This is a genomic window from Amycolatopsis stemonae (assembly GCF_054781455.1).
On the sequence record NZ_BAAGUJ010000009.1, the window covers coordinates 1 to 56,560 of the forward strand.

The 56,560-nt window shown below is 70.9% G+C and carries 51 protein-coding genes, 1 tRNA gene and 3 pseudogenes (1 of these 55 cut by a window edge); 23 read left to right on the forward strand and 32 right to left on the reverse strand.

The window, feature by feature from the left end; translation table 11 throughout:
* Both ACYVLJ_RS29660 and ACYVLJ_RS29665 read left to right on the forward strand, forming a co-directional pair.
* Positions 1–122: pseudogene (locus ACYVLJ_RS29660) on the forward strand (hypothetical protein); the annotation flags it as partial.
* Between the two features lie 41 nt (positions 123–163).
* Positions 164–1,180, forward strand: coding sequence for a family 2 encapsulin nanocompartment cargo protein polyprenyl transferase (locus ACYVLJ_RS29665; protein ID WP_460441134.1), 1,017 nt, complete (start codon positions 164–166; stop codon positions 1,178–1,180).
* A 127-nt stretch (positions 1,181–1,307) separates the two neighbouring features.
* On the opposite strand, the gene ACYVLJ_RS29670 is transcribed toward ACYVLJ_RS29665, so the two are convergent.
* Positions 1,308–2,429, reverse strand: coding sequence for a CapA family protein (locus ACYVLJ_RS29670; protein WP_460441135.1), 1,122 nt, complete (start codon positions 2,427–2,429; stop codon positions 1,308–1,310).
* Positions 2,430–2,799: 370 nt separating this feature from the next.
* Between ACYVLJ_RS29670 and ACYVLJ_RS29675 the strand changes: the two genes are divergently transcribed.
* From ACYVLJ_RS29675 to ACYVLJ_RS29695, 5 genes are all read left to right on the forward strand, one after another.
* On the forward strand, positions 2,800–3,774 hold the full coding sequence (locus ACYVLJ_RS29675) for a substrate-binding domain-containing protein (protein WP_451981559.1): 975 nt from the start codon (positions 2,800–2,802) through the stop codon (positions 3,772–3,774).
* Positions 3,775–3,842: 68 nt separating this feature from the next.
* Positions 3,843–5,381 carry a sugar ABC transporter ATP-binding protein gene (locus ACYVLJ_RS29680; RefSeq protein ID WP_460441136.1) on the forward strand — a complete coding sequence of 513 codons (1,539 nt, stop codon included), beginning with the start codon at positions 3,843–3,845 and terminating at the stop codon, positions 5,379–5,381.
* A gap of 64 nt (positions 5,382–5,445) precedes the next feature.
* The gene (locus tag ACYVLJ_RS29685; protein WP_460441137.1) at positions 5,446–6,471 is read left to right on the forward strand and encodes an ABC transporter permease; all 1,026 of its coding nucleotides are present in this window, start codon (positions 5,446–5,448) and stop codon (positions 6,469–6,471) included.
* Positions 6,472–6,473: 2 nt separating this feature from the next.
* The gene (locus ACYVLJ_RS29690) at positions 6,474–7,115 is read left to right on the forward strand and encodes a FadR/GntR family transcriptional regulator (protein WP_451981568.1); all 642 of its coding nucleotides are present in this window, start codon (positions 6,474–6,476) and stop codon (positions 7,113–7,115) included.
* A 147-nt stretch (positions 7,116–7,262) separates the two neighbouring features.
* On the forward strand, positions 7,263–8,342 hold the full coding sequence (locus ACYVLJ_RS29695) for a glycoside hydrolase family 88 protein (protein ID WP_460441138.1): 1,080 nt from the start codon (positions 7,263–7,265) through the stop codon (positions 8,340–8,342).
* Between the two features lie 7 nt (positions 8,343–8,349).
* On the opposite strand, the gene ACYVLJ_RS29700 is transcribed toward ACYVLJ_RS29695, so the two are convergent.
* The 11 genes from ACYVLJ_RS29700 to ACYVLJ_RS29750 form a co-directional block, all read right to left on the reverse strand.
* Positions 8,350–9,660: a DNA polymerase IV gene (locus ACYVLJ_RS29700; protein WP_460441139.1), complete on the reverse strand. Its 1,311-nt coding sequence runs from the start codon at positions 9,658–9,660 to the stop codon at positions 8,350–8,352.
* 1 nt (position 9,661) lies between these two features.
* The gene (locus ACYVLJ_RS29705; RefSeq protein WP_086671694.1) at positions 9,662–9,973 is read right to left on the reverse strand and encodes a transcriptional regulator; all 312 of its coding nucleotides are present in this window, start codon (positions 9,971–9,973) and stop codon (positions 9,662–9,664) included.
* Positions 9,970–10,584, reverse strand: a complete 615-nt coding sequence (locus ACYVLJ_RS29710) for a hypothetical protein (protein WP_451981577.1) — start codon at positions 10,582–10,584, stop codon at positions 9,970–9,972. The genes ACYVLJ_RS29705 and ACYVLJ_RS29710 overlap by 4 nt, the downstream gene beginning before the upstream one ends.
* Before the next feature lie 57 nt (positions 10,585–10,641).
* A complete protein-coding gene (locus ACYVLJ_RS29715; protein ID WP_460441140.1) occupies positions 10,642–11,373 on the reverse strand; it encodes an ABC transporter permease in 732 nt (243 codons plus the stop codon).
* Positions 11,370–12,269 (reverse strand): ABC transporter ATP-binding protein, encoded by a 900-nt coding sequence (locus ACYVLJ_RS29720; RefSeq protein WP_460441141.1) that lies wholly within the window; start codon positions 12,267–12,269, stop codon positions 11,370–11,372. Before ACYVLJ_RS29720 ends, ACYVLJ_RS29715 begins: the two co-directional genes overlap by 4 nt.
* Positions 12,270–12,422: 153 nt before the next feature.
* Positions 12,423–13,997, reverse strand: coding sequence for an alpha/beta hydrolase (locus tag ACYVLJ_RS29725; protein WP_460441142.1), 1,575 nt, complete (start codon positions 13,995–13,997; stop codon positions 12,423–12,425).
* Positions 13,998–14,194: 197 nt separating this feature from the next.
* Positions 14,195–14,566, reverse strand: a complete 372-nt coding sequence (locus ACYVLJ_RS29730) for an effector-associated constant component EACC1 (RefSeq protein ID WP_460441143.1) — start codon at positions 14,564–14,566, stop codon at positions 14,195–14,197.
* 53 nt (positions 14,567–14,619) lie between these two features.
* Complete coding sequence (locus tag ACYVLJ_RS29735) at positions 14,620–16,338, reverse strand: aminotransferase class V-fold PLP-dependent enzyme (protein WP_460441144.1); 1,719 nt, start codon at positions 16,336–16,338, stop codon at positions 14,620–14,622.
* Entirely contained in the window at positions 16,335–17,102 is a 768-nt protein-coding gene (locus ACYVLJ_RS29740) for an amino acid ABC transporter ATP-binding protein (RefSeq protein WP_451981594.1), read from the reverse strand. Before ACYVLJ_RS29740 ends, ACYVLJ_RS29735 begins: the two co-directional genes overlap by 4 nt.
* Positions 17,095–17,973 carry an amino acid ABC transporter permease gene (locus ACYVLJ_RS29745; RefSeq protein ID WP_460441145.1) on the reverse strand — a complete coding sequence of 293 codons (879 nt, stop codon included), beginning with the start codon at positions 17,971–17,973 and terminating at the stop codon, positions 17,095–17,097. The genes ACYVLJ_RS29740 and ACYVLJ_RS29745 overlap by 8 nt, the downstream gene beginning before the upstream one ends.
* Positions 17,960–18,907 (reverse strand): ABC transporter substrate-binding protein, encoded by a 948-nt coding sequence (locus ACYVLJ_RS29750; protein ID WP_451981600.1) that lies wholly within the window; start codon positions 18,905–18,907, stop codon positions 17,960–17,962. The genes ACYVLJ_RS29745 and ACYVLJ_RS29750 overlap by 14 nt, the downstream gene beginning before the upstream one ends.
* A 96-nt stretch (positions 18,908–19,003) precedes the next feature.
* On the opposite strand from ACYVLJ_RS29750, the gene ACYVLJ_RS29755 reads away from it, so the two are divergent.
* Positions 19,004–19,990, forward strand: coding sequence for a Gfo/Idh/MocA family protein (locus ACYVLJ_RS29755; RefSeq protein WP_460441146.1), 987 nt, complete (start codon positions 19,004–19,006; stop codon positions 19,988–19,990).
* Here the strand turns inward: ACYVLJ_RS29755 and ACYVLJ_RS29760 are convergent.
* Positions 19,987–21,192 (reverse strand): glycosyl hydrolase family 8, encoded by a 1,206-nt coding sequence (locus ACYVLJ_RS29760; RefSeq protein ID WP_460441147.1) that lies wholly within the window; start codon positions 21,190–21,192, stop codon positions 19,987–19,989. The genes ACYVLJ_RS29755 and ACYVLJ_RS29760 overlap by 4 nt on opposite strands.
* A 160-nt stretch (positions 21,193–21,352) precedes the next feature.
* Between ACYVLJ_RS29760 and ACYVLJ_RS29765 the strand changes: the two genes are divergently transcribed.
* A complete protein-coding gene (locus ACYVLJ_RS29765) occupies positions 21,353–21,745 on the forward strand; it encodes a TIGR03618 family F420-dependent PPOX class oxidoreductase (protein ID WP_451981609.1) in 393 nt (130 codons plus the stop codon).
* A gap of 4 nt (positions 21,746–21,749) precedes the next feature.
* Here the strand turns inward: ACYVLJ_RS29765 and ACYVLJ_RS29770 are convergent, their stop codons facing one another.
* From ACYVLJ_RS29770 to ACYVLJ_RS29790, 5 genes are all read right to left on the reverse strand, one after another.
* The gene (locus ACYVLJ_RS29770; RefSeq protein WP_451981612.1) at positions 21,750–22,292 is read right to left on the reverse strand and encodes a TetR/AcrR family transcriptional regulator; all 543 of its coding nucleotides are present in this window, start codon (positions 22,290–22,292) and stop codon (positions 21,750–21,752) included.
* Positions 22,292–23,824, reverse strand: coding sequence for an acyl-CoA synthetase (locus ACYVLJ_RS29775; protein ID WP_460441148.1), 1,533 nt, complete (start codon positions 23,822–23,824; stop codon positions 22,292–22,294). Before ACYVLJ_RS29775 ends, ACYVLJ_RS29770 begins: the two co-directional genes overlap by 1 nt.
* 80 nt (positions 23,825–23,904) lie before the next feature.
* Entirely contained in the window at positions 23,905–25,107 is a 1,203-nt protein-coding gene (locus ACYVLJ_RS29780) for a GTPase (RefSeq protein WP_451981618.1), read from the reverse strand.
* A complete protein-coding gene (locus tag ACYVLJ_RS29785) occupies positions 25,104–26,888 on the reverse strand; it encodes a P-loop NTPase family protein (RefSeq protein WP_451981621.1) in 1,785 nt (594 codons plus the stop codon). The genes ACYVLJ_RS29780 and ACYVLJ_RS29785 overlap by 4 nt, the downstream gene beginning before the upstream one ends.
* 101 nt (positions 26,889–26,989) lie before the next feature.
* Positions 26,990–28,024: an IniB N-terminal domain-containing protein gene (locus ACYVLJ_RS29790; protein ID WP_451981623.1), complete on the reverse strand. Its 1,035-nt coding sequence runs from the start codon at positions 28,022–28,024 to the stop codon at positions 26,990–26,992.
* A gap of 301 nt (positions 28,025–28,325) precedes the next feature.
* On the opposite strand from ACYVLJ_RS29790, the gene ACYVLJ_RS29795 reads away from it, so the two are divergent.
* Both ACYVLJ_RS29795 and ACYVLJ_RS29800 read left to right on the forward strand, forming a co-directional pair.
* Complete coding sequence (locus ACYVLJ_RS29795) at positions 28,326–29,456, forward strand: Hsp70 family protein (protein WP_460441149.1); 1,131 nt, start codon at positions 28,326–28,328, stop codon at positions 29,454–29,456.
* Positions 29,453–31,864: a helix-turn-helix transcriptional regulator gene (locus ACYVLJ_RS29800; protein ID WP_460441150.1), complete on the forward strand. Its 2,412-nt coding sequence runs from the start codon at positions 29,453–29,455 to the stop codon at positions 31,862–31,864. Before ACYVLJ_RS29795 ends, ACYVLJ_RS29800 begins: the two co-directional genes overlap by 4 nt.
* A 6-nt stretch (positions 31,865–31,870) precedes the next feature.
* Here the strand turns inward: ACYVLJ_RS29800 and ACYVLJ_RS29805 are convergent, their stop codons facing one another.
* The 4 genes from ACYVLJ_RS29805 to ACYVLJ_RS29820 all read right to left on the reverse strand — a co-directional run bounded on the left by ACYVLJ_RS29805 (position 31,871) and on the right by ACYVLJ_RS29820 (position 36,527).
* On the reverse strand, positions 31,871–34,486 hold the full coding sequence (locus tag ACYVLJ_RS29805; RefSeq protein WP_460441151.1) for a fibronectin type III domain-containing protein: 2,616 nt from the start codon (positions 34,484–34,486) through the stop codon (positions 31,871–31,873).
* A 90-nt stretch (positions 34,487–34,576) separates the two neighbouring features.
* On the reverse strand, positions 34,577–35,320 hold the full coding sequence (locus tag ACYVLJ_RS29810) for a ferredoxin reductase (RefSeq protein WP_460441152.1): 744 nt from the start codon (positions 35,318–35,320) through the stop codon (positions 34,577–34,579).
* Positions 35,290–35,889, reverse strand: coding sequence for a sulfite oxidase-like oxidoreductase (locus tag ACYVLJ_RS29815; RefSeq protein WP_460441153.1), 600 nt, complete (start codon positions 35,887–35,889; stop codon positions 35,290–35,292). The genes ACYVLJ_RS29810 and ACYVLJ_RS29815 overlap by 31 nt, the downstream gene beginning before the upstream one ends.
* Positions 35,890–35,915: 26 nt before the next feature.
* Entirely contained in the window at positions 35,916–36,527 is a 612-nt protein-coding gene (locus ACYVLJ_RS29820; RefSeq protein WP_460441154.1) for a pentapeptide repeat-containing protein, read from the reverse strand.
* A gap of 44 nt (positions 36,528–36,571) precedes the next feature.
* Between ACYVLJ_RS29820 and ACYVLJ_RS29825 the strand changes: the two genes are divergently transcribed.
* The 3 genes from ACYVLJ_RS29825 (at position 36,572) to ACYVLJ_RS29835 (ending at position 39,093) form a co-directional block, all read left to right on the forward strand.
* Positions 36,572–37,486 carry an ornithine cyclodeaminase family protein gene (locus ACYVLJ_RS29825; RefSeq protein WP_460441155.1) on the forward strand — a complete coding sequence of 305 codons (915 nt, stop codon included), beginning with the start codon at positions 36,572–36,574 and terminating at the stop codon, positions 37,484–37,486.
* A 326-nt stretch (positions 37,487–37,812) separates the two neighbouring features.
* A complete protein-coding gene (locus tag ACYVLJ_RS29830; protein WP_451981647.1) occupies positions 37,813–38,067 on the forward strand; it encodes a hypothetical protein in 255 nt (84 codons plus the stop codon).
* Between the two features lie 207 nt (positions 38,068–38,274).
* Positions 38,275–39,093: an LmeA family phospholipid-binding protein gene (locus ACYVLJ_RS29835; RefSeq protein WP_460441156.1), complete on the forward strand. Its 819-nt coding sequence runs from the start codon at positions 38,275–38,277 to the stop codon at positions 39,091–39,093.
* A 264-nt stretch (positions 39,094–39,357) separates the two neighbouring features.
* Here the strand turns inward: ACYVLJ_RS29835 and ACYVLJ_RS29840 are convergent, their stop codons facing one another.
* From ACYVLJ_RS29840 to ACYVLJ_RS29865, 6 genes are all read right to left on the reverse strand, one after another.
* Positions 39,358–40,851 (reverse strand): carboxylesterase/lipase family protein, encoded by a 1,494-nt coding sequence (locus tag ACYVLJ_RS29840; protein WP_460441157.1) that lies wholly within the window; start codon positions 40,849–40,851, stop codon positions 39,358–39,360.
* The gene (locus ACYVLJ_RS29845; protein ID WP_451981656.1) at positions 40,851–42,272 is read right to left on the reverse strand and encodes an ATP-binding protein; all 1,422 of its coding nucleotides are present in this window, start codon (positions 42,270–42,272) and stop codon (positions 40,851–40,853) included. Before ACYVLJ_RS29845 ends, ACYVLJ_RS29840 begins: the two co-directional genes overlap by 1 nt.
* Positions 42,269–43,921, reverse strand: a complete 1,653-nt coding sequence (locus ACYVLJ_RS29850; RefSeq protein WP_460441158.1) for an FAD-dependent oxidoreductase — start codon at positions 43,919–43,921, stop codon at positions 42,269–42,271. The genes ACYVLJ_RS29845 and ACYVLJ_RS29850 overlap by 4 nt, the downstream gene beginning before the upstream one ends.
* Positions 43,922–43,940: 19 nt before the next feature.
* Positions 43,941–44,858 (reverse strand): ribonuclease Z, encoded by a 918-nt coding sequence (locus ACYVLJ_RS29855; protein ID WP_460441159.1) that lies wholly within the window; start codon positions 44,856–44,858, stop codon positions 43,941–43,943.
* Between the two features lie 13 nt (positions 44,859–44,871).
* Positions 44,872–45,441, reverse strand: coding sequence for an HdeD family acid-resistance protein (locus ACYVLJ_RS29860; protein ID WP_460441160.1), 570 nt, complete (start codon positions 45,439–45,441; stop codon positions 44,872–44,874).
* Positions 45,442–45,595: 154 nt separating this feature from the next.
* Positions 45,596–47,782 carry an RICIN domain-containing protein gene (locus tag ACYVLJ_RS29865; protein WP_460441161.1) on the reverse strand — a complete coding sequence of 729 codons (2,187 nt, stop codon included), beginning with the start codon at positions 47,780–47,782 and terminating at the stop codon, positions 45,596–45,598.
* A 290-nt stretch (positions 47,783–48,072) separates the two neighbouring features.
* On the opposite strand from ACYVLJ_RS29865, the gene ACYVLJ_RS29870 reads away from it, so the two are divergent.
* A tRNA-Ala gene (locus tag ACYVLJ_RS29870) sits at positions 48,073–48,145 on the forward strand.
* Between the two features lie 229 nt (positions 48,146–48,374).
* On the opposite strand, the gene ACYVLJ_RS29875 is transcribed toward ACYVLJ_RS29870, so the two are convergent.
* Genes ACYVLJ_RS29875 through ACYVLJ_RS29885 form a run of 3 tightly spaced genes read right to left on the reverse strand, consistent with a single transcriptional unit; the run spans position 48,375 to position 49,726 of the window.
* Positions 48,375–48,686 carry a hypothetical protein gene (locus ACYVLJ_RS29875; protein ID WP_460441162.1) on the reverse strand — a complete coding sequence of 104 codons (312 nt, stop codon included), beginning with the start codon at positions 48,684–48,686 and terminating at the stop codon, positions 48,375–48,377.
* Positions 48,640–49,413, reverse strand: a complete 774-nt coding sequence (locus ACYVLJ_RS29880) for a hypothetical protein (protein WP_460441163.1) — start codon at positions 49,411–49,413, stop codon at positions 48,640–48,642. Before ACYVLJ_RS29880 ends, ACYVLJ_RS29875 begins: the two co-directional genes overlap by 47 nt.
* Positions 49,379–49,726: a hypothetical protein gene (locus ACYVLJ_RS29885; protein ID WP_460441164.1), complete on the reverse strand. Its 348-nt coding sequence runs from the start codon at positions 49,724–49,726 to the stop codon at positions 49,379–49,381. Before ACYVLJ_RS29885 ends, ACYVLJ_RS29880 begins: the two co-directional genes overlap by 35 nt.
* A gap of 183 nt (positions 49,727–49,909) precedes the next feature.
* Between ACYVLJ_RS29885 and ACYVLJ_RS29890 the strand changes: the two genes are divergently transcribed.
* Positions 49,910–50,152 (forward strand): hypothetical protein, encoded by a 243-nt coding sequence (locus ACYVLJ_RS29890; RefSeq protein ID WP_460441165.1) that lies wholly within the window; start codon positions 49,910–49,912, stop codon positions 50,150–50,152.
* 37 nt (positions 50,153–50,189) lie between these two features.
* Here ACYVLJ_RS29890 and ACYVLJ_RS29895 read toward each other — a convergent pair whose 3' ends face one another.
* Complete coding sequence (locus tag ACYVLJ_RS29895) at positions 50,190–51,425, reverse strand: ROK family transcriptional regulator (protein ID WP_460441166.1); 1,236 nt, start codon at positions 51,423–51,425, stop codon at positions 50,190–50,192.
* 145 nt (positions 51,426–51,570) lie between these two features.
* Here ACYVLJ_RS29895 and ACYVLJ_RS29900 point away from each other — a divergent pair.
* From ACYVLJ_RS29900 to ACYVLJ_RS29930, 7 genes and pseudogenes are all read left to right on the forward strand, one after another.
* Positions 51,571–52,062 (forward strand): annotated as a pseudogene (locus ACYVLJ_RS29900) (ATP-binding cassette domain-containing protein); the annotation flags it as partial.
* 318 nt (positions 52,063–52,380) lie between these two features.
* Positions 52,381–53,046 (forward strand): annotated as a pseudogene (locus ACYVLJ_RS29905) (ATP-binding cassette domain-containing protein); the annotation flags it as partial.
* 2 nt (positions 53,047–53,048) lie between these two features.
* Positions 53,049–54,029: an ABC transporter permease gene (locus ACYVLJ_RS29910; protein ID WP_460441167.1), complete on the forward strand. Its 981-nt coding sequence runs from the start codon at positions 53,049–53,051 to the stop codon at positions 54,027–54,029.
* Positions 54,026–55,054 carry a substrate-binding domain-containing protein gene (locus ACYVLJ_RS29915; RefSeq protein WP_460441168.1) on the forward strand — a complete coding sequence of 343 codons (1,029 nt, stop codon included), beginning with the start codon at positions 54,026–54,028 and terminating at the stop codon, positions 55,052–55,054. The genes ACYVLJ_RS29910 and ACYVLJ_RS29915 overlap by 4 nt, the downstream gene beginning before the upstream one ends.
* Before the next feature lie 19 nt (positions 55,055–55,073).
* Entirely contained in the window at positions 55,074–55,928 is an 855-nt protein-coding gene (locus tag ACYVLJ_RS29920) for a sugar phosphate isomerase/epimerase family protein (RefSeq protein ID WP_460441169.1), read from the forward strand.
* 19 nt (positions 55,929–55,947) lie between these two features.
* A complete protein-coding gene (locus ACYVLJ_RS29925) occupies positions 55,948–56,451 on the forward strand; it encodes a gluconate 2-dehydrogenase subunit 3 family protein (protein WP_460441170.1) in 504 nt (167 codons plus the stop codon).
* Positions 56,448–56,560: the start of a GMC family oxidoreductase gene (locus tag ACYVLJ_RS29930; protein ID WP_460441171.1), read on the forward strand. The gene runs 1,555 nt beyond the window's last position; 113 of the gene's 1,668 nt are visible here — the first part of the coding sequence; it begins with the start codon at positions 56,448–56,450; its stop codon lies beyond the right edge, outside the window. Before ACYVLJ_RS29925 ends, ACYVLJ_RS29930 begins: the two co-directional genes overlap by 4 nt.

The window sequence follows — 56,560 nt, forward strand, 5'->3', positions numbered from 1 at the left end:
ACATGGGCATCTCCGACCAAGCCATCATCTCCTACCTCGTCTCCGCCTACTACTCCGCCGCCGTCCTCGTCCCCGACGCCCTCGCAATACTGGAAAACGCCGAACTCGGCCGGGAAAGCTGACCCCCCGTGACCATCACCGACCACCAGCACACCCCCAGCTCATGACGGCCATGAACACGCGAATCCCCGCCCGGCCCGTCGCGGACGTCCTGGCGTGGAGCAAGAGCCTCGTCGAGCCGGCGCTGCGCGAGGCCGCCGAGCGGCTGCCCGAAACGATGCGGCGCATCGCCGGCTACCACTTCGGCTGGTGGGACGCCCACGGCGAAGCCACGCGCAGCGACGGCGGCAAGGCCCTGCGGCCGGCGCTGGTGCTGCTGTGCGCGGAGGCGGCAGGCGGCGACGCGGCGGACGCCGTCCCCGCGGCCGTCGCGGTCGAGCTGGTGCACAACTTCTCACTGCTGCACGACGACGTCATGGACGGCGACACGACCCGACGTCACCGCGCCACGGCGTGGACGGTGTTCGGCACCGGCCCGGCCGTGCTCGCCGGGGACGCGTTGCTGAGCGTGGCCTTCGAGCTCCTGACGCCCGAAGGCGCGAAGCTGCTGTCCCAGGGCGTGCTCGAGTTGCTCGAGGGCCAGGCCGCCGACCTCGACTTCGAGCAGCGCGACGACGTCACGCCGGCGGAGTGCGCCCGGATGGCCGCCGGCAAGACGGCGGCCCTGATCGGCGCGTCGTGCGAACTCGGCGCGTTGCCCAGCGCCCGGCCCGGCGCAGTGCCGCGGTTCGGCGCGTTCGGCCGGGCGATCGGGCTGGCGTTCCAGCACATCGACGACCTGCTCGGCATCTGGGGCGACCCGGCCGTCACCGGCAAGCCGGTGTACTCGGACCTCCAGAACCGCAAGAAGTCCCTCCCGGTCGTGACGGCGTTGTCCTCCGGAACGGCGTCGGGCGCCGAGCTGGCGACGCTCTACAGCGGCACGGACCCGCTCGACGACACCGAGCTGGCCCACGCGGCGTCCCTGGTCGAAGCCGCGGGCTGCCGCCAGTGGAGCCAAGCCCAAGCCGAAGCCTTGCTGGCAAAGGGACTTCGCGAGCTGGCGGCGGTCAACCCGGCCCCGCGAGCCGGCGCGGAACTGGCAGCACTGGCCCGCTTGATCACCACCCGCACCCACTAACCCGGGCATCACGCGTGATCAGAGGGGCATCTCGCGTGATTGGACGGGCATCACCCGTGATTGGCGGGGCATCACCGTGATGCCCTCCCAATCACGCGTGATGCCTCCCTGATCACGCGTGAAGCCTCTACTTGCCGGGGCGGGTGAGGCCGGCTTTGTCCGCTTTGAGGCTCAGGATGTTCTTGTCGGTGTCGGCCAGGGCCTTGGTGACCTGTGGCGACGGCGGGGTTGTCGACAAGTCGAGGAGGCGGATCGGGGCGTCGAGCTTGATGTACGTCGGGATGTACTCGGCCTTGTCGACCTTCCAGCGGTCGCCGTCGCGGACGAAGCGGAAGCGGGCCGCCGCACCTTCCTCCGTGTCGCCGCGCGGCTCGGAGTGGCGGGCGACGCTGTTGCCGAGCCCGTAGGCCACCCACTTGCCGCCGATCTTCTCGAACGGCTGGACCACGTGCGCGTGGTGCCCGACGATCAGGTCGACGTCGTCGGACGCCAGGATCTTCTTGGCCTGGGACCGCTGCTCGGCCGTCGGGTCGTGCTGGTACTCGACGCCCCAGTGCAGGCTCGCGATCACGACCTGCGCACCCGCCTCGCGTGCGCGACGAGCCGCCGCCAGGACGTCGTCGACGTCGATCTGGTTGGCCAGCCACGGCTTCCCGGCCGGGACCTTGATGCCGTTGAACCCGAAGGCGTACGACACCTGCGCGACCTTGACGCCGTGGACGTCGAGGATCAGCGGCTTCCCCGCTTCCGCAGCCGACCGCGCCGAGCCCGTGTGCTTGATCCCGACGTCGTCGAGCTTGTCCAGCGTGCGCGAGACGCCGTCCGCGCCTTGGTCGATCGTGTGGTTGGACGCCGTCGAGCAGGTGTCGTAGCCGGTGTCCTTGAGCGCGTCCGCGATCTCCGGCGGCGCGCTGAACGACGGGTACCCGCTGTACGGGCCGCCTTCCGGCGCCAGCGGCGTCTCGAGGTGGCAGATCCCGAGGTCGGCGCCGGAGATCAGCGGCTTGACCCCGGCGAGCAGCGGCCGGTAGTCGATCTTCCCGCCGCCGTCGGCCTCGGCTTGTTCGGTCAGGGCGGGGTGGATCAGGACGTCGCCGGTCGCGACGACGCTGAACGAGCCCTCCGGAGCGGCCGAGGAGGAAGGCGTCTCGAGGAACGGCGTCGGCGCCGGACCGGACTGCGGCGGGCTGCTGCACGCGGCCGCCAGGACGGCGACCCCGGCGAGCGCGGCGACGCGGTACTTCGTCATCGGTCCCCCTCCGGACGTGGTCCGGCCATCCTGCCATCCGGACGAACCCGACAGGTACGGCGTCCCGATCAACACCAACTTCCACCACAGTCGACAACACCAATCAGAACATTCGCACAGGACAAAACCGGACAACGCGCAGGACAGGCCGGAAAAAATACGATAAATGACCGGCGAGCATGCCACGATGCAACTACGGAGAGTAGGTCTCGCTCCGCTAACTGCGCCTTGACGCTCCACGAACGGGTGTTTTGTAATACGAGTCACCCGGCGGTAACCCGCCAGCAACACTCGTCCCCGGCCCCCATGGGAGCACTCGATGTCCACATACCCGCACAGGTTGCACACCTGGAGCGTTGTTGGTTGTTGTTTGATTTCCGGTGTCCTGATGGCTTCGTGCTCCTCCGGCAAGGACACCGCCGCCCCGCAGCAGCAGGCGCCCGCCAACGGCAAGATCACCCTGTACTACCTGCAGAAACAGGGCGACCAGCAGTACTTCGTCGAGCAGGCGCAGGGGGCGCAGGAGAAGGCGAAGGAGCTCGGCGTCGAGCTCAAGGTCGTCAACCTCGGCCAGGACGCCAACAAGGCGATCACCGAACTCGACGCCGCGGTCGCGCAGGGCGCGAACGGCGTCGCCATCGTCGTCCCGGACCAGGCCATCGGCCCGCAGGTGATCGACAAGGCCAAGAGCGCCGGCATCCCACTCATCGCCTCGGACGACGTCATCAAGGACGGCACCGGCGCGAAGGCCCCCTTCGTCGGCTTCAACGGCAGCCAGATGGGCGACTCGGTCGGCACCGAGGCCGGGAAGCTCTTCAAGGCCGCCGGCTGGACCGCCGCGGACACGAAGATCATCAGCGCCTACAAGCAGGACCTGAGCGTCTGCACCGACCGAGTCAACGCCGCGAAGACGGCGTTCGCCAAGTCCGCGGGCGCGGACGTCCAGGTGATCGACGTCGGCACCGACAACTCCCCCGTCGACGCCCAGAACCGCTCCGGCGCGGTGATCGGCTCCAACCCGGGTGTCAAGCACTGGGTCGTGTGGGGCTGCAACGACGAGAACGAGACCGGCGTCGTGACCGCGCTGGCCAACTCCGGCGTGCAGGCGAACAACATCATCGGCGTCGGGCTCGGCGCCTACCTGGACTGCAAGGACTGGGCGGCCGGCAAGGACACCGGCAACAAGTCCGCGCTCTACATCTCCGGCGCCGAGGTCGGCCGCTCGGCGATCCAGGTGCTGGTGGACAAGGTGAAGAACGGCAAGGCGCTGCCCGCGGAGACGATCGCGAAGACCACGATCGTCAACAAGGACAACTACAAGCAGGCCGGCGTCAACTGCACCTGACCGAACTCCCGGGCCCGGCACTTTCCCGGGAAGGTGCCGGGTCCGGGCCCCACCGCCGAAGGATCACCATGTCCAGCTCCGCTCCCGCGCTCGCCGTCGAGGGCATCGGCAAGCGCTTCTCCGGCGTCACCGCCCTCGACGACGTCTCGCTGGAGATCCGCTCCGGCGAAGTGCTCGCGCTGATGGGGGAAAACGGCGCCGGGAAGTCGACGCTCCTGCGCGTCCTCTCCGGTGACCAGGGTCCCGACGACGGGCGCCTGCTCCTCGACGGCACCGAAGTCGCGTTCGACACCCCACGCGCGGCGATGGCCGCCGGGGTCCGCGTGATCTACCAGGAACCCGAGATCATCCCGCACGTTTCGGTGGCGGAGAACGTCTTCGTCGGCGAACTCCCCGCGAAGGCGCGCCTCTTCAACCGCCGCACGCTCACGAAGGCGACGCACGACGCGCTCGTCGAGTACGGCTTCGAAGGTGTCCTCAACCCTTCGACGCTCGGCACCGCGCTGTCGCCAGCGCAGCGCCAGCTCGTCGAGATCCTGCGCGTGCTCACCGCGGCCACGCCGCCGAAGGTGATCGCGTTCGACGAACCGACGTCGTCGCTGTCCGAGCACGAGGTCGAGGCGTTGTTCCGGTTGATCGGCCGGCTGCGCGACAGCGGCGTCGCGGTCGTCTACGTCTCGCACCGGATGAAGGAGATCTTCCAGCTCGCCGACCGCGTCGCGGTGCTGCGCGACGGCAAGCTCGTCGGCGTCCAGCAGGTCTCGGAGACCGACGAGCCCGGCCTGGTGCGGATGATGATCGGCCGTGACCTGTCGGCGCTCGAGCGCCGCGTCACGCAGGACACCGGCGACGTCGTCCTCAAGCTGACCGACGTCACGACCGACGACGTGCACGACATCTCGCTGCAGGTCCGCGCGGGCGAAGTCGTCTGCCTCGCCGGGCTGGTCGGCGCCGGACGCTCGGAGCTGGCCCGCGCGATCGTCGGCGACCTGCCGATCCGGTCCGGGACCGTCGAACTCGACGGGAAGCGGCTCCGCGCGCACAACCCGGGTGACGCCGTGAAGGCCGGGATCGGCTTCGCGCCCGAAGAGCGCAAGACTGACGCGTTGCTCATGCAGCGGTCTGTACGCGACAACGTCTCTATCGCCGTTCTCGACCGCCTTCGCCGCTTTCGCGTCGTGAAGCGCGCGAAGGAACGCGCGCTCGTCGAGGAGTACGTACGCGAGCTTCGCGTGCGTACGCCGTCGATGGAGCAGGAAGTCCGGAAGCTGTCGGGCGGCAACCAGCAGAAGGCCGTCCTCGCGCGCTGGCTCGCGCGGCGGCCGAAGCTGCTGATCCTCGACGAGCCCACCCGCGGTGTCGACGTCGGCGCGAAGGCCGAGATCTACCGGATCATCGACGGCCTCGCCGCGGAAGGCATCGCGCTGCTGGTCATCTCCTCCGACCTGCCCGAGGTGCTGACGCTCGCCGACCGCATCCTCGTGATGCGCGCCGGGCGGCTGGCCGGCGAGCTCGGCCGCGACGAAGCGACCGAGGAAGCCGTGCTGACCCTCGCCATCCCCGAAACCGAACCAGCCGTGGAAGAAGCCCAGGAGATCGGCGCATGAGTGAGCTTGCGAACGAATCACATGTCACAGGAGTAGCCGCGCCGAGCGCCGGCGAGGTCGGCGCATGAGTACCCCCACGAAGGAAACGACGGCCCTCGCCACGCCGGCCCAGCCGAGCGCCGCGCGCCGCGTGCTCACCGGCATCGGCGTGCAGAACTCGAGCCTGATCATCACGCTGATCGCGTTGATCGTCCTGCTGAGCATCCTGAACGACAACTTCCTGCGCACCAACAACCTGCTGCTGATCGGCAGCGCGATCACCATCATGGGGCTGCTGGCCCTGGTCCAGACGCTGGTGATCATCCTGGGCGCGCTGGACATCTCGGTCGGCTCGATGGCCGGGCTCGCGTCCGTCGTCTCGGCGATGGTGTTCACCTCGACCGGCAACGCCGAGGTCGGCATCCTCGCCGCGATCGGCATCGGCATCGTCTGCGGCCTGATCAACGGCATGATCATCATCTTCGGCCGGGTCAACCCGGTGGTCGCGACGCTGGCCATGCTCGCCACCTACAAGGGGGTCGCGCAGGTCATCTCGGACGGCAAGTCGCAGGGCTACACCGGCGGCGACGACCTGTTCATCTTCCTGGCCAAGGGATCCGTGCTCGGGCTGCCCTCGCTGGTGTGGGTGTTCCTGATCGTCGCGGCGCTGCTGCACTTCCTGCTGAAGTACACCGACATCGGCCGCAACGTCTACGCGATCGGCGGCAACGACACGGCCGCGAGGCTGGCCGGCATCAACATCAACCGGTACATTATCGGCGTCTACGCCCTCGCCGGCGTGGTCGCGGCGGTCGCGGGCATCCTGATCACCGCGCGCACCGGCTCGGGCCAGCCGGTTTCCGGATCGGAAGGCCTGGAGCTGCAGGCCGTCACCGGTGCCGCGCTCGGCGGCACGATGCTCAAGGGCGGCCGCGGTTCGATCATTTCGACCGTGCTCGCGGTGATCATCCTGGGCGTGCTCGACAACGGCATGTCCGGCCTGGGCATCAACCCCTTCTGGCAGAACGTCGCGCACGGCGCCCTGCTCGTGATCGCGGTCGTGCTGCAGCAGCTGCGCAGCGGGGAGCGCCGCGTCGGCCTGCCCGAGTAGCGGTGCGGAACCTCCACGCGCGCATCGTCGACGAACTGGGCAGGCTCATCGTCGAAGGCGTCCTCGGGGACGGGCAGCCGCTCGTCCCCGAGGAGCTCGGCCGCCGGTTCTCCGCGTCCCGCACGGTGGTCCGCGAGGCGTTGCGCGTGCTCGAGTCCAAGGGCATGGTCACCGCGCGCCCGCGGGTCGGCACCTGGACGTTGCCGCCCGAGGCGTGGGACGCGATCGACCCGGACGTCATCGCCTGGCGCGTCGGCGGTCCCGGTGGCCGCGAGCACCTGCGCGAGCTGCTGGAGCTGCGGCTGGCCATCGAGCCGCAGGCGGCGCGGATGGCGGCGCGGCACCGGCGTCCCGACGAGCTTTCGGCGATGGCGGCGGCCTACACGCAGATGGCCGACGCCGAAGACACCGCGGCCTTCATGGCCGCCGATGCGCAGTTCCACGCCGCGCTGGTCCGCGCTTCGGGGAACACGTTGATCGCGCAGCTGCAGGTGCCGGTGGTGGCGGCGCTGCGGGCGCAGGGCGAACCGGCGGACACGCTCGTCGCGCACTCCCGGGTGCTGACGCTGGTGCTGGCGAAGAACGCCGACGGCGCCGAGTCCGCGTGCCGCCGGCTGCTGGAAACCGTTGCGGCGTACCGGTGATCGGTACCTTGACACGGTTACCGGGACGCGCTTCACTCGCTGCGACCCACCCGCCGCCATGACGTGCTGGAACATCAGGGGCTTCGCCCCTGGCCGGGGGCTCCGCCACCCGGACCCCCGCAACCGATCGTTAAGGAGGACGCTTCCATGCGTTTCCCGGGTATTCGTGGCTTCGGCGTGCTCGCGGCCGCGGCGGTGGCAGGCAGCCTGTTCACCGCTCCGGTGGCGGCGGCATCGGCGGCCTGCCCGATCACCGGCCAGATGGTCGCCGCGGGCAACTACTGGGTGACCAACGGGACGAACCTCGACGCCCCGGACTGGCAGAACGCGACGTTCCACGTCGGCAACCTCGCGCTGGTCCGGACCACCGGCCAGTCGAACCACAAGACGCTGCCGTGGGCGCAGGCCAACGGCTACCAGCTGCCGCTCGACCCGAAACGGCCGTTCTTCCCGGACAACCAGGCCGCCGGCGAGGCGTACCTGGACCTGTACACCTACTTCCACCCGGAGATCTCCCTCGACTCGATCCGCACGCGCATCAAGGACGAGGTCGCTTCGGTGCAGGCGGGGCGCCGGGACTACTGGAACTACGTCGACGCGCTGAACATGGCGATGCCTTCGTTCGCGCGGATGAGCGCGATCGACCACGATCCGTCCTATTTGGACGCAATGGACCAGCTGTTCCGGTCGTCGGAACACAAGCTGTTCAACGAGCGCACCGGCCTGTGGTACCGCGACGCGCGGTTCACCGGCTCGGGGGTGTTCTGGTCGCGCGGCAACGGCTGGGCGCTGGCCGCGGTGACGAAGGTCCTGCAGGTCCTCCCGGCGAACGACCCGCGTCGCCCGGAATACCTGCGGGTGTTCAAGAAGATGGCCGCCACGCTGGCCGCGACGCAACGCCGTGACGGCTTCTGGAACTCGGACCTGCTGAACCCGTGGGACCACGGCGGCCCGGAGACGAGCGGCACGGCGTTCTTCACCTTCGGCATCGGCTGGGGCATCACCGCGGGCATCCTCGACGCGGCGCGGTACCGCCCGGTGGTGGACAAGGCCTGGACGGCGTTGTCGACGAAGTCGTTGCAGGCGTCCGGCCTGGTCGGCTACGTCCAGCCGGTCGGCGACCGCCCGGCGACGGCTCGCGCCACGGACACCGCGGCCTACGGCGTCGGCGCGTTCCTCATCGCGGGCCAGGAAGTGGCCAAGCTGCAGGGCTGCTCGGCCGAGTAGTCATCGTTCAGCGGAGGCAGTCGCCGGGATCGCCGCGGGTCAGGGCCGGGTCGGTCTGCGGGAAGGTGCGGGCCACGCCCGGGCCGGACGTGCGGTGCTCGAACCGGACCGTCACCCGGCCGTGGCCCGCGCCCTGGACCCAGCCCGTGCCGAACTCCGCATGGACCACGTCGTCGCCCTGGCGCCACTCCGAAGGGGCGGCGACGGGCGCAGGGGCCGCGGAGACGACTGTCGACGGTGACGGCGTTGCAGGGGCCGCGAGGGTGAACAAAGCGTCCTGGTGGGGCACGGAAAGGCCGCTGAACGCGACCCCCGCCAGCCGGATGCCGCCGAACTCCGCCGGGTCCAGCAGCAGCCGCTCGGCCGTCGCGGACAGCTCCGCCAGGTCGTCCGTCGGGGCCGAGATCGTCTCCGAGCGGGTCACCGTGTGCATGTCCGTGTGGCGCAGCTTGATCACCACCGTGCGCGCCACGCGCTCGGCCTTCAGGAGCCGTTTGTGCGCCCCCACCGCGATCCGGCGGACTTCCGCGCGCAGCGTGGGCAGGTCGATGATGTCCGTGTCGAACGTCGTTTCCGCGCTGACCTGCTTCGTCTCGCCGCGGTCGGCCACCGGGCGGTCGTCGAAGCCGGTCGCCAGGCGGCGCAGGTCGCGGCCGACCACGCCGCCGAGCGTCGCCACCGCGTCCTGTTCGGACAGTGCCGCGAGCTGCCCGAGCGTCTGGACGCCGATGAACCGCAGCTTCCCCTCGGCCACCGGCCCGATCCCCCACAGGGCGCGCACCGGCAGCGGCGCCAGGAACTCGCGCTCGGTGCCCTGCGGGACCACCAGCAGTCCGTCCGGTTTGGCTTCGTCCGACGCGATCTTCGCGATCTGCTTGCCGTTGCCCGCGCCGATCGACGCCACCAGGCCCGTCTCCGCGCGGATCCGGGCCCGCAGCGAGGCGCAAAAATCCGTGACCTCGTCGAAAGAAGCGCCGACGAGCGAAGGTGGCTCGGCGAAGGCCTCGTCGAGGGAGATCTTCTCCAGCAGCGGCGCCACCGCCGTGACGACGGCGAAGACCTCCTGGCTCAGCCGTTCGTAGACGCGGAACCGCGGCGGCACGATCACGCCGTTGGCCGGCAGCAGCCGTCGCGCCTGGGCCATCGGCATGGCCGACTTGATCCCGAACGCGCGCGACTCGTAACTCGCCCCCGCGACGACGCCGCGGGGCCCCAGCCCGCCGACGAGCACCGGGCGCCCGGCCAGCGTCGGGCGGGTGAGCTGCTCGGCCGACGCGTAGAAGGCGTCCAGGTCGAGGTGGATCACCCAGCGAGCCACGTCAGTCGCCGCCGGTGGCGTCCAGCAGCTGGTGCAGCGCCTTGGTGTAGCTCTCGAACGCCGCGCGCCCGGCGGCGGTCAGCCGGACCAGCGTCACGGGCGTGCGGTGCTCGTAGGCCTTGGTGATCTCGACGTACTCGGCGTCCTCGAGCTTGCGCAGGTGCGTCGAGAGGTTGCCGGCCGTCATGTCGAGGAGCTGCTGCAGCCGCGGGAAGGTGATCTGGTCGCCGGCGTGCAGCCCGGCGAGCGCGACCGTGACGCGCAGCCGCGCCTGGGCGTGGATGACCGGGTCGAGCTGCGGCAGTTCGCTCATCGGCGCTTCTCGCGGACGAAGTACACGATCGCCGCGAGCAGGAACCCGCCCCCGCCGCAGAGCGTCAGCACCAGGAAGTTCACCGGGAAGCCGACCAGCACGCTCAGCGCCGAGGACACGATCATCCACGCGCCGAGGCCGTACATCAGCTTGTCCTGCCAGAGCATGCCGCCCGCGAGGTACATGACGCCGGTGAGCAGCAGCCAGGTGCCCGACCACAGCAGCGACACCTGGTCGGAGTCCAGCGCGGCGAAGTCCGTGATCCGGATGTCGATCACGGAGAGCCCGATCGCGGAGAGGGCCCAGCTGTAGCCGTACATCGCGCCGGCGGTCCGCGACGGGCCGCGGATGCCCCGGCCGGCCCGCGCGCTGACGAACGCGGTGTAGCCCATCGCGGCGAGGAACAGCACGGTGACGAGCACCCCGCAGATCCAGCCGGGCACGCTCGAGGTCTGCGTCGCGAAGTAGGTGAAACCCCAGCCGAGCAGCCAGGCGAGGGCCCACGCCGCGAGCATGCGCGCGGGGCCCCCGCCCAGTTCCCGGCGGTTGCGCCGGTTCTGCTGGGCGATCAGGTTCAGCGACTCCTCCGCCGACATCGGCTCGTCGTCCACCCGTCCCGCCCTTCGTCCGCGCAGACCCCTCAGTACTGCACGGAGGTTAACAAGCATTCACAGCCTGGCCGTGTCCAGCCGGAACCGGCGGACCACGATCAGGGCGGGCACGACCAGCCAGCCGGCCAGCACGAGCACCGCGACCCAGGTCCCGGAGGCGTGGGTCAACGGGTCGATGCCGACGCGGCGCAGCCAGTAGGTCGGGACGAAGTGCGCCAGCGCCGTCATCCAGCCGGGCAGGAACTCGAGCGGGATCCACAGGCCACCGAGCATGCCGAGCGGCATCATCAGCGCACCGGTCACCGCGCCGACCGTGTCGCCCTTGCCGAACAGGCCGATCGCCAGGCCGAGCACGGCGAACGGCAGGGTGGCCGCCCACAGGTAGACCAGCAGCCGGCCCCAGTCGGCCAGGCCGAGCTGCTCGCCGCGCAGGAAGCCGACGAGGAAGATGACCAAGAGCACCGGCAGGGCGACGGCCATCGCCGAGGCGACCTTCACCGCCAGGTAGCCGGGGCCGCGCATCGGCGTGAGGCGGATCTGGCGCTGCCAGCCGTCCGTGCGTTCCTGGGCCACGCGGGTGCCGGTGAACAGGGCACCGCCGCTGGCGCCGTACGCCGCCATGGTGATCATCGTCTGGGTGCTCGAGTGCAGGCCGTTGTCCAGGAGGGTGTCGCCGAAGATGGACCCGAACAGCAGGTACATCGCCGCCGGCATGCCGATGGTGAAGATCGTGAACTGCGGGCTCCGGACGATCCGCTTGATCTCCAGGCTCAGGTAGGTCGTGTTCACGCGGCCGCCTCCTCGGCAGTCAGCGCCAGGAAGGCTTCTTCGAGACCCAGCGCGGTGATTTCGATGTCGGCGGCCTGCGGGTACGCGGCCAGGAGAGCGCGGATCGCGGCGTCGGAGTCGGCGCACGCGAGCTCGGCGCGGCCGGCGCGCAGCTGCACGCTCGTGACGCCCGGCAGGCCCAGCAGGCCGGCTTCGGCCGCGCCGGGCACGGCGGCCTTGAGGACCCGCCCGGACACCGCGGCGCGGACCTCGGCGACCGGGCCGTCGGCGACGACGGCGCCGTGGCGCATCAGCACCACGCGGTCGGCGTAGTCCTCGGCCTCGGCGAGGTAGTGCGTCGCGAAGAGGACGGTCCGGCCCGTGCCGGCGTACTCGCGGATGGCCGCCCAGAAGGCGCGCCGCCCGTCGACGTCCATCGCGGCGGTCGGCTCGTCCAGCACGAGCAGCCGCGGGTCGCCGGCCAGGGCGAGCGCGAACCGGACGCGTTGCCGTTCGCCGCCGGAAAGCTTGCCGCAGCGGCGCTTCACGAGGCTCTCGAGCCCGGCCCGGGCGATCACCTCCTTCGCCGGCAGCGGCTTCACGTGCGTCGAGACGACCAGGTCGACGATCTCGCCGACCGTGACGTCCCCCAGCAGCACGCCGTTCTGCATCATCGCGCCGACGAGCCCCCGGTCGACGGCTTCGCGCGGGGTGCCGCCCGCGACGGTGACCTCCCCCGCGTCGGGCTTGGTCAGGCCGAGCAGCATGTCGACGGTGGTCGACTTGCCCGCGCCGTTCGGCCCGAGCAGCGCGACGACCTCGCCGCGCGCGACCTCGACGGACACGCCGTCGACCGCCGTGACCCGGCCGAACCGCTTGGTCAGGCCCTGGAGCGCGAACGCCGGTCCCCCAGTCATGGCGTCCTCCTTTCGTGGACTTTGCGTTTCAAACTCGACCCGCACTTTGTAACACAAAGTCCGCGCGAGTACAAAGCCCGCGGTGTCGGAGAGCGCAAAAGACGGGGTGCCGGGCTCTGGGCCCGACACCCCGTCGTGCAGGGTTTACGCAGGTCAGCCGGTGAACCGCCCGGCGACGAGACCCTGGGTGGCACTCACGTCGGCCTTCGCCGCCGTCGGCGCCGGGGGCGTCGGCTGGGGCAGCGGGGCGCACTCGACGTCGGCCGTGCGACCCGGCTTGCGGGCCGGGAGCGCGCCCGTCGCCAGGTAGTCGGCGATCTTGCTGTCGACGCACGCGTTGCCGCGCGGGGTGATCGCGTGACTGGTGCCGCCCGGCTCCGCGATCAGGGAAGCACCCGGGAAGCGGCTGCGGACCTCGAGGCTGCCCGGGAACGGCGTCGCCGCGTCGAGGGTCTCGTCGATCATCAGGACGCTCTGGACGCCCTTGCCGTCGACCTTGGTCGGCTTGCCGGCCGTCGCGGGCCAGTACAGGCAGGGCGCGTTGAACCAGGCGTTCTGCCAGGTGAAGTACGGCGCCTTCGCGAACGTCTTCCAGTTGTCGCGCTTCCACTGCTCCCAGCTCTGCGGCCACTGGACGTCGGTGCACTGGACGGCCAGGTAGACCGCGTAGCCGTTGTCGTCACCGCGGCCGCCGAAGGCCTCGAAGAGCGACTTCCAGTTCTGCCAGTCACCCTTGTTCACGAACCGCGACAGCGCGTCCCCGAGCAGCGTCCACCGCAGCTGGTAGTACGACGCCTGCTGGATGACGTCGAGGATCTCGTCCGGGCCGATCACGCCGCCCGCCGGGGTGAACTGGGTCTTGAGCAGCTGTTCGTTGACCACGCGCTGCACGGCGGCCTGCGTCTTGCCGAGGTGGTAGACGTCGTCGTGCTGGGCGAGCCAGCCGAACCAGATGAGGATGTTCTGGTCGAACGCGACGTCCTGGTTCAGGTTGTCGCCGTACCAGACGCCCCGCGGGTCGACGGTCGAGTCGAGCACCATCCGGCGCACGTTCTGCGGGAACAGCGTGCCGTAGACCTGGCCGAGGTAGGTGCCGTAGGAGTAGCCGTAGAAGTTCAGCTGCTTCTGGCCGAGCGCCTGCCGGATGGAGTCCATGTCCTTGACCGTGTCGGTCGTCTTCATGTTCTCCAGCAGGGCCTTCGGGTTGTTCTTCGCGCACGCTTCGGCGTAGCCCTTCGACCGGTCGAGCCAGGTCTTCTCCAGCTGCGGCGTGAACGGCACGTACTGCGGCCGGTCGTAGTCCATGTAGTTCGGGTCGCAGCTCAGCGCGGGCTTGCTGGCGCCGACACCGCGCGGGTCGAAGCCGATCCAGTCGTAGGCGTCGCCGGCGTGGTTCGGCACGCGGGGCCCGCGGGTGGCGAGCAGCAGGCCGGAGCCGCCGGGCCCGCCCGGGTTGGTCAGCATGACACCCTGGTACTGCGCGTCGGCGACCTTGTGCTTGACGCGGTCGACGGCGAGCTGGATCTGCGCGCCGTGCGGTTTCGAGTAGTCGAGCGGAACCCCCAGGAACCCGCATTCGGCGCCCGCGGCGACGAGCGTGGGATCGGTACACGGCCCCCAGGCGATCGTCCCGGCTGCCGGCGCAGGCGCCGCGGACGCGGCCGGCGCGGCCACGAGCGCGGACGCCACGGCGGCAGCGGCCACCGCGGCGAGAACGGCACGTCTCACTGTTCTTCTCCCTTGTTGGCTGCGACTTCGAGCGGATGAACCCTATGCCCGGCACCGGTCCGCGGGAACGGCAAACGCCCGGTGCCCTACTAAAGGCGGAAATCGGATGCACCCGGCTCGCCGGTGCGGCGTCTCCGTGGCCGCGGCTGCCGTGGAGTCCTTTGTGGAGTCCGAGTGGTCCGGGCCTTCACGGCCGGCTAGCCATGGCGCCGGACGAAGGCCTCGATCAGCTGCTGGCGCTCCGCCGTGGTCGCGCGCTCGAGTTCCACCGTGTCGCCGTCGATCGTCACCTTGATCTTGTGCTTGCCCGCCTGGCGGCCCAGCCACTCCTTCAGCGTCTCCACCAGCCCCGGGAACACCCCGCCCGCCGCGCTGAACGCCACCAGCAGCGAGCCCACCGTCACCGGGTCCGCCGCCTTCGCACCCGCCGGGGCCTCGGCCGGCAGCGCGCGGAGGTCGACGTCCAGCTCGCCCAGCTCGGCGCGCAGCCGGCGGGCGAGCCGGTCGAACTCCTCCGCGTCCGACTCGTCGTCCAGCTCCAGCCGCACCAGGGCGCGCCGTTCGGTCATGCGCGCCATGGTCCGCCCCGCGCCACCCGGCGGCAAGGTCTGATCGGGCAGCGTCAGGCGCGGATTTCGTTGAGGTAGTTGTAGATCGTGTAGCGCGTGACGTCGAGGCGCCCGGCCAGGTGGTCGACCGCGTCCTTGATGAGGAAATAACCGGCTTCGTCGAGTTCCCGCACCACCGCCGCCTTGTGCCGTTTCTTCATCAGGTCCACCGGGATCCCGGCTTTCGCGACCGCGCGGTCGACGAGGAACCGTTGCAGGCTGTCGACGTCCGGTGGGAAAGTCTCCGGCTCGCCGTTGGCGCCGGCCGAAGCGGACGCGTCGACGCTGTTGACGCACAGGCAGCCCACCGCGACCCCGTCGGCGTCTCGCAGGAACAGCGTCGACGAGCGGATCGGACGGCCGTCCGGGCCGTGCGTGCGGTAGTTCGTCAGGTCCTGGGTGGTGCCGCGCCGGACCAGGCCGAGCAGCAGGTCGGTCATCGGGCCACCGACGCTGCGGCCGGTCAGGTCGCCCGCGATGGCGACGATCGAGTCCGGCAGCCGGCTCAGGTCGTGCAGCAGGACTTCGTTGCCCGGCCCGAGCATCGCCGCGAGCCCCGGGATCGCCGGCACCAGGGCGGTGAGCACCTCGTGCGTCGTCGCCCCGGCGGCCGGGACGACCAGCGGTTCCCGCGGTTTCGTCAGCGTCTCCAGCGCTTGCCGGAGCAGGTCCGCCGCGGCCACCGGGGTCGACGCGTGCGGCGAGAGCCGGACGTGCTCGGGCCGCACGGTCGCCGCGATCCCCGCGTTCGCCAGCGCCGCCCCCACCTGTTCGGCGGGGTGGCCGGGCAAGGTGAACGCCAGGATGCCCGCGCGGCGGTCGACCGCCGAGACGACTTCGGCGCCGCAGGACGCCAAAACCTCTTCGAAGGCGCCCAGCCGCTCGGCGATCCGCGCCGCGATGGCACCGACGCCGGCGTCCTCGACGAGTTCGAGGGCCTCGGCGAACGCGCCGGACGTGATCGGGCTGAGGTTCGAGATCGACCAGGCCTGGGCGGTGTCGTCCGGCGGGTGGATCTCGTCGTCGAACAGGCCGGGGTCGCGCGCGCCGGTCCAGCCGGACAGCACGGGGTCCATCCGCTCCAGCGCGCGGTCGGACAGCACCGCGAAGCCGGTCCCCCAGCCCGCGCGCAGCCACTTCTGCCCGCCGACGACCAGGACGTCGGCGACTTCCCAGGGCTCTTCGACGACGCCGAAGCCCTGGATCCCGTCGACGACCAGCAGCCGGTCGCCGACGGCTTCGCGCAGGGCCGCCAGATCGGCGCGGAACCCGGTGCGGAAGTCGACCGCGCTGACGCTCACCGTGGTGATCTCCGGCGTCAACGCCGCCGCCAGCCGCTCGGGCGTGACATAACCGCCGGTCAGGCGGCGCACCCGCAGCCGCCCGGCCTGCTCGGCGCGGGCCCATGGGTAGGTGTTGGCGGGGAACTCGGCCGCCGACACGAGCACGTCGCCGGAGCTGTTGAACGCGGCCTGGAACAGCCCGAGACTCGTGTGCGGCAGCAGCACCGTGTGGTCGGTGTCCGAGCCGGACAGCCGCGCGGCCGCCGCCTTGGCGCGGACCTCCTGCCGCATCAGCTCGTCCACAGTGGACGGACCGGCGGTGGTGGCCTGGTCGAGCAGCGCGGCCGTCGTGTCGAGCACCGCGTGCGACGGCGGGCCGAACCGGGCGAAGTCGAGGTAGCCGGCGGGCTCGTCGAACTGGAGCAGGTACCGGGGCGAAATCCGCGTCACGCGAGGATCCTCGCCAGGAACTGCCGGGTGCGCTCGTGCTTCGGCGCGCTCAGCACTTCCGAGGGCGGCCCCGTCTCGACGACCGCGCCGTCGGCCAGGAACACCACCTCGTCGGCGGCCTCCGCGGCGAAGCTCATCTCGTGCGTCACGACGACCATCGTCATCCCCTCCCCCGCCAACGTACTCATCACCTCGAGGACCTCCCCGACCAGCTCCGGGTCCAGCGCCGACGTCGGCTCGTCGAACAGCATCAGCTTCGGCTTCATCGCCAGCGACCGCGCGATCGCCACGCGCTGCTGCTGCCCGCCCGAGAGCTGGGCCGGGTAGGCGTCGGCGCGGTGCGCCAGCCCCACCCGGTCCAGGAGTTCGAGCCCCTGTTTCCGGGCGTCGTCCGGCTTCCGCCCGAGCACCCGGATCGGGCCCTCGACGACGTTCTCCAGTGCCGTCCGGTGCGCGAACAGGTTGAACCGCTGGAACACCATGCCGATGTCCCGCCGTTGGCGCGCGACGTCGCGTTCGCGCAGTTCGTACAGCTTCCCGCCGCGCTGCCGGAAGCCGATCGGTTCGCCGTCGACCCAGATCTGGCCCGCGTCGATGGTCTCGAGGTGGTTGATGCAGCGCAGGAAGGTGCTCTTCCCGGCGCCGGACGGCCCGAGCAGGCAGACGACCTGTCCCTTGCGGACGTCCAGGTCGATGCCGCCGAGGACTTCGGTGTGGCCGTAGGACTTCCGGACGCCGACGGCGCGCAGCAGTGGCTCAGACACGGGCACTCCTCACCAGCGGCACGCCGCGCAACGCCTTGCCCGCGCGGGCGAGCGGACCGCGGTCGGCCTGGCCGAACGCGCGTTCCAGGTAGTGCTGGCCGACGCCGGCGACGGTCACGACGACCATGTACCAGACGGCCGCGGCCAGCAGCGTCTCCATCACCAGCAGGTTGTTGGACGAGATGTTGTTGGCCGCGTGGATCAGCTCGGTCACGCCGATCACCGACGCCATCGACGTGCCCTTGAGCATGTTGATGAAGTCGTTGCCGGTCGGCGGGATGATCACGCGCATGGCCTGCGGCAGCACGACCCGGCGCAGCGTCGCGGCCGGGGTCATGCCGATCGACTTCGCCGCTTCGGTCTGTCCACTGTCGACACTGTTGAGCCCCGCTCGGACGATCTCGGCCATGTACGCGCTTTCGTTGAGCGCCAGGCCGAGGAACGCCGCGGTGAACGCGCTGATCAGCACGTTCGTCTGCTCGTTCACCAGGAACGGGATGTGGATCACCGGGAAGACGAGCGCGAGGTTGTACCAGAGCAGGATCTGCAGCAGCACGGGCAGGCCGCGGAAGATCCAGATGTAGCCGGCGGCGAACCACCGCGCGACGGGGTTGGCGCTGCGGCGCAGCAGGGCGATGACGATGCCCAGGACGATCGCGACCGCCTGGGACAGCACCGCCAGCACGACGGTGTTGAGCAGGCCGGTCGCCATCACCTTGAAGAAGACGAAGTCCGGGACCTGGCTCCACTCGATCTGCGCGTTGCCGAGCGCGACGCCCAGCAGCACGAGCAGCGCGAGGATGACGACGGCGGCGACCCAGCGACCCCAGTGGCGGAGCCGGACGATCGGGAGCGGTTCAGGACCCGCCATTGACCACGGCCTCCTTGATCGCACCCTGCTCGACGCCCCAGGCCTGCAGGATCTTGCCGTAGGTGCCGTCGGCGATGAGGGCCTGCAGGGCCTTCTGGACGGCGTCGCGCAACGGCGTGTTCTGCTTGTTGACCCCGATGCCGTACGGCCCGCCCTCGATCGGCTCGCCCGGCACGACCTCGAAGAACTTGCCGTCGCCGGCGGTCCGCGAGATGTAGACGGCGCTGGGCAGGTCGTTGAGGATCGCGGCGACGCGGCCGGTGCGCAGCTGGTTCTGGTTCTGGTTGTCGCTGTCGGTCGCGGTGACGGTCAGCGCGGGCTTGCCGGCCTGCGTGCACTTCGCGCTCTGCGCTTCGGCGAACTTCTGGTGGCTGGTGCCCTGCACGACGGCGACGTTCTTGCCGCAGAGGGTGTCCGGGCCGGTGATGCCGTCGGGGTTGCCCTTGCGGATCATGATCGTGATGCCCGAGGTGAAGTAGTCGACGAAGTCGATCTGGGCCTGGCGCGCCTTGGTGTCGTTCATGCCGGCCATGGTCAGGTCGATGCGGCCGGACTGGAGGCTGGTGATCAGCGAGCCGAACGCCATGTCCTGGTGGGCGACGGGGACGCCGAGCTTGGCGGCGATCGCCTTGGCGAGGTCGACCTCGTAGCCGATCGGGGTCTTGCCGTCGGCGGCGTAGAAGTTGTTGGGCGCGGACTGCAGGTTGGACGCCAGGTGCAGGCCCGCCTGCTTGACGTTCGCCGGCAGGGCGGCGTTGAGCTGGGCGTCCTTCTGCACGCCCTGGACGATCGCCGCGGTGTCCGGGATGCCGGACGCGGGCGCGCCGGCCGCCTGTGACGTCCCGCCCGCGCCGTCCGGACCGCCACCACAGGCCGTCACCAGGACGGCCAGGCTCGCGAGCAAACCCGCCTGCACGGCGCGTGAACGGGACATAACGGACCTCCACTGTTCGGCTGGCCGGAACGGTACAACTCGTTGTTGAAGAGGTCAACTGGATGTTGAAATCTTGTCCGGTGCTAGCTTGCGCGCATGAGCCTGCGGATCGGCATCCTCGGGGCGGCTCGCATCGCCCCCGCTGCCCTGGTCAAGCCCGCTTCTTCGAACGCCGAGGTCGAGGTCGTCGCGGTCGCGGCCCGCGCGCTCGACCGGGCGCAAGCGTTTGCGACCCGGCATCGCATCCCCCGCGTCCACGCCGGCTACGAAGCCCTGCTCGAAGATCCGGAAGTCGACGCCGTCTACAACCCGCTCCCCAACGGCCTGCACGGCCGCTGGACGCGGGCGGCCCTGGCGGCCGGCAAGCACGTCCTGTGCGAGAAGCCGTTCACGGCGAACGCGGCCGAAGCACGCGAGATCGCCGACCTCGCGGCGGCGGCCGACCGCGTCGTGATGGAGGCGTTCCACTACCGCTACCACCCGCTCGCGTTGCGGGTGGAGGAGATCGTGGCGTCGGGCGAGCTGGGCACGTTGCAGCGCGTCGAGACGGCGTTGTGCTTCCCACTGCCGATGTTCTCCGACATCCGCTACAACTACGAGCTCGCGGGCGGCGCGACGATGGACGCGGGCTGCTACGCGGTCCACATGGCACGCACCTTCGGTGGCGGCGAGACGCCTTCGGTGGTTTCGGCCACGGCGAAGCTGCGAGACCCGAGAGTCGACCGCGCGATGACGGCCGAGCTGCGGTTCCCGTCGGGCCACACCGGGCGGATCGAGTGCTCGATGTGGTCGTCGACGCTGCTGAAGATCAGCGCCGAGGTGGTCGGCTCGCGCGGCTCGATCCGGATCGTGAACCCGGTGGCCCCGCAGGCGTTCCACCGCGTGCGCGTCGAGGTGGACGGCGCCCGCCGCGCGGAGCGTTTCCCGCGCCGCGCGTCGTACTCCTACCAGCTGGACGCGTTCGCGGCGGCCGTCCTGCGCGGCGAGCCGGTCAAGACCTCGGCGGCCGACGCGGTCGAGACGATGACCGTGATCGACGAGATCTACCGCGCCGCGGGACTGCCGCCGCGAGAGCCGTCCTAGGCGGCCACGTAGTTGCCGCTCAGGATGAGCAGGACCTGGACCGTGATGCCCGTTCCGTAGTAGTCCGTCGCGTCCGGGGACCACGTCGAGACCGCCGTCCACAGCTTGTCCAGCCAGGCCTGGCTGCCCGGGTCCGTCATCGCGGCCACCGCGAACGGGGCGGTGAAGCACGGGTGCCGGCCGCTTTCGGTCTTCGAGCCCGACAGCGAGTAACCGCTCTGGATCTTCGCCGGGTCGCCGCCCGTCGCGGACTTGATCCAGGTGTTCATCTTGCGGACCTGCGCGGCCGCCGCGCTGCCGGAGAAGGAGATCGCGTCCGCGCCCAGGCGCCACGGGTCACGGCAGGCGTTCCAGCTGTACTTGCCGTCGTTCGGGCCCTCGAGGAAGTTCGAGGGCGCCGGCCTCGGCGTCGAATTCGTGTTGACCACGAAGTCCGGCAGCAGCCCCGTGTTCGGCGCGTACGACGACTGCAGCCGGCTCACCGCCGTCTCCGAGCGGGTCCGGACCTGGTCCCAGAAGCCGTCGCCGGTCGCCGCGGCGAAGGCGCGCAGGTGGCCCGGCATCCAGTCCGAGGACCGCGAGCTGTTCTCGTACTCCGCGTCGTTGCCCCAGTCGCCGAGCAGGGTGAACTTCGTGCTGCCGTTGACCTCGGACTTCTTGATCGCGGTGATGATCCGGACGGCTTCGGCCTTGTAGTTCACCGAGCCCGTGCTGCCCCACTTCTTGTCCGCGACCAGCAGGCCGTAGGCGATTTCGAGGTCGCCGTCGGTGGCGGAGTCGCTGCCGTTGACGCTCTTGCAGTTCGAGTCCTGCTCGGCCGCGTGCAGGTCCTTGTCGTTGACCGACGGGTGCGCCTTGACGAACTTGAGGATCCCGTCGACGATCGCACGGGCCTGCGGGTCCTTGTCGGCCATCATCGCCGAGATCGTCATGCCGTAACCCTCGCCCTCGGCGACGAAGGCGTGGTCGGCGTCCTTGGACAGCACGGCGTAGGTGCCGCTGCCGCACTTGGTGGTGAGGAAGTTCTTCTTCCAGAAGTCGTAGTACTTCTGGAGGGCCTGGTCCTGCGCCGCTTGCGAGACGGACGGGCGCAGGGTTCCCGGCACGTAGGGCGTTCCGGCCGCGGACGCGGTCGCCGGCACGCTCAGCAGCCCGGCGGCGAGCGCGGCCGAGGCCACCACCGCCCGGACGATTTTCTTCATCGGTCCTCCGTAAAGACAGACATCGTGGGCTGCGGCGACGGCGAACCCGAGCGTGACAGAAAGTTCAAGACGAGGTCAAGACCGTTAAGAAACTTTCCTTACAATTACCGTGAGTGGTTTCACCCCTGCACCGCCGCCCGGACGGACTAGCGTGAGCCGCATGGAGATCGACCGCGGCGCGGACTTCCGCGCCTTCTGGACCGAACGGCACCTGGCCACCCTGACGACGGTCCGGCCGGACGGCACCCCGCACGTCGTCGCGGTCGGGGTGACCGTCGACTTCGAGACCGGGATCGCCCGGGTCATCACGCGCGACGGCTCGGTGAAGGCCCGGCTGGCCCGCAAGGCGGGCGCCGACGGTCTCCCCGCGGCGGTCTGCCAGGTCGACGGCCGCACGTGGTCCACTTTGGAGGGCCGGGTCGTCCTGCGCGACGACCCGGAGTCGGTGCGGGACGCGGAAACCCGCTACGCCGCGCGCTACCGCCGGCCCAAGCCGAACCCGCAGCGCGTGGTCCTGGAGATCACCATCGCCCGGATCCTCGGCAACGCCTGACCCCTCACGAGGCGCGGGAGTGCACCAGCCGCGTGTATTCGGCCAGCAGCGTCGCCAGCTCGCTGTGCTCCCCCGCCGACGCCAGCTGCTGGTGGCCGACCAGCATCGCCATGCCCAGGGACGTCAGGGTCCGCGCGAGGTCGCCGTCGCCGACGATGCCCTTCACGGCCTTGCCGACCGTCCGCAGCCGCGCCGAGTCGACGCGCTTCTGGGCGGCCCGCACGGTTTCGTCGTTCGCCGCCCACGCCCGGATCGCCGCCTCGGCCTGGTGCGGCAGCCCGAGCGTCAGGTCCATCAGCGCGGCGAAGTCCGCCGACGGGCCGCCCGTGCCGAAGTTCCGCTCGCGCAGGATGAGCACCTGCCGGTTCTCCCAGTGCTCCAGGAGCTGGTCGACGAACCCGGGCCAGCCCCCGAAGTGGTGGTAGAACGACCCGCTCGTGACGCCGAGGGCGCGGCAGAGCCGGCCGACGTTGAGCTCGGTGAACCCGTGTTCCGCCAGCACGTCCAGCGCGGCCTCGAAGTACGCCCGCCGCGTGACCGGGGGCATCAGACGTTCCGGTCCCGGTCCCGCCAGTACGGCTCGCGCAGCGAACGCTTGAGGATCTTGCCGGTCGCGTTGCGCGGCAACGCTTGCACCACATCGACGCTGCGCGGGCACTTGTAGTGGGCCAGACGCTCCCGGCAGAACTCGACGATCTTGTCGGCGTCGAGCTGCTCGCCGGCGACGACGGCCTTGACCTGTTCGCCCCAGCGGTCGTCCGGCACGCCGATCACGGCCACCTCGGTGACACCGGGGAACTCGGCGACCACCCGCTCGACCTCCGGCGAGTAGACGTTCTCGCCCCCGGTGATGATCATGTCCTTGACGCGGTCCTGGAGGAACAGGAAACCGCCGTCGTCGAGGGTGCCGACGTCGCCGGTGCGCACCCAGCCGTCCACTATGGTCTCCGCGGTGGCTTCGGGGTTGCCGAGGTAGCCTGCCATCCGCTGTTCGGTGCGGATCCAGACCTCGCCGACCTCGGCGTCCTCGCGTGTGACCGGGTCGACGATCCGGATGTCCACACCGGACAGTGCGGTGCCCGCGGACGCCAGCCGTTCCGGACGCGAGGCGTCGCGGTGGGCTTCCGGGTCGAGCGCGGTGACCGCGCCGGACAGTTCGGTCATGCCGTAGACCTGCGCGAACCGGACGTCCGGCCAGGCCGCCAGTACCGTGCGCAGCAGGGGAAGCGGCATCGGCGACGCGCCGTAGCAGAGGTACTTCAGGCGGGAGAACGCCTTGAGCGCGGCCTCGCCGGCCTGCGCGATCCCGGCGACCACGGCGGGCACCAGGAAGGCGTGCGTGATCCCCGCCTGCAGCGCGGCGAACAGCGAAGCCGCGTCCGGCTCGCGCGTCAGGTAGGACGGTTCGCCGTAGAGGAACCCGGAAACCGCGTAGCAGCTGCCGCCGACGTGGAACAGCGGCATCGCGACGAGGTTGACGTCGCCCGGCCCGATCGGGAACGCGGTGCCCGCGGCCATGCCGTGGGAAAGCACGCTGTGGTGCGTCAGCACCGCGCCCTTCGGGAACCCGGTGGTGCCGCTGGTGTACATGATCAGGACGCCGTCGTCCTCGTCGAGGTCCGGCGCCCGGTAGGGCTCGCCGGCGGCCAGGAAGTCCTCGTACTCGTCGAGGACCACCACGCGCTCGAGGGCAGGCAGCCGGTCGCGGATCGCGTCGAGCACGGGCAGGCATTCGCTGCCGGCGAACACGACCTTCGCGCCCGAATCGCCGAGGACGTAGGCGAGTTCGTCGCCGGAGAGCCGCCAGTTGACGACCGCGTTGGCCGCGCCGATCCCGCCCGCCGCGAAGGTCGTCTCCAGGCACGCGGGGTGGTTCTTGTCGACGAACGCGACGCGGTCGCCCTTGCCCACGCCCGCGGCGGCGAGCGCGCCCGAAAGCCTGCGGACCCGCTCGTCGAACTCGGTCCAGGTCCAGGACCGGTCGCCGAAGATCAGCGCGGTGTCGCCGGGGCGTTCACGCGCCCAGTGCGCCAGGAGGTCGCCGAACAGCCGGACGCGGGGGCGGACGTCTTCGGGCATGGGCGTTCCCTTTCGGACCGGCGCTGGACCATAGACCGGTCTATGGTGCGTCGCGGTCGCCCGTCCGTCAACCGGGTGACTCAGGCGAACAGGGCCAGCAGACCTTCGGCCGAGCGCACGACGACGTGCGCTGCCGCGCGCTCCGCGTGCGGGCGGTCCGGCCGTTCCGCCTCGTGGCGCCAGCGCCGCAGCGCGTCCAGGCCCGCGTCGTAGATGTCGCCCGGGTCCGCGTCCGGGTCCAGGCCGAGGCGGTCGGCCGGGGCCGTGCCCTGGGCACCCAGCAGCCGGATCGCCTCCTCCGCGGGCTCGCCCGAGAGCGCCGTGCGGCCACCGGTGATGTCCGCGATCAGGCGCAGCTCCCGGAAGTCGTGCGCCGCGGCCGCGAACCGCTCCACCCGGGACACCAGCCGGTCGCCGCCCGGGCGGGGCTGCGCCGCCAGCAGGGCCTCGAGCCGGATGATCGCCGTGCGGGCCTTCAACGCCTCGGCCCGCGCGACGAAACACCCCGCGAGGGTGTCCCGGAGCTCGCCGAGACCGCTGCGGCGGACCAGTTCCGCCGACAGCTTGACGCGGTCGTCGCAGCCGGTGCGGATCAGCGTCAGCGCGAGCCGGACGCCGAACATCCCGAAGCGCACCACCAGCGAGCGCCGGGTGTCCACGGTGATCGGTCCGGGGAACGCCGGGTCGGTGAACGAATCCACCGACAGCACGTGCCGTTCCAGCTCTTCGCGCGGCACCGCGGCGAACGCCGCCAGGAGGTCGAACTCGTCGTCGCGCAACGACCGCCCGCCGTACGCGAGCTGCCCCGCCACGGCGATGACCCCCAGGAACCCCGTGCACAGCGGGTCTTCCCGCCACGCCCGGCGCGCCAGCTGCTTCGCGTTGAGCAGGGCGTCGATCCGGCCCGCGCCGACCTCGTCGGCCCGCGACAGCACCAGCACCGAGTTGACCGCGCTCTGCTTCGCGAACGGCGAGCCACCCGGCGGGTGCGCCGCCGCCAGCTCGTCCGGTTCGAGGTGGCGCACCAGCCGCACGGTCGCGTCCGGGAAGTCGTCGGCCGGGCCGGGGTCGTCCAGCAGGACGAGGTCGCGCAGCGCCCGCGTCGGCCACTCCCCCAGCGCCGCGGCGAGCGTCGTCTTCCCCGACGACGGCGCCCCCGTGAAGGCGACGCGCAGCGGCTGCTCGAGCCGGTGCAGGCAGTCCTGCAGGAGCGCCGAAGCACGCGGGTCGTCGCGGTAGAGCCCGGCCGCGGCGTGCAGCAGGTCGCGAACGTCCTGTGTCACGCCGAAAGCTCCCGCCGCTGCCGCCCGGCGATCGTGCCGAGCTCGCCCGCGCGCTGGTGCAGGGCGGCCAGGCGGTCGATCTCCCGGCGGATGTGCCCGGTGCGCCGCTCCCGCTCCGCCGTGCCGGCCATGATCGTCTCGCGTTCGCGCGTCAGCTCGTCCGCGAGATCCTCGGCCAGCGCGGTGAAGTGGTCGCGCAGCCGGCGCTGCACGACGCGGATCGCGTCGCGGCTTTCCTTGCTGAAGCGCAGGAAGACGTCGTCGACGTGCCGCTGCGCCGCCATCTTGGCGACCGCCTGCCGCCGCTGCAGCCGCATCCCGCCCTCGTCGCGGATCGTCTTCACCGCGAACGCCGCGCCGGCACTGATCGAAACCGGGTTGATCAGCGGCAGGCCCAGCCAGGGCAGGCTGGTGACCAGGCCGAACATCAGCACGCCACCGTACGAGCCGCGCAGCCCGGTGAAGGCCTGCTGGCCGATCTTGAACTTCTCGATCTTGGGCCGCCGGACGTCGTCGAGGGATTCGACACCCGAGCCGTCGAGGGGCAGTTCGGGCAGGGCGCGGTCGTACTGGGCGCCGAAGCACGCCGCGACCGCCTGCGCGGTCCACTGCGCCCGCTCGGTCAGCCACGCGTAGTTCGTTTCGACCGCGTCGGCGAGCGCGCCGTCCAGCCACGGCGCGAACTCGTCCCACACCTTCGCCGGGTCGCCCTCGTCGAAGGTCTGGTCGATCGTGTTCACGATCTTGCGGGTCCGCTCGCGCAGGTCGTACTCGACGTCGCCCATCAGGTCGGTGATCTCGTCGGAAAGCAGGTTCTGCCACCGGGTGTTCTGCCGCCGCAGGTCGTCGGCCCGGCGTTGCGCGCGCTGCAGCTGCGCCGCCTGGCCGAGCCCGGCGTCCTGGGCCGCGGTGTCGATGCGGTCGCGGAGCGACTCGACTAGCTCCGCCGCGGCGGCACGGATCCCGACGGCGGCGAGCAGCGCGCGGGACTGCTCCGGCGGGCGCGCGGCCTGCTCGGCGATCCAGGTGAGCAGATCCGGGAACCCGGACCGGGCGTTGAGATCCGCGTCACCCGCCTTCGCCGCGGCCTGGCGGACCACGGCCGAAACGGGCAGCACGGGCGCGTCGATCCCGGCCTCGGCGAGCATCCCGCGGTTGCGTTCGGCGACCGCGCGCCAGCCGGGCGAAGCGTCGATCTTGGTCAGCGCCAGCAGGACGTGCGGGCACCAGGTGCGGACGTGCCGGGCCAGCGCGAGCTCGGCCGCGCTGAGCGGCGCGGTCGCGTCGGAGACGAGGATCACGGCGTCCGCCTCGGCGAGCAGGTCGAGCGCCGCGGCCGTGCGCGGCGAGCGCGGGTCGCCGACCGGCGGGGTGTCCACGAGGACGAGCCCGGCCGAAAGGAGCTCACGGGGCACGCCGACCTCGACGCGGCTGAGCGTGCCGGGCGGCCGGTTGCCGAGTTCGCCGGTGAGCCGGTCGACCGCGACGGGGATCCGTTCGCGGGAGCGGCCGACCAGGGTGGCGGCGGGTTCGGCGGCGTAGCCGATTTCGGTGGGGACTTCGGGGGTCGCGGCGTCGCCGACCGCGCACACGGGCGCGTTCAGGACGGCGTTGAGCAGGTATCCCTTGCCCTGTTTGGGGAAGCCGAGGACGCCGAGCCGGATCTGGCCGGCGGGGGCGTCACGGCGTCTGCGGAGGCGCTCGGCGAGATCGGCGCGGCCGTGGGTGCGGCACGCGTCCAGCGTCTCGTTGAGCACTTCGAGCCAAGCCGGTGCGGTCACGGGGGACGAGTGTCCCCGGTTTGCTCCGGGTGCGCACACCGGGTGCCCGTTCCGCGGCTGCACCCAGACCGCGGAACGGGCACCGGTGACCGGTTCGGGGCTCAGTGCCCGATGTGGATGTCGTTGTCGTGCGGCGAAGCGATGTCGCCGATGTGCAGGTTGCCCAGCGCGTTGTGGCTGACGTCGGTGACGCCGGACACCACGTCGTGGACGGCGGTGCCGTTGCCACTGGCGATGTCGCCGACGGCGCCCGCGACGTTGTGGTCGACGCTGATGCCCGTGGCGTTCGACACGACGTTGGTGACCTCGCCCAGCGGGCCGTGGCCGTGGCCGCCGTGGTGCTCGCCACCCGAGGACTTCGCGGAGCCGAGGTCGCCGGCGCCCTGGAGGATGCCGGAGAAGTCACCGACGTGGGTCGCGGTGTCGACGACACCGGACACGGCGCCGGTCAGGTCACCGGTGTGCGCCGCGACCTCGTTGGCCGGGCCGGAAACGGTGCTCAGCACCTCGGTGCCGACGGTGTGCGCGGTGCCTACGCCGCCGACGACCGGCTGCTCGGCCAGCGTCGTCAGTTGGGCGATCTGGTTGGCGTCGGTGAGGTACGCCGGGGCGGCGGTCAGGTTCGTCAGCGCGGCCGAGTCGAGGCCGTTCGCCAGGTCGCCACCGAGGACGGCGCTGGTCACGTTGCCGGCGAGCGCGGTCGCGCTGGCGGCGTTGGTGACGTCACCCACACCCGGCAGGGCACCGACGGGCAGGGAGCCGACGCCGGGCAGGTCGCCCACGCCCGGCAGCGAGCCGACGCCGAGGTCGCCGACACCCGGCAGCTCCGGGGTCGCCGGCAGGCTGAGGCCCGAGGTGAGGGCGGTGAGCTGGTCGATCGCGCCCTGGATGCCGGGGGCGTCGGTGCCGACCGGGGACAGGCCACCGACGGCGGGGAGGGCACCGACGGCCGGGAGGCTGTCGACCGGCACGTAGTCGAGCACCAGCGGGATGACCTCGTGCACGTCGGCGGCGCTGACGTCGCCGAGACCGGCGGCAGCGAGGGCGCCCTGCGGGTCCGTCCCGAAGGCCGCGAGCGCGGTCGGGTCGTTGAGCAGGTTGAGGGCGAAGTCGTGCAACGTCTGCACGGAGTCCATGGGGATTTCTCCTGGTCCGGTGGATCGGGGACAGCATCGGCCGCTACGACCGGTGCTCCGTGATCAAGTTAGGGAGACCGACCCCCCACGCACATCGGGGATCACTCCGAGTCGCGGGCCGGTCAGCCGATAGGGGATCGATATGTCATCGTTAGGGAGTTAGGGGCTCATCCGAGACGCACGCAGTTGGGTTAAATCCCGCCAAGCCCTTGCCTGACTAACCCGTTTGGGTGAGGATGCCCCGAGCCCTAGGGGGATTTCGTACCCCTGTTCGGCCCCACGAGGTGAGGAGGAAGCGCCGGTGCCCTACGTCCTCGGGATCGATGTGGCCCAGGGGCGGACCCACGCCGCGACCTGCCGCCGGCACGGCCCCGGCTGGGGCGAGCCCGAACCCCTGTGGCTGGGCGAGCGGACCCCGGCCGCCGCGTCCGCGCTGTTCCTCGACGACGAGGGTTACCTGCTCACCGGGGACGCGGCCGCGCAGGCGGGCACCCGGATCCCCTCCCGGCTGCTCACCGGCTTCCACCGGCGGATCGGCGACGACGTGCCGATGCTCGTCGAAGGCGAGGCGTTCCCGCCGGAGACGCTCACCACAGTGCTCGTCGAAGGCATCGCCGAGCACGCCGCGAACGTGACCGGCGGCCCCCCTGCCCACCTGGTCGTGACCCACCCCGGCGACTGGGGCGCCTACCGGCGTGACCTGCTGCGGCGCGCGCTGGCCGACGCCGGGTTCGCCGCGGTCACGCTGGTTCCCGGGTCGATCGCCGCGCTCGGCGCGCACCTGCCCGTCCCCGGTCCCGGCGCGACCGCCGCCGGGGTGTGCGAGTTCGGCGCCGACGGCGTGCACGTCACGCTGGCCACGGCCACCGGCGCGAGCGGCTGGCAGCCGGCCTCGAGCGCGGAAGGCGTGGCCCCGGCCGCCGCGCTCAGCACGCTGTTCGCCCTCGCCGGCGCGGCGTCGACGTCCCCCAAGGGCCTCGCCGGCGTGGTGTTCTGCGGCGACGTCCCGCCGCACGCGCTGCCGGCCCGGCCACCGTGCCCGGTGTTCACGGGACCGGTTCCGCCGGCGACCGCCGCGCTCGGCGCGGCCGCCATCGGGACGCTGCGCGCGGACAACCGGAGCAGCCCGCTGGCACCCCCGGCCGTCGAGACCACCCTGCTCCCCCAGGTGGACACGCTCGGTGACCTCGGCGAGCGGCCGCCCCGGCCGCCGGTCGACATCACGCCGTTCGAACTGCCCGAGCGCGCCGGCCCGATGAACCTGTTCCGGCGGCGACGCCCTCTCGCCGCCGCCGTCCTCGTGCTCGCCGCGGCCATCTCGGCCGTGGTGATCACCGTTACCGCCCGCGAGGCCACCGCCGGCCCCGACCCGTCCCCCGCCCCGAGTCACTGCGCCGCTCCCGGCGCCCCCTCCGGTGAAGGTCACTGTTGAACACTGTGCTCACGCAGGTTCCCCCGCTTCGTGCCGTCCCCGTGCACCCCGCGGTGCGGCAGCTGCTCGACCAGGTCGCCGCCGACCCGGCGGCCCCGTTGCGGCTCGCCGTCGTCGCGCCCGGCGGGTACGGCAAGAGCGTGCTGCTCGCCGCGCTCGACCGCTGCTACCGCGAAGCCGGCGTCGACGCCCTGCTCGTCGACGACGCCGACCGCCTCGGCCCCGACCAGCTCGAGGAGCTGCTCACCGGCGCGGACGGCCCGATCGTCGTCGCGCACCGGCCGGCCGCGGTGGCGTCCGGCTGGACGCTGCTGCAGCTCGGCCCGCTCGGCCTCGAAGACATCGCGCGCCTGATCGAGACCGTGAGCGGCAAGCCGGCCGACCCGGCGGCCGCGGCCGACCTGCACGCGCGCAGCGGCGGCGTGCCGCGGCTGGCCGAGCGGGAACTGCTCGGCCGGCTGGAGGAGTTCCGGCCGGAGCTCGACGAGCTCGACGACGACGTCCTGCGCTACCTGATCGCGGCCGAAGCCGGCGCGGGGCGCAACCTCGACCTGCTGTGCGCGCTGCTGGACCGCGGCCCCGAGCAGCTGCCCGGGATCGTCGACGCCGCCCGCGCGACCGGCCTGCTCGGCCCGGACGACACGCTGCTGCCGCTGGCCGAGGTCGCCGTCCGCGACTACGGGCCACCCGCGCGGCGGCTGACGACCGTGCAGCGGCTGGTGGAACTGCAGCTGGCCAACGGCCTCCCGGTGCTCGACCTCGCGCGTTCGCTGCTGGGCACCGGCAGCTCCGGCGCGTCCGCGGCGGCCGCGTTCGCCGCGGCGGCGGCCGAGGCCCTGCCGGTCGACGCACGGCTGGCGACCCGGCTGTTCGAGGCGGCGGTCGAAGCGGGCGACCGCTCGTCCGCCGTGACGACGGGCTGGGCGCGGGCCGCGGCGTTGTCCGGCGACCTCGACCTGGCGTTGCGCCTGGGCGACGGGATGCTCGGCGCGGCCGACCCGGAAACCCGCGCCGCGGGCGCGGCGATCGCGGCGACCGTGCTGGCGCACCGGGGTGAGCTGGCCCGCAGCGCCGAGCTGTACCACTGGGCCTCCCGCACGGCCGAGAGCTCCCCGGCCGCCGACTGGGCGGGCGCCGACGCGTTCGCGGCCATCGCGTTGCTGGGCACCGGCGACGTCGACGGCGCCCGGCGGCTCCTCGACTCCCCCTCGCCCGGCGTCGCCCCGACGCTGTTCGCCGGCGCGGCGACCCGGATGGCCCGCGGCATCACGGATTCCGTGGTCGGCTGCGCGCCGGAGACGTTGTCGACCCTGCTGGGCGCGGCGGCGATGCTGGAGCCGGCCCTGGGCGGCACGCTGCTGCCGGACAGCCCGGCGGCGCTGGCCGCGCTCTCCGCCCTGCACACCGGCGAACTGGCGCTGGCGGAGTCGGTGCTGACGAGGGCGCTGGACGGCGGCATCGGCGGCGAACTGCTGTCGGTGCGCCACCGGCTCCTGCTGGGCTGGGTCGCGATGACGGCGGGCGACCTCGCGACGGCGGCCGAACACCACGACGCCGTGGCGGGGCGCGAGCTGGAGGCCCGCGACGAGCTGTTCTTCGCGACGCTGGAGCTGGGGCTGGCCCGGCGGGCGAGCGACCTGGTCGGGCTGCAGCGGTCGTGGAACCGCGCGTACCAGGCGTCGATGCGGCAGCAGACGGACCTGTTTTCGCTGCTGCCCCTGGGCGAGCTGGCGATCGCGGCGGCCCGCACCGGCGCGTACGCCAAGCTTTCGGGCCAGCTCGAACGTGCCCACAGCCTGCTGGCCCGCCTCGGCGAGCCTCCACTGTGGACGGTTTCGCTGGTCTGGCACGAGCTGCACGCGGCGATCACGCTGGAAGACGCGGACGCGGCGAAGGCCCACCTGGCGACGTTGACCACGCACGCCCACTGCGGCCGCTACCCGAGCGCGCTGGCCACGGCGGCCCAGGGCTGGCTGTCGGTGCTGGGCGGCTCGTTCGCCCCGGACTCGATCGCCGAGGCGGCGGCGGAACTGCACGACCTGGGCCTCCGCTGGGACGCGTCCCGCCTGGCCGGCCAGGCGGCGATCCGCACGTCCGACCGCAAGGCGATGGTCCAGCTCCTGGAGGCGGCCCGCCAGTTCCAGGGCACGGCGGCCCGCCGCGACCCGGGCACCTCGGAACCGGCGGCGGCCGGGACGGGGCTGGCGGCGTTGAGCGAGCGGGAGCTCGAGGTCGCGCGGCTGGTGGTCGACGGGCTGACGTACAAGCAGGCCGGGTCGAAGCTGTTCATCTCAGGGAAGACCGTGGAGCACCACATGGCCCGGATCCGCGGGAAGCTGGGGGCGTCGGACCGCCGCGAGCTGCTCGCGACGCTGCGAGAGCTGCTTTCGCGACCCGACGCCCCCTGAGTCCCGTCAGGCAGCCGCCGTCGTCGCGGTGAACGTCGCCGCCGGGCCCGTTCCCGTCGCCGTCAAAGCCGCCACCGTGAACGTGTACGCCGTCGCCGGCTTCAGGTCGTTCACCACCCTCGTCATGCCCTTGATCGTCGGTTGGGTCACCAGGGCGTCGCGGCCCTGGACCGTGATCGTGCGACCGTCGGACACCGTGATCGTGTAGCCCAGGACCGGGGTGTCGCCGGTGGCCGCCGGCGGGTTCCAGCGGATCGAGGCCGCCGTCGCGCTCGGCAGGGCCCGCGCGCTCGTCGGGACCCCCGGCAGTGCTCCCGGCGTCGGACCCGGCGTCACCGGCGCCGCGGCCAGAGACGGTTCGCTGGTGCCGTAAGCGTTTCGGGACGCGACGGTCACCGTGTACGCCGTTCCGTCCGTCAGGCCGGGCAACTCCGCGTACGCGCGCTTCGCGAAGTCGGCCGCCGAGATCGTCGCCGACTTCGTCTCGCCGCCACCCGTGGCCGTCACCACGTACTCCGTCACGGGTGCGTTGTTGAACGCGAACGTCGGGTTCCACGTCGCGTAAAGCTCCCCGGAGACGGCGAACGTGCCGACCCGCGACGGCGCCTCGGCCGGCGCCCGGCCGCCGACCTGGCGCGTGAGGAGGCCGCGGTAGGCCGGTTCGAGGCCCGCGTTCGCGACGATCGACGCCGGGGCGTCGGCCGGGTCACCCAGGAGCTTGTTGCCGCGGGTGATCGCGCCCTTGTCGACCTTGTCGCGATCGCCCTGTTCCCAGTAGTTGTCCTCGGTGAGGGTCGGGTCGTTGTTGCCGAGGCCGTCGCGGTAGTCGACGTGCACCGTGCCGACGTTCGCGTACGCCATGCGGTACAGCACGTTGCCGCGGATCGTCTCGTACGTGTTGCCGTTGTCGGTGTAGACGCCCTTGCCCAGCCCCCACTGGTCGTGGATCACGTTGCCGGTGACCTTCTCGCCGTCGTCCAGCGAGCTGCCCGTGATGCCCTGGGTGTAGACGCCGCCGCCGTCGTCGAGCATCAGCATGTAGTCGGAGATCAGGTTGTCCGAGACCGCGTTGTCGTGCGACAGGTTCGGCGTGGCCGGCTTCTGGATCTTGTCCGGCCAGCCGCCCCAGCCGACCGAGATCGCCGAATAGCCGACGTGGTCGATCTGGTTGTGGGAGATCGTGTTCCGCACGGTGTAGCCGTTGACGATCGCCACGCCGCCGTGGAATTCGCGCGGCAGGCCGTAGAGGTGGTTGTCGGTCACCGCGACGTCGCGCACGACGTCCGCGTCCGTGTCCGTCGTCGGTTTGTCGACGCCACCGACCTGCACGCCGTTGCCGGAGATGTCGGTGAAGACGTCGCCGCGGACCTGCGACTCCTTGGTCCCGTCGACGAGGTCGAGCCCGGCGCCGCCGAGGTGGGCGAACACGCTGTCGCTGAACTCGACGCGCTGCCCGTGCGACACGGAGACGTTCGCGGGCTCACGCGTCCACGACGCGTACGGGCAGGTGCCGCCGGGCACGAACTGGCAGAGCCCTTGGGTGGCCCAGCCGTTCGCGCCGGTGATCGTGTAACCCGCCTGGATCTCGGAGAACCCTTCCGGCGAAGACGGCGTCAGCCACGTCGCGTACGAGTAGCGCAGCCCGCGGAAAGCGACGTCGTGGATCCCCCGCGCGTCGACGAGCTTCTCCAGCACCGGCACCTCGACGTCGGCGCGGCGCAGGTCCTGGCCCGGCTCCGGCAGGTAGTAGACGACGTGCGCGGCCCGGTCGAGGTACCACTCGCCCGGGGTGTCGAGCAGCTCGAAGGCGCTTTCCGCGTAGGTCGGGTGCCGGCCGTTGGTGAGGTCGGCCGGGCCGACCATGTTCACGCTGCGGCCGGGGATGTCGGGGAACAGCACGCGTTTCGTCGAGTTGTCCCAGCACGGCTGGGCCATCGTGATCGTCGTGCCCTCGGCCGCGGCCAGCGGGCAGCGCGGCTCGGTCCACTGGCCGAGGCCGTCGCGCTGGATGTTCCAGAGGGCTTCGCCCGCGGTGTAGACGAACTCGATGTCCCGCGGATTGCGCCAGTGCGCCAGGGTGTCCGCGCTCGCGGTGTACCCGGTGGCGGTGGCCTTGACGGTCACCGGCAGCGGCCCGCGGGCCCGCTGTTCGCGGACGCCGTCGACGTACAGCTGCCGGGTGTTGTCCAGCCCGGCGGGCGCGGCGGCGGCGAACAGCCCGGGGCGGCCCGCGACCGGCCGCCACCCGGTGACGCGCACGCCGCCGTTCAGCTCGGTGTCGCCGCTGCCCTGCCAGATGACGCGGTGCCCGTTGCCGCCGGAGTCCCGGGCGTCGAGGCGCAGCGGCTGCCCCAACCGGAAGACGCCGGCCGCGAGGTGGACGGTGAGGTCCCGAGTGAGGTGCGGCGCCCGCTGCCGCACGAGGTCGCGGGCCTTGTCCAGGGTCCGCACGGGCTGACGCGCGGTGCCGGGAGCGTGGTCGGAACCGCCGGGCGAGACGTAGACGTCGCGGCTCGCGGCGTCCGGATCCGCCGAGGCCACCGAACCGGTCGTGGCGAGCAGCGCGCCCACCGCCAGGAGAACGGCCGCCGCGCGCCGCTTCGAGCCCCACTTGGTCAGCATGGGACGAAACATAGGATCTCTCGACGACGATGTCGACAACTTCCCGCTCAGCGGAGCAGGTTGTCACCTATTCATCGGATGGGTGTCCGATCAGTCGCGGCTCGGGCCGAAGCGTTCCGTGCGGATGCGGTGCGGGTCGTGGCGGAGGGCGACCAGGATGTCCGCCACCGTCTCGACGAAGCCCGTCGGGCCGCAGACGAAGCACTCGGCACCGAACTCGGCCGGCCAGCCCGCGGTGTTGAGCGTCGCGACGTCGATGCGGCGCGGAATGCCCGAGCGGCCTTCGGGCAGCTCGCGCGTGTAGACGTACGTGACGTCCAGGCCCGCGACCGGCGTGCGCAGCTCGTCGGCGTAGTACAGCTCGGCGGGGGTGCGCAGCGAGTAGATGAGCTTGAACGGCGTCCGGATGCCGGCCGCGCGGCGCGCCCGGACCATCGCCATCAGCGGCACGATGCCCGAGCCACCCGCGACGAGCAGGACCGGCGCGGGGTCCGCCGGGCGCCAGACGAACCAACCGCCGACCGGGCCGCGGATCTCGACGGGATCGCCGATCGCGTACGGGCCGGTGAGGTGCTCGGACACCTCACCGTCGGCGACGCGCTGGACGGTGAGCTCAACCCGATCGCCGTCGGCGGGCGCGGCGAGGGAGTAGCTGCGCTGCGCGCGGTAGCCGTCGGCCGCGGTGAGCCGGACGTCGACGTGCTGCCCCGCCAGGTGTCCCGGCCAGCCGGGGATGTCGAAGACGAGCGTCCGGGCCGTCGGCGTCTCGTCGCGGAATTCGGCCAGGCGGGCGACCCGCCAGGCTAGTCGCCCTGATACCGCTGTTCGCGCCATGGATCCCCGTAGTCGTGGTAGCCGACGTTCTCCCAGAAGCCGGGCTCGTCCCGGGTCTTCAGCTCCAGGCCGCGAACCCACTTCGCGGACTTCCAGAAGTACAGGTGCGGCACGAGCAGCCGCGCCGGGCCGCCGTGCTCGGGCGTGAGCGGCTTGCCGCCGTATTCGTAGGCGATCCACGCCTGGCCGTCGAGCAGGTCGGCGAGCGGCAGGTTCGTGGTGTAGCCGCCGTAGGAGTGCACCATGACGTAGTCGGCGGCGGCGTCGAGGCCACCGACCAGGGTGTCCACCGAGACGCCGCGCCAGCGGGTGTCCAGTTTGGACCACTGGGTGACGCAGTGGATGTCCACCGTCGGCTTCTCGCTGGGCAGGGCCATCAGCTCGGCCCAGCTCCAGGTGTGCTTCTCGCCCGTCTCGGTGGTGACCGCGAACTCCCACGTTTCGGTGCGCACGCGCGGGGTCGGGCCCGCCGACAGCACGGGGAAGTCCTCGGCGAGGTATTGGCCGGGTGGCAGGCGCGGGTTGCCGCTGCGGGCCCGGCCGCGGAACCCCGGTGTCACGACGCCCATGCGGCCTCCTTCCGGTCGAAGCGAGCCTACGCCCGGACGCGCAGCCCGAGCGACGTGACGAGCACCGCAGCCTGTTCGGGTGACACGATCGCCCCGGTCAGCTCGGCGTTCACCGGGTCGAGCGCCGAGAGGTCACTGCCCCGCAGGTCGGCGCGGGGCAGCTTGACGCCGTGCAGCATCGCCGCCGACAGGTCGACATCGGTGAACACGGCGTCGGCGCAGTTCGCCCCGGTGAGGTCGGCCTCGCGCATCCGCACCCCCTGGAAGGCGACGGACCGCAGGTCGGCGCCCGCCAGCCCGGCGAACGACCAGTCGCCACCGGTGACGCGCAGCGGGCGCAGCTCGCACTCGCCGAACGTCGCGCCGACGAGCTTGCACCCGGTGAACTCGGCGTCGAAGAAGTTGCACCGTTTGAAGGCGCAGCCGGTGAACGCCGAGTCCGTGTGCCGGGACGCGTTGAAGCGCACGTTGCCGAACACGCAGTCGGTGAAGACCGAGTTCACGGTGTGGGCCTCGGAGAAGTCGACCTCCTGGAACTCGCATCGCACGTAGTGCCGCCCGGCGATGTCCTCCCCGTACCAGTCGTCGCGGACGAACCGCCGTTCCTCGACGGGCGGATCTTGCGTGGCATCGGACACCCCGTCAGGCTAGCGGGAAGTGTCCGACTCCGAAGGGCCCGCACATGCTCGACGCCGACGCCGTCCGCGCGGCCGTGCCGATGGCCGCCGCCGTCGACGCCGTGCGGGAGGCGTTCCTCGACCTCGCCGCCGGCCTTTTCGTGGTGCCGCAACGGTTGTCCTTCGGCGGCGGCACGACGCTGGTGATGAGCGCCTGCCACACACCGACGTCCACAACGGTGGTGAAGACGCTCAGCCTGGCCGCCGGCCGCACCCCGATGATCATCGGAACGCTGGTCTGGAACACGGCGGCCGGCCAGGTGATAGCCGACGCGACCGAGGTGACCACGCTCCGGACCGGCGCGGCTTCGGGCGTCGCGACGGACCTGCTGGCGCCACCGTCCGCGAGCCGCTTGGCGCTCCTGGGCACCGGCGCCCAGGCCGCGGACCAAGTCCGTGCCGTGGCAGCGGTGCGCCCGCTGAGCCAGGTGGCGGTGTCCGGACGCGACCGGCCGCGCTTGACCGCGTTCGTTTCCCGTCTGAGAGCCGAATTCCCGGAGATCACGGTGCGGGCCGCCGAATCCGCAGCCGACGCCGTGTCCGACGCGGAGATCGTTTGTTGCGCTACTTCATCTTCGACTCCTTTGTTCGCGGCGGACGACCTGCCCGCGCGGGTGCACGTCAATGCGATCGGGTCGTATCTGCCCTCCATGCGGGAACTGCCTGCCGAGTTGCTCGCGGAGGCGGGGTGTTTGGTGGTGGATCAGGTCGGCGCCGTTCTCGAGGAGGCGGGGGAAGTGATCCACGCAGTCGAGAGGGGGTTGGTGGAGCGGTCTTCGTTGGTCGAACTAGGTGATGCGTTGCGGACACCTCCGGTGGTGAGCGGACGGACGGTTTTCAAGTCCGTCGGGCTGGCCGTGCAGGATTGGGCCATTGCGCGGTTGCTCGGCGCTTCCGTGGCCGGGGCCGCGCGGACCTAGGTGGACGATGGGCCGCCGAGCACAGATCGCGAGCACGCCCGGAGGACCTGGCCAGCGCTCGGCGCCGAGCGCACCCGCGGGCGTAGGCGGTCACACGCAGACTTGGCGAGCGGCGCAGGTCCGCCCGGATCCGAGTCGTCGAGGCGCATATTTGGGCGGGCGACACGGGATTGGCGTGCTGCCTGGCTGGGTAAGCGGGCCTCACGGAGAGCAACGCGAGCCGCCGAACGGCGCAATCTTGGGGGTGGCGCGTTTGATCTGTCACCCGATCCGGGAATTTTGCGCGCATGTCTCCTTGGCGAACCACCACCAGACGGAACACGGCCGTGCGGGTCATCACGGCGATCGGCGCGATCTTCGCGGGGATCGAAGTTCTCTACATGATCATGGTGCTCGCCGGTGCCAACGCCGGCAATGCGTTCTTCATCTTCATCAAGTCACTGGCGGTTCCTCTCGCCTTGTTCTTCCCGGGCCTGTTCCCGGTGGACAACCCCAGCCTGGCCGTCATCCTCGACTTCGGTCTGGCCGCGGTGTTCTGGCTGGTCGTCACCGGCATCATCGCCCGCTTCGCGGGCCGGTGACCCTCAGCGGGCCGCTGTTCGCCGGCCGCCTGCCGGCACCCGTCGATCCTGTGTCGTGTCAGCGACATCGGCGACGGGCCACGGCGGGCGGTCACGGCGCTCGGCCGCCCGCGCTCCGGCGGTGACCGGCCGTAGGCAGGCGTCTTCACTCCGCTGCCGGGCCACCCGGCGTCGCCTTCTTCGGTGTCCTTCGGCGACACTGGAGGGATGAGCGACGGCAGATGGTTCGACGGCTGGGCGCCTTGGCCGGAGCTGGCCGGGCTGGCCGCGGCCGGGCGTTCGCTGTTCCCGAACGTCCCGGTCACGCCCGCCGCCCTCGTGCGCACCGTCACCGAACAGCTCGTCGGACGACGGCTGACCGCCAAGGTCGGGGACCGCGAAGTCGGCCTGACCCTCACCGAGCTCGACTACCCCGCCGACAGCCTCCGGCTGGCCACCGGCCGCATCGGCGACGTCCGGATCGTCGCCGAGGACGTCGACTGGCCCGAGCCCGACCCCGAGGACGACAGCATCCTGCTGCGCCGGGTCACCGTGCTCGCCGAAGACGTCCGCCTCCGCTCATTGCCCACCCCTTCCGCCAAGCCCGCGCGCGTCGAGCTGCGGATCACGGTCTCCGCGGACGTGCTGCGCGAACGGGTGGCGGCCGTCCGCCCCGGGATCGTCGCGACCCCGGCCGAAAGCGGACTGCTCCAGATCCACTGGGCCAAGCACCCGGACTGGGGACACCTGACGCTGGAGGCCGTGGTGGAGGACGACGCCGTGGTGCTCGTGCCGCGAAACCTCCACATGCGACAGCGAAAACTCCGCGCACCCAAACGCTTCCGGCCCATCGTGCTGCCGCTGCCGGAGCTCCCGCCGGGGATAAAGCTGACGAAAGTCGAGCCCCGGCACGACGAACTCGTGCTGCACACCGTGGCGGAGGAATGGCCGGAACGGCTTTCCCGCATTCCCCTGGCCGACCTGCTGAGCTGGCTGACGACCGCCGCGATGACGCTGACCCTGCCGAACCTCGGTACCCGTTCATGACCCCTCCCTGGGTGAGCCGGACACCGAAAACGCTACTCGAACGCGCGTTCGAACATCACCACCCACAAGGGTAGAGCCGCGAACTCACCCGTCCCGGTCGCCCAGTTCCGTGCCCGCGCCGAGCGGCGAACCACCAGGGCAGGTCCAAAGAGGTTTCCCGTGACAGCGGCAGATCCGTCCGCGCCAGGCGCACCACGGAATGCGCCGACAGCCTTGACGCGGGAGCGAGCCGGTTCGAAGCGAACAGCGGGCGAAGGAACGGTCTCAGGTCACCGGGAACCAGGTCCCGGACGCCCATTCCGTGTCGCCCCAGGCTTTCCGCTCGTCCGCCCGCGGGTCGAGCACCAGGTCCGTGTCTTCCCGGAAAACCAGCACCGGCCGCAGTTCCGGGCCGTACGAAGGCCATTCGGGCCCGTCGGCGTCGGCGACGCCGTCCCGGACGAACCGCACCCAGGCTCGGTGGATCAGCAAGGCCGCCCGCTCGCGCTTCGGGTTCACGTCGCTCGCCTGGGCGTACAGCGGCAGCGGAGTCTTCCACGCCATGGTCGTCTCGGTGCCGTGGCCGCCGTCGAGCTGCTCGGGCACGCCGGGCGCGGCGATGTCGATGCGGTAGCGGTAAACGGGCGCGTGCGCGGACTGCGCGTCGGCGAGGCGCTGCGTCGGGATGCCGTAGCGCTCGTCGCCCATCGCGGCGATCTTCGCGGATTTGAGGTCGGGGACACGGCGAAGGTACGTCTCGAGAAGGTGCGAAGCGCCTTCGTCGCCGAGGATGCTCGAGAGGACACCCGACGCCGGAGCCGTCGCGACGTCGTCGCCGAGCATCAGCGCGTACGTGCTGCCTTCGTTGCTGTTGCAGCCGATCAGCAGCGGGACGCCCGCCGCGCTCCCCCGGCGGATCGGCTCGATCGGGACCTCGGGCAGCACGCGCGGGTGGAGCGTCGGGCGCCAGAGCCACAGCGCCTGGAACCCGGTGAGGATGCGTTCCTGCGCCTCGACGAACTCCTTGGCCGGCAACGCCCGGAGCGCGTCCGCGCTGTGACAGCCGACCTCGTCCAGGAGCCGCCGCGCGAGCGCCGTCCCGGCTTCCGGCGTCGCGACGTGGTCCGCGCCGCCGCTGCTGCTGATCGCCTGCGCGAACAACCCCTTGCCGAGCGGGCTGCCCAGCAGGTTCCCGACGCTCTTCGCGCCCGCCGAAACGCCGTAGACGGTGATCCGCTCCGGGTCACCGCCGAACGCGGAGATGTTGCGCCGCACCCACTTCAGGGCCTCGACCTGGTCGAGGAAACCGCACACCCCGGCGTCCGGTTCCGACGAGCCGAAGATCCCCGCGAGGTGCAGGAAGCCGAGTGAGCCGAGGCGGTAGTTGATCGTGACGACGACGATCCCGGCGCGCGCGAACTCCTCGCCGTCGCCCAGCTGCTCACCGTGCCCGACGCGGTAGCCGCCGCCGTGCAGCCAGAACAGCACCGGCCACCCACCGTCCGGCGCGGGCCCTTCGGGCGTGCAGACGTTGAGGTACAAGCAGTCCTCGTCGCAGACGGCCGCCGGGTTCATCGGGTCCGGCGACTGCATCGCGTGCGGCCCGTACTCCGTCGCGACGTGCACGCCGCCCGAGAGCGACGGCGGCTGCGGCGCCTTCCACCGCAGCTCGCCGACCGGCGGGCGGGCGTACGGGATCCCGCGCCAGACGCGGACGCCCTCACCCGCCAGCCCCACCAGCGCCCCGAGTTCGGTCGTGACCGTCGGGACGGAAGCCATCAGAGCGAAGCCTGCTCGACCGTCGGCAGGCAGACCTCGAACCGCGTGTTCCCGGGCTCGGACTCGACGCGCAGGTCGCCCTGGTGGCGTTCGACGACGATCTTCCACGAGATGTCCAGGCCCAGCCCGGTGCCCTCGCCGACCGGCTTGGTCGTGAAGAACGGCTCGAAGATCCGCTGCTTGATGTCCGCCGGGATGCCGGGGCCGGTGTCGCCGATCTCGACGCGGACCTGCTCGTTCTGACCCCACGTCCGCAGCGTCAGCGTGCCTTCGCCGTTCATCGCGCCGAGGGCGTTGTCGATGACGTTCGTCCAGACCTGGTTCAGCTCCGCCGGGTACGCCGGGATCTTCGGCAGGCTCCGGTCGTACTCCTTGACGACGCGGATCCCGCTGCCGATCTTGCCGGACAGCATCACGAGCGTGGAGTCGAGGCCGTCGTGGACGTCGATCCACTGGTGCGGCGCCCGGTCCATCTGCGAGTACTGCTTGGCCTTGCCGACCAGGGCGGAGATACGCGTGGTCGAGTCCTCGATCTCGCCCATCAGCATCTCGGTCTCGAGCGCGTAGGCGAGCCAGCGGACGGCGCCGTCCATGAAGGTGTCGCCGACCTGCTCCAGCACGTGGTCCAGGTCGGCCGTGGTCAGCCCGGCGCGGACGTAGATGTCGGCGAGGTCCCAGCCACCGTCGATGTCGTGGTCGTCGAACCAGTCGGTGATCTCGTCCTCGCGGTCGGCCTGCTGCATCGCGGTCAGCTTCTCGGCCTGCGAGACCTGCTTGACCAGGCGTTCCTGGACGTCGATGAGCTGGTAGAGCAGCTCCGGGTCGATGTCCTTCTTGGCCAGGAAGGCGAGCTTGTGCCGCATCCCGGCGACGCGCTCGCGCAGCGACGCCGTGGCCCGCACGGCCGCGGCCGCCGGGTTGTTCAGCTCGTGCGTCAGGCCGGCCGAGAGCTCGCCCAGCGCCAGGAGCCGGCGGCGCGAGCCGATCACGGTGTCGCTGTTGCGCCAGCCGAGGTACATGCCCTCCAGCAGGTGCGTCGCCATCGGGAACCACCGGCGGAACTCGAAGGAGAACTCCTTCGAGGGCAGCGCCAGGAACGTGACGTCGGACAGCGCGCGCACCGTCGCGTTGTAGGTGTGCTCGCTCTCCTGGTGCACGAAGAACTGCGTCGCGCCGAAGTAGGCGCCACGCTGGTCGGACCGGTTGGTCTCCACCTCGGTGCCGCTGACCAGCCGCGTCATCCGGATCGCGCCGTTCAGCAGGACGTAGAAGCAGGTCGCCTCGCCGCCCTCGCTGATGACGGTGGAGTCGGCCGCGTACTCCTCGAGCACGGCGTTGTCGGCAATCCAGTCGAGCTGGTCTTCGGAAAGGTGTTCGAAAAGGAAGAGCCCGCGAAGCTCTTCCCGCGGCAATGCGCTCATTGTTCCTCCAGGTACCGGTGTACCAGCGTCACGGCCATCGCGCCCTCGCCGACCGCCGACGCCACCCGCTTGACCGACTGCGCCCGCACGTCACCGGCCACGAACACCCCCGGGACGGACGATTCGAGGTAGTGCGGATCACGGTCGAGGGTCCAGCCGGCCGGCCGCTGCCCGCCCGCCACCAGGTCGGGCCCGGTGCAGACGAAGCCGTGCTCGTCGCGGTGGATCGTCTCGCCGAGCCAGTCGGTGCGCGGGACCGCGCCGATGAAGATGAACAGGTGGCCGCTCTCGACGGTCTCGGTGACGCCGTTCTCGCAGAGCGTGAGCCGCTCGAGGTGCTCGTCGCCGTGGGCCTGCTTGACCGTGGTGTGGGTGCGGACGTGGATGTTCTCGATGCCGGCGATCTGCTCGATCAGGTAGTGCGACATCGACGCCTCGAGGGACTCGCCGCGCACCAGGATCGTGACGTCGCTGGCGTGCCGGGAGAAGAACACCGCGGCCTGGCCGGCGGAGTTGGCGCCGCCGACGATGTAGACGTGCTCGCCCTTGCACTCGGGGGCCTCGGTGGCGGCCGAGCCGTAGTAGACGCCGCGGCCGGTGAGCTCCTCGATGCCCTCGGCGTCGAGTGCCCGGTAGGTCACGCCGCTGGCGAGGATCACCGAGTGGGCGGCGATCTCGCTGCCGTCGCCGAAGGTGACGACCCGGGACGAGCCGCGGGCTTCGAGGCCGACGACGTCGCGCGCGGTCAGCACCTCGGCGCCGAACTTCTGCGCCTGGCGCCGCGCCCGGTCGGTCAGCTGCGCGCCGGAGACGCCGTCGGGGAAGCCGAGGTAGTTCTCGATGCGCGAACTGGTGCCGGCCTGGCCGCCGGTCGCCTTCTTCTCGACGAGCACCGTCCGCAGGCCTTCGGACGCGCCGTAGACGGCGGCGCCGAGCCCGGCCGGACCGCCGCCGATCACGACGAGGTCGTAGAACTCCTGCGCCGGGCGCGTCGACAGGCCGACCGCGTCCGCGATCTCGCCGCCGGTGGGGTTCTTGAGGACGGCGCCGTCGGGGGTCACGACCACCGGGATGTCGGCGTCGGTGGCGTCCGCGGCCTGCAGGATCCGGCAGCCTTCGTCGTCTTCGACGGAGTACCAGCGGTACGGCACGGCGTTGCGCGCGAGGAAGTCGCGCAGCTGGAACGACGGCGAGTTGTACCGGTGGCCGATGAGCTTGACCTCTTCGACCGGCTTGTCGCCGACGGCCTTCCAGGTCTCGACCAGCGCGTCGATCACCGGGTAGAGCTTCTCCTCCGGCGGGTCCCACGGCTTGAGCAGGTAGTGGTCGACGTCGACGACGTTGATCGCCTGGATCGCGGCGTCGGTGTCGGCGTAGGCGGTCAGCAGGGCGCGGCGGGCGTGCGGGAACAGGTCCATCGCCTTCTCGAGGAAGGCGATACCGTCCATCTGCGGCATCCGGTAGTCGGCGAGGATGGCCGCGACGGCGTCGCCGCGCAGCTTGATCTCGCGCAGCGCTTCGAGCGCGTCCATGCCCGAGTCGGCACGGATGACGCGGTAGTCCTTCCCGTAGCGGCGCCGCAGGTCTCGGGCGACCGAGCGGGACACGGCGGGATCGTCGTCGACGGTCATCAGGATCGGCTGGCTCACGAAGGTCAGCCTACGGCGCTCAGTGCCCCGCTGGGGAGGACCGCCGTTTCGGCACCTGGACCCGCTCCAGGTCCTCGGCCACGACGATCTCGCCGCCGAACTCGGCCTTGGCCTCGTGCAGGAACCGCTCCGGCTCGGGGTAGCGCTGCGAGAAGTGCGTCAGCACGAGCTGGCGGACGCCCGACTCGGCGGCGACGCGCGCGGCCTGCTGCGCGGTCAGGTGCCCGAAGTCACGGGCGAGGTGGGTGTCCTCGGCGAGGAACGTCGATTCGATGACGAGGGTGTCGGCTTGGTCGGCGAGGGCGTACACGGCGTCGCACAGCCGGGTGTCCATGACGAACGCGAACCGCTGGCCGGGCCGCGGCACGCTGACGTCCTCGAGGCGCGTGTCGCCCAGCCGGCCCGCCCGCTGCAGGCGGCCGACGTCCGGGCCTTCGATGCCGCGTTCGCGCAGCCGCTCGGGGAGCATGGTCCGGCCGTCCGGCTCGACCAGGCGGTAGCCGAACGCCTCGACCGGGTGACTCAGCCGGCGGGCCTCGAGGGTGACCTTCCCGGTGGCGATGGGGCCGTCGTCGTCGATCGGGTGTTCGCGCAGGTCGGCCGTCTCGTAGAACGCCGTCGCGTGCCGGAGCCGTGCGAAGTAGTGCGCGCCGGACGCCGGGAAGTGGGCGTGGACCGGGTGTTTCACCTTGTCCAGCGAAAGGCGCTGGATGACGCCGGACAGGCCGAGGCTGTGGTCGCCGTGGAAGTGCGTGACGCAGAGGCGCGTGATGTCCGTGGCCGCGACACCGGCCCGCAGCATCTGGCGCTGGGTCCCCTCGCCGGGATCGAAGAGGATGCCCTCTCCGTCCCAGCGGAGGAGGTAGCCGTTCTGGTTGCGGTGGCGCGTGGGCACCTGGCTCGCGGTGCCCAGCACCACCAGTTCGCGGGTCGACACACCCGCACGCTACTCAGGACGCGGGAGTGGTGTCCCCCAGTTTGCGCAGCCGGAACGCCAGCACCAGCAGCATGATCCCGTAGAGCAGGGCGTAGATGCCGACGAGCAGCGCGATGCCGAACGCCCCCGCGATCGGGTTGATCACGATGAGGACACCGGCGATCACCGAGAGCGCACCGGCCGCGATGAGGAACGCCTCGCCCTCGATCTGCTTGCGGAGCCGGATCGCGGCGGCGATCTCCGCTACGCCGGTGACGATCGCCCACAGGCCGACCAGCAGGGCCAGCAGCAGAACCGTGATCCCGGGCCACACCAGGACGAGGATTCCGGCGATGATGCCGAGCGCGCCGAGGATTCCGTAGGCGGCGCGGTGCCCGGCGTCGCCCGGCCGGAAGGCCTGCATCAGGCCGCCGACGCCGTCGATGATCGCGTACACGCCATACAGGATCGCCAGGACGAGGACGGTGGCGCCCGGCCAGACCAGCGCGAAGACACCGAAAAGGACGGCGAACACGCCACGCACCGCGGCGATCGGCCAGGCCTGGCGGGGTTCTACGACGGAAAACGCTGCGAAGGAGGTCATCGGGTCGCTCCTCGGGGTGTATGGGGACACCCAGTATCGCGACAAAACGGGTGGTTGGCGCGATCCACCACCCGTTCGGGCCACATCGTCCTTTGTGGCCGGACACATAGGACCGGCGTGCGCCGCGGCCGCCACCACGGCGCACGCCGGTTGCTCAGGGGTAGCCGACCAGGTTGACCGGCTTGGTGCCGGCCGGGGTCGTGTCACCCGTGGTGTTGATGACGTGCGTGATCGTGCCCTGGTAGTTGAGCGACACGGTCACCATGTCGTGGAACTTCACGCCCGGGGTGTTCGGCGCCTCGAAGGCGTGGGCGCTGGCGACCGAGGGGTTGGTGCTGAAGTAGCAGTAGCTGCCCAGCCCCCACGCCTCGTGGCTGGTGACGTTCGGGCCGACCTTGTAGGCCGAGTAGCCCTTCGTCGCCCCGTTCATCCAGCCCGCCTGGTTCGGCACGTCGTAGGGCATCTCGTTCTGGAAGAAGTACGTCCGGCCGCCGTTGCCGTTCCAGACGACCTGCGTCTTCTGGTAGTGCTCGACGAACAGGCCGTACATCGTCACGTTGTTGCCGTTGACCGTCAGCCCGTTGTCCGCGGTGTTCGTGGTCCAGCCGACGTTGCCGCCGTTGTCGGCGTGGTCGGCGCGCCAGATCCACATGTGGTCGCCGATCACGTTGTTGCTGTTCACCACCAGGCTGTTCGTCGCCTTCCCGACGGCCGGGCCGCCGATCCGGAAGAACACGTCGTGCAGCGACGTCGGGTCGGCCGCGTGGTCCGCGGCCGAGCCGGCCTGGCCGACCTGCATCAGGGTGGCCGAGTTGGTGGTGCCGGCGTCGATCAGCAGGCCGGCGACCTTGACGCCGTCGACGTCGTCGACGTTCACCGCGGTGACGCCGCCGTCCGGCACCAGCGTGGCGATGCCGAGGCCGAGCACGACGGTGTCGGGCCGGGTGACGTGCAGGGCCTGGTTCAGGTGGTAGACACCCGGCGTGACCAGCAGGTTCTTGCCGGCGGCGAGCGCGGCGTTCAGGTCGGCGGCGGTGGCGCCGGGCTTGGCGATGTAGAACTGGTCGATCGGCAGCGAGGTGCCCGGCGCGGTGCCGTTCGCCCAGGTCGTGCCGGACGCGTTGGTCTTCACGCTCGGCACGAAGACCTGGTAGTTGCCGGCGCCGTCGACGTAGAGGAACGGCTTCTCGCGCGTCACCGGCGTCTGGCCGACCGTGGTGTAGGGCGGGCTCGGGAAGGTGTTCGCCGGGGCACCCTGGACGCCCGCGAAGACCATGTTCCAGTTCGAGCCGTTCCAGCTGCCGAACTGCGAGTTGCGCGAGATCCACTGCTGCTGCGAGCCGGACCGGACCTGGCCGTCGATCTTGCTGTCGGAGATCCAGCCGCCGCTGGCCCAGCCGCCGTCGTCGAGCTGCAGGTCGCCGCGGACGTGCATCCGGCGGTACGGCGCGGCCTGGGAGACGGCCCAGCGGTCGGCGCCGCCGGTCGGGTTCACCGACAGGTTCTCGGCGCCGCGCCAGAAGTTCTGCGTCGCGTTCTGCGGCGGGAACCAGTCGGCCTCGACGTGCACGGCCCCGTTGATCGTCACGGCGTCGGGGCTCTGGCCGAGGCCGAGCACCTGCGTGTAGAAGCCGACGTTGACGTCGTTGGAGTACGTGCCCGGCTTGAACATCACGGCGTAGCGCTGGCTGCCGAACTGGTTGCGTTCCTGCTGGCCGAAGATGCTGTCGAGCCGGCTCTGGATGGTCGAGCTCGGCATCGACGGGTCGAAGACCACCACGTTCGGGCCGAAGTCCGGCTGCCCGGGCTGCGTCGTGTTCACGGGGTTCAGGATGAAGGACTGGGCGGCGGTGCCGTTGCAGGCGTACTGCTGGAGTTGCACGGAATCGGCGGTGGACGCGCCGGGGACGTCGAGGCACTTCCCACTGTTGCGGCTGACGAAGTGGTAGCGGCCGTTGCCCTCGTCCACGGCCTGCCACTGCTGGTTGGCCCCGCTCGAGTAGGTCCACAGCTGCACGAGACCACCATCGGCCGTGGAGACCCCGGTGACGTCCCACGCGGCGGCCGGGTTGGTGCGCGCGTTGACCCGGAAGTAGCCGTCCCCGGTGGACTGGAACTGCCACTGCTGCGACGCGGTCTGGTTGCACGAGTACTGCTGGACGACGGTGCCGTTCGCGGTACCGGCGGCCCGCGCGTCGACGCACTTCCCGCTGTTGGCGGCACTCACGGTGTACCACCCGTCCGGGGTGATCGCGGCCTGCGCCGGGCTCGTCGTCAGCACGCCCGCGACCAGGGCGGACACCGCGGAGAGCAGCGTCACCACCCGCCGTCTCGTCTTCATCGAAACCTCCTCAGCCGCACGGGGGCGGCGTCCGTCGAGCAGGAAACGGCAGAGGCGTGCCCGGTCTAGGGGGTAGACGCGGCGTAACGGGCGGGGACCTCGGCGTCACAACCGCGCAAAATGTAACGGCGGCCACACCGGGAGTCAATACACGACTAAAAATAAGGCGTAAAGTCGCAGGTCAGCGCCCCACTGAGCGGAACAGCCGGGAAGAGGCACCCCCTCTGCGGCGGCCGTCCGCGGGCCGTGTACTGTATTGCCATACGAGATGCGGAGTTCACCTTCGCTCCGGGGCTATGGCGCAGCTGGTAGCGCACCTCACTGGCAGTGAGGGGGTCAGGGGTTCGAGTCCCCTTAGCTCCACAGTGACGAAACACCGCCCGCCGGATCCAAAGATCCAGGTAGGGCGGTTTTTTCGTTGTGCCGGATCTTGAGTTTCGCCAAGTAGAAGTTCAGCTACCGGTGGGTAGCTGGGGCAAAACTGCGGCATCGCACCGACTGCGGCGAAACGGGGTCACGAGAAGTGCCCCAGTAGCGTCCACCGAACAGGTGGATCACCAGAGGTACTTCGCCAGGCCGCGCACCCCGCCCGTCAGCGCTCGCGCTGTAGCGCCTCCGGCAGCCCGTACGCCCCGACATAGGCCAACTTGTCCACGACGTCGAGACACCTCTCGCGCATCACCGCGTCGCCTTGCCGGTAGAGCCGAAGCACAACGGTGACGATGTCACGGCTTATGGCAGCGGCGGCCCGGCTGAGATCGCCGAGTTCGACGCCAGCGTGCTCGACGGCGCGTTCGCAGGCGATGATCGTGGTCGAGGGCAGCAGTCTCAAGCTTTGCTCGAGCGCGTGGAAGAGGTCACCGAAGTGGTCCGAGAAAGCTCGGCTGGCCGCGAATGCCGCCACGACGTGTTCGCTGATCGCTGCGGCGGCGGCTTTGCGGACATCTGCGTCCCCGTCGTCGAATAGTTTGCGCCGCTCCCCGCCGTGCCAAGATCGGCAAGTCGGTGACGTCGGAGATACATGCCTCCGGTAGCCGGTCGTTCAATAGGGCGTTGGCCCAGATGTGGCCAGACCTCACCGCAATGGGACTGTCTGCTTCGAGCGCTCGGTCGAGGTGCCGCGAGAACCGCGGGCCTGCGCGGAAGACGGCGTACAGCAGCAGCTCGTTAGCATGGTTTGATAGGTGAATCTCGATGTCGCTCGTGGCGAACAGGGCGTCAGCGATATCGAGCGCCTGCTCCAAGTGGCTTTTGAACAGCGCCGAAACAGGACGAGTGGCTTCCGCGCGCACAGACAGGATCGGATCCTGCGCGAGCTTCTCCACCGTCGGAAGTAACTGAGGCACGTAGGTCTCTTGTGCGAAGAGAACCTCACCGATCGTCGCAGCGGCAACGCCTCGAGTCGAGTTCATCCCTTCCGATGCCAGGGCGAACTCGTCGTCGGGTCGTCGGCCCGTGCGTTCCACGGAAGGATCGGCCGCGCGAGCGTAGTGCTCGAGCAGGCCGATCATTGCGTCCGTGGCTTTCTCCTGCAATACATCGCACAGTTCAGTCAGTTTCGCGATCGTGATCTTGCCAGCTACTGCGGTGATGACTTTAGACGATGTTGGAGGCCGGCGTTTGTGCGTCAAAGGTAAGGGCAAGCTCGGTGAAGCGTTGCGGCTCGACCACGGCACGGCGACCGAGAACCCCGGCAAGTTCCCGCGAACCGCCGACCCCGACCTTCCGACGACGACGCTCTTGCTTCGTTCCGTACTTGGCGATGGCGCGCGACCAGTTTTCGTCAGTCATGTGCTCGCCCGCCTTTGCAGGCACCGGCGGCCCGACGAAGCCGGCCTCGACTGGCTCGGGCGGCTGGATGACGGCACGAGTGAATTTGCGTTCGAGTTCACCGAGCCTGCGTCTGACAACATGTTGCAGCCGACTCTCGGGCAACGCCGACATGAGTACCCCCAGGCATCGCCCTACGGGGCTTCTTCTCCCATTCGGGATAATAGGCAAGAAGTTTCGCGCAGAGAGCCTCGAAGTGATCTTCGCTGCAGTGCGGCGTGGCCACCTCGATAACCCGCGGCCGCGCAATCCGGTTCCGCCGGTAGTTCCGGTCGACGGCCCGAGATGATCGGCGAAATGCTGGCGCCGTTCGGACCGGGAGCGCCGTTCGGGATCAGCAGGCAGGGCCTGATGGGCTCCGCGCTGACCGACGTCCGCCGCCGCCTCGACTCGGTCGAGCGGGCGCGTGGCCGCGGCGCCGAGGAGATCGACCGCGACCACGCGCCGCTGCGCCTCCAGCACGAGATCGCCGGGGAAGGAAGCCAGTCCCCCGGCGACGACGAGCGCCGGACCGTCGTCGCGCTCCGGCGTCCGGTGTGACCCGGCCGATCGGCACACGCGTTCTCCGGTCGGAGGGTCACAACCCCAGCGGCAGCATGGCCGAGTCCCGCGGCCGGGTGTGGTAGGCGATCCCGCGCGGGGAGAGGACCTGCTCGATCGCCGACACCATGCCGCCGATGAGGCCCGCCTCGTCGCCCAGCGAGCTGTGCACCAGCGACAGGTTGCGGGTAGCGAGCGGGCGGGACTGCTGGTAGACCACGCTGCGGACCTGGGCCAGCACTTCTTCGGTGCACTGGGCGACCGGCCCGCTGAGCACGATCCGCGCCGGGTTGCAGAAGTTGACCAGGTCGGCGATCACCCGGCCGACGACGATGGCCACTTCGCGGACCACGCTGACGGTGTTCGCCTCGCCGCGGATGACCGAGGCCATCAGGTCGTCCTCGGTCACGTTCAGCCGGGCCGCGATGGCCCCGGTCGAGGCGATGGCTTCGAGGCAGCCGCGGTTTCCGCAGCGGCACAACGCATCGGGCAGCTCGGGCACGCGGATGTGCCCGATGTCCGCGGCGGCGCCGTCCGCGCCGTGCAGCAGCCTGCCGTTCTCGCTGACGAAGCCGCCGCCGACGCCGGGCCCGATGTGGACGAGCAGCAACGGCAAGTGCGCGCCCTTCAGGGACCTGGCCTCCCCCAGCGCCATCAGGTTCACGTCGTTGTCGACGACCACGTCGCACCCGAGCCGCTCGGCGAGGAAGCGGCACACGCCGAACCCGTCCCAGCCGGGCATCAGCGGCGGCCGCACGGCCATGCCCAGGTGCGAATCGACCGGCCCGGGCAGGCCGACCGAGATCGCGAGCGCGTCGTCCTTCGCGAGCCCGTTCTCCGCCAGCAGCGCTTCGAACTGCTCGACGAGTGTGGCCAGCAGCACTTCGGGGCCCGCTTCCACGTCGATCGCCAGCTCGCGCCGCCCGACGATCTCCTTGTCCAGTGTGGTCAGCGCGACCCGGGACCGGCGCGGGGACACCTCGGCCACGAGGACGACGCCCCTGGCGGCACTGACCCGGAACATCTGCGCCGGGCGGCCGCGCGCGTCCTGCTTGCCCAGCCCGGCGTCCTCGATCAGCCCGGCCTCAAGCAGCACCTCGAGGTGCTTGTCCACGGTGGAGCGCGCCAGGCCCGTGGTGCGCACCAGCGTGCTGCGGCTGACCTGCGCGCCGTCCGCGATCAGCCGGGCGATGACACTCCGCGCGGCGTGCGCGTCGGGGGCCAGGCTCTGCTCCTCGAGCAGGATGCCGACTTCAGTCCACAGGGAGCCCATGGGCCGGATCCTAGCAGTATTTTTGTCGAAAAAGAAATAATTCTGGCCTATTTTGACGCTCGTGGACAGAATTTACGCTCCCGACATGACAAGATCCACGGAGGACAGCGCTGTCACCCGCGTCCCGACGCCGGGGGTGGGGTAAGTGGCGGCCCGGCTGGCCGTTCGCGGCCTGACCAAGGCGTTCCGAGGCACCCAGGCCCTGCGCGACGTCGGCTTCTCCCTGCAGGCCGGTGAGGTGCTCGCGCTCATCGGCGAGAACGGCGCCGGCAAGTCCACCCTCATCCGCATCCTCTCCGGCGCGCACGCACCGGACAGCGGCGAGGTCTTCCTCGACGGCGACCCGGCCGCGATCAGCGGTCCGGCCGGCGCGGAGGCGCTCGGCATCGCGACCGTCTACCAGGAGCTGAGCCTGTTTCCCGAGCTCACCGTCACCGAGAACCTCCTGTTCAACAGCTACCCCGGCCGCGGGCGCATCGACTGGCGGGCCGCCCGCCGGGAGGCCGCCGCCCTGCTCGCCGAACTGGGCCTGACCGTCTCGCCCGACCAGCGGGTGCGGGAGCTCAGCGTCGCCGACAAGCAGATGATCGAGATCGCGAAAGCACTGCGCCGCAACGCCCGCGTGCTCATCCTCGACGAACCGACCGCCGTGCTCGGCGGCGCGGACGTCGACCGGCTGCTGGCGCTCGTGCGCGACCTGACCCGGCGCGGGGTGAGCGTCATCTTCGTCTCGCACCGCCTGGAAGAGGTCTTCGGCCTCGCCGACCGGTACGTGGTGCTCAAGGACGGCGAACTGACCGGCGAGGGCGCGATCGCGGACACGACGCACGACGAGCTGGTCTCGAAGATGGTCGGCCGCGACTTCGTGCGCGGCAGCCGCGAACCGGGTGCCGAACTCGGCGAGCCGGTGCTCCAGGTCGAAGGACTGTCCCGGCCCGGGGTGCTGTCGGACATCTCGTTCTCGGTCCGGGCCGGCGAGGTGCTCGGCATCGCCGGGCTGCGCGGCGCGGGGCGGACCGAGCTGGCCCGCGCGATCTTCGGCGCCGACCCGCACACCGGAACCGTGCGCTTGCATGGAAAGACCGTCCGGATCACCGACCCATTGCAGGCGATCAAGGCGGGGATCGGCCTGGTGCCGGAAGAACGCAAGACGCAGGGGCTCGTCGTGGGTCAGTCCTGCGCCACCAACATCTCGCTGGTCAGCCTGCTCAAACGCGGGCGCCGCACGGTGCGGCCCGCGGCCGACCACGCCGTGGCCCGGCGGCACATCGAGCAGCTCCGCATCAAGACGCCGGGTCCGCAGGCGCCGGTCGGCACGCTGTCCGGCGGCAACCAGCAGAAGGTCGTACTCGCGAAGTGGCTCGAGGCGGGCGTGGACGTGCTGATCCTCGACGAACCCACCCGCGGCATCGACATCGGCGCCAAGCAGGAGATCTACACCCTGATCCGGGACCTGTGCGCGCAGGGCCTCGCGATCGTCGTCATCTCGTCGGAGCTGCCCGAAGTGCTGGCGCTGTCCGACCGGATTCTCGTGATGCACCAAGGCGAAGTCACCGCCGAACTCCCCGGCGGCACCGCCACCGAGGAGGAAATCATGTCCCACGCCGTTGGAGGGCGATAGCCGTGGCCATCGAAGCCGGCCGGGTACCGGCCCTGACCCTGAGAGTGCGGCGCAACTGGCTGCCGCTGCTCGTCACCGCCGTCGTCATCGCCGTGGTGGCGATCGCGGTACCGCTGTTCTTCCAGCCCGCCAACCTCCTCAACGTCGGCCGCCAGTCCGCGGTCGTCGGGGTGATCGCGATCGGCATGACGTTCGTGATCCTCACCGGCGGCATCGACCTGTCCGTCGGCGCGACCCTGGCCCTGACCGGGGTGACCACCGCGCTGTTCCTGGACGCCGGCATGGTGCTGCCCCTCGCCATCGTGCTGTCGCTGCTGGTCGGCGCGTGCGTCGGGGTGCTCAACGGACTCGGCGTCGCCCGGTTCGGCGTGCAGCCGTTCATCATGACCCTCGCGACGATGGTCGCGATGCAGGGCCTGTCGCTGCGCCTGACCAACGGCGGGCCGAAGTCGTTCGACAACGCCAACGGGTTTTTCACCCTGATGGGCAGCGGCGACGTGCTCGGGATCCCCGGGCCGTTCGTGATCTTCCTCCTCGTCTCCGTGCTCGGCGTGCTGACCCTGCGCTACCTGCCGTTCGGGCGGTTCCTCTACGCGATCGGCGGCAGCATGGAGGCGGCCCGGCTCTCCGGAGTGCGCACCAGCCGCACGCTGGTGCTCGCCTACGCCCTCAGCGGCCTGTGCGCCGGGCTGGCCGGCATCATGAGCGCGGCGCGGCTCGGGGTCGGCGACCCGACCGCGGGCGCTCTGTCCAACCTGGACGCGATCACCGCGGTCGTGATCGGCGGGACCAGCCTGGCCGGCGGCATCGGTGGCGCGGTCGGCACCGTGTTCGGCGCCCTGCTGCTCGCGGTGCTGGCCAACGTGCTGAACCTGGTCGGCGTCTCGCCCTTCGACCAGCAGATCGTCAAGGGCGCAGTGATCCTCGTGGCGGTGCTGCTGGCCGTGCAGGCGGTCCGGCGCCGCAAGGGCAGGCAGTCGTGAAGGCCCGGCTGGCGGTGCCGATCCTGGCGCTGCTCGCCGCGGGCTGCACGACGACCGCCCACGACGGGAAGCCGGTGACCGACGAGCTCGGCGACCGGCTGGGCCCCAGCGTCTACTGCGACGCCGCCTGCCGGAGCGAGCTGGTCCTGCACGCCGATCCGTCCACTGTGCACTGCTCCGTCGGCGTCTCCTGGAACAGCACGGCCTTTCCCTACGGCGCGAAGACGACCCAGATCTTCCCCGAGTTCGCCCGGAAGTTCCTGCCGGGCATGAAGGTCTCCGTGTCCGACGCCCAAGGCGACGCGGGAGCCCAGGTCAACCAGGTGTCCGACATGCTGGCCGGTGGCGTGCGAGTCCTCGTCATCTCGCCACAGGACACGGCCGCCCTGCGCGGGATCGTCGCCCAGGCCACCAAGTCCGGGGTCAAGGTGATCACCGCCGACCGGCAGGTGGACGGCGACGTGTCCAGCTACATCGGCTCCGACAACGTCGAAGCCGGGGTCACCGACGGCAAGGCGGTCGTCCGGGCGCTGGGCGGCCACGGCGGGGTCGTCGAGCTGTCCGGCAGCCTGGGCGCCTCCCCCACCATCACCCGCGGCGCCGGCTTCCGGCAGGGCATCGCCGGTTCCGGCGTCCGGATCATCGCGACCCAGACGGCCAACTACAAACGCGCCGACGGGCTCAAGGTCATGGAAGACCTGCTGCAGCGCTTCCCGCACGGGCAGATCCAGGCGGTGTACTCGCACAACGACCAGATGACCTTCGGCGCGCTGCAGGCGATCCGGGAAGCCGGGCGGCAGAACGAGATCAAGGTGTTCAGTGTGGACGGTGAGGCCGACGCGCTGGACCGGATCTCCGCGGGCTCGCTCACCGCCACGGTCGGCTACCCGCTCGTGGCCAAGGAAGCCGTGATCGCCGCCGCGAAGCTCTGTGCGGGCGAGCCGCTCGCCCCCCGGATCAAGCTCACCTCGACCCTCATCGACCGCGCCAACGTCGGCCAGTTCCTCGGCCGGCCTCCGCAGTAACAGAAAAGGAACCAACGCAGTGAAGATCTCCTACAACACCTGGGCCTACTCCAGCTTCTTCGTCTGGGTGCCCTCCTACACCCTCGACGAGACGATCAAGCGCATCGCCGGGCTCGGCTACGACGGCATCGAAATCGGCGCCGCCGCCCCGCACGCCTACCCGGCCCACCTCTCGGCCGACCGGCGCGCCCAGGTCAAGGACCTGCTCGACGAGCACGGGCTCTCGCTGTCGAGCATGCTCCCCGCGCCCTCCGGTGGTCCGGGCAACAACCCGGCTTCCCCCATCGCCGAAGAGCGCCGGGCGACCGTCGAGCACTACAAGGAGCTCGCCGAGCTGACCGCGCAGTGGGGCGGCAAGACGCTGATCTACCTGCCCGGCTGGATCATCTTCGGCACCTCGCGCCGGCAGGCGCTCAAGTGGAGCCGCGAATGCCTCACCGAGATCGCCGACTCGATCGCGCACACCGGCGTCACCCTGGTCATCGAGCCGACCTCCCACGACACGAACCTCTGCGAAAGCGCCGACGACGCGATCGAGCTGATGGAGGACGTCGACCGGGACAACGTCAAGCTCATGTTCGACACTTTCCACGTGCTGTACCGGCGCGAGGTGCTCAGCGACTACGTGTACAAGATGGGTGAGCACCTCAAGCACATCCACATCGCCGACAGCGAGCGCCTCCCGCCCGGTTCCGGCGTCGGCGACTTCCCGTCCCTCGTGGACGCCCTGCTCGACACCGGCTACGACGGCTACCTGACGATGGAGACGGGCTTCCACCGCCGGGGCATCGAGCCGGACGAGGACGCCCGCACCTCGATCGAGTACCTGCGCCCGCTGGTCGAGGCCCGGACCCAGGCCCGCATCAGTTCCTGAACCACGGGAGAAAGACAAGATGGACCACCCACTGCTGTTCCTCAACCGTGAAGAAGCGGCCGTCCTCGACGCGCTGGTCGAGGAGATCCTGCCCGGCGAAGAGGGTTCGCCGGGGGCGAGCGAGGCCGGGGTCGTCGAGTACATCGACCGCTCGCTGGCCGGGTTCCTGCGTGACCTGCAACCAGTCTACCGGGCGGGGCTGATCGCCCTGCGTGAGCTGAGCGGCGACGTCACCTTCGCGGACCTCGACGCCGAAACCCGGCACGAGATCGTGGCCACGCTGGCGGAAAGCCCGGACTTCGCCGGCCGGTTCTTCCGGATCGTGCGCGAGCACACCGTCCAGGGGTTCTTCGGCGACCCGGCGTACGGCGGCAACCGCGAACTCGCCGGGTGGAAGCTCGTCGGCTTCCCCGGAGCGCAGTGGGGCTACTCGGCCGAGCAGATGCGGCCGGGCGTCGACGCGCGGGAGATCCCGCTGCTGACCATCAAGGACCTCTACGCACGGATCGGAGGTGCGCGGTGACCGAGCGCTTCGACGCGATCATCGTCGGGATGGGCTCGTCCGGCGGCATCATCGCCGAACAGCTGACCAAGGCGGGACTGCGGGTGCTGGGCCTGGACAAGGGCCCGGA

Bases quoted from the DNA above. Each gene is read 5' to 3' on its own strand.
- ACYVLJ_RS29895 (WP_460441166.1), bottom strand. From the start codon at position 51,425: ATGGGCTCCCTGTGGACTGAAGTCGGCATCCTGCTCGAGGAGCAGAGC.
- ACYVLJ_RS29670 (WP_460441135.1), bottom strand. From the start codon at position 2,429: ATGACGAAGTACCGCGTCGCCGCGCTCGCCGGGGTCGCCGTCCTGGCG.
- ACYVLJ_RS29730 (WP_460441143.1), bottom strand. From the start codon at position 14,566: ATGACCGAACGGCGCGCCCTGGTGCGGCTGGAGCTGGACGACGAGTCG.
- ACYVLJ_RS29890 (WP_460441165.1), top strand. From the start codon at position 49,910: ATGCTGGCGCCGTTCGGACCGGGAGCGCCGTTCGGGATCAGCAGGCAG.
- ACYVLJ_RS29705 (WP_086671694.1), bottom strand. From the start codon at position 9,973: ATGAGCGAACTGCCGCAGCTCGACCCGGTCATCCACGCCCAGGCGCGG.
- ACYVLJ_RS29720 (WP_460441141.1), bottom strand. From the start codon at position 12,269: ATGACTGGGGGACCGGCGTTCGCGCTCCAGGGCCTGACCAAGCGGTTC.
- ACYVLJ_RS29765 (WP_451981609.1), top strand. From the start codon at position 21,353: ATGGAGATCGACCGCGGCGCGGACTTCCGCGCCTTCTGGACCGAACGG.
- ACYVLJ_RS29750 (WP_451981600.1), bottom strand. From the start codon at position 18,907: ATGTCCCGTTCACGCGCCGTGCAGGCGGGTTTGCTCGCGAGCCTGGCC.
- ACYVLJ_RS29760 (WP_460441147.1), bottom strand. From the start codon at position 21,192: ATGAAGAAAATCGTCCGGGCGGTGGTGGCCTCGGCCGCGCTCGCCGCC.
- ACYVLJ_RS29745 (WP_460441145.1), bottom strand. From the start codon at position 17,973: ATGGCGGGTCCTGAACCGCTCCCGATCGTCCGGCTCCGCCACTGGGGT.
- ACYVLJ_RS29665 (WP_460441134.1), top strand. From the start codon at position 164: ATGACGGCCATGAACACGCGAATCCCCGCCCGGCCCGTCGCGGACGTC.
- ACYVLJ_RS29825 (WP_460441155.1), top strand. From the start codon at position 36,572: ATGCTCGACGCCGACGCCGTCCGCGCGGCCGTGCCGATGGCCGCCGCC.
- ACYVLJ_RS29775 (WP_460441148.1), bottom strand. From the start codon at position 23,824: ATGCCCGAAGACGTCCGCCCCCGCGTCCGGCTGTTCGGCGACCTCCTG.
- ACYVLJ_RS29810 (WP_460441152.1), bottom strand. From the start codon at position 35,320: ATGGCGCGAACAGCGGTATCAGGGCGACTAGCCTGGCGGGTCGCCCGC.
- ACYVLJ_RS29790 (WP_451981623.1), bottom strand. From the start codon at position 28,024: ATGGACTCCGTGCAGACGTTGCACGACTTCGCCCTCAACCTGCTCAAC.
- ACYVLJ_RS29925 (WP_460441170.1), top strand. From the start codon at position 55,948: ATGGACCACCCACTGCTGTTCCTCAACCGTGAAGAAGCGGCCGTCCTC.
- ACYVLJ_RS29815 (WP_460441153.1), bottom strand. From the start codon at position 35,889: ATGGGCGTCGTGACACCGGGGTTCCGCGGCCGGGCCCGCAGCGGCAAC.
- ACYVLJ_RS29680 (WP_460441136.1), top strand. From the start codon at position 3,843: ATGTCCAGCTCCGCTCCCGCGCTCGCCGTCGAGGGCATCGGCAAGCGC.
- ACYVLJ_RS29755 (WP_460441146.1), top strand. From the start codon at position 19,004: ATGAGCCTGCGGATCGGCATCCTCGGGGCGGCTCGCATCGCCCCCGCT.
- ACYVLJ_RS29805 (WP_460441151.1), bottom strand. From the start codon at position 34,486: ATGCTGACCAAGTGGGGCTCGAAGCGGCGCGCGGCGGCCGTTCTCCTG.
- ACYVLJ_RS29865 (WP_460441161.1), bottom strand. From the start codon at position 47,782: ATGAAGACGAGACGGCGGGTGGTGACGCTGCTCTCCGCGGTGTCCGCC.
- ACYVLJ_RS29770 (WP_451981612.1), bottom strand. From the start codon at position 22,292: ATGCCCCCGGTCACGCGGCGGGCGTACTTCGAGGCCGCGCTGGACGTG.
- ACYVLJ_RS29685 (WP_460441137.1), top strand. From the start codon at position 5,446: ATGAGTACCCCCACGAAGGAAACGACGGCCCTCGCCACGCCGGCCCAG.
- ACYVLJ_RS29860 (WP_460441160.1), bottom strand. From the start codon at position 45,441: ATGACCTCCTTCGCAGCGTTTTCCGTCGTAGAACCCCGCCAGGCCTGG.
- ACYVLJ_RS29695 (WP_460441138.1), top strand. From the start codon at position 7,263: ATGCGTTTCCCGGGTATTCGTGGCTTCGGCGTGCTCGCGGCCGCGGCG.
- ACYVLJ_RS29885 (WP_460441164.1), bottom strand. From the start codon at position 49,726: ATGTCGGCGTTGCCCGAGAGTCGGCTGCAACATGTTGTCAGACGCAGG.
- ACYVLJ_RS29845 (WP_451981656.1), bottom strand. From the start codon at position 42,272: ATGAGCGCATTGCCGCGGGAAGAGCTTCGCGGGCTCTTCCTTTTCGAA.
- ACYVLJ_RS29835 (WP_460441156.1), top strand. From the start codon at position 38,275: ATGAGCGACGGCAGATGGTTCGACGGCTGGGCGCCTTGGCCGGAGCTG.
- ACYVLJ_RS29840 (WP_460441157.1), bottom strand. From the start codon at position 40,851: ATGGCTTCCGTCCCGACGGTCACGACCGAACTCGGGGCGCTGGTGGGG.